The sequence below is a fragment of the Gammaproteobacteria bacterium genome, from assembly GCA_029880545.1.
In the GTDB taxonomy this organism is placed as follows: domain Bacteria; phylum Pseudomonadota; class Gammaproteobacteria; order Acidiferrobacterales; family SZUA-150; genus JAOUOD01.
Genome location: JAOUOD010000003.1, coordinates 57,672 through 115,342 on the forward strand (window position 1 = coordinate 57,672; position 57,671 = coordinate 115,342).

Annotated in this window: 48 protein-coding genes (1 of these 48 only partly in view); 25 read left to right on the forward strand and 23 right to left on the reverse strand. The window is 53.2% G+C overall.

All coding sequences use genetic code 11. The features are described from left to right. Positions 1–524: 524 nt before the first annotated feature. The 3 genes from OEZ10_04305 to OEZ10_04315 form a co-directional block, all read right to left on the reverse strand. Positions 525–1,214 (reverse strand): NrdJb, encoded by a 690-nt coding sequence (locus OEZ10_04305; GenBank protein MDH5632198.1) that lies wholly within the window; start codon positions 1,212–1,214, stop codon positions 525–527. 76 nt (positions 1,215–1,290) lie between these two features. Beyond that, positions 1,291–3,417, reverse strand: coding sequence for an adenosylcobalamin-dependent ribonucleoside-diphosphate reductase (locus OEZ10_04310; GenBank protein ID MDH5632199.1), 2,127 nt, complete (start codon positions 3,415–3,417; stop codon positions 1,291–1,293). A 353-nt stretch (positions 3,418–3,770) separates the two neighbouring features. Continuing rightward, entirely contained in the window at positions 3,771–4,703 is a 933-nt protein-coding gene (locus OEZ10_04315; GenBank protein MDH5632200.1) for a carbohydrate kinase family protein, read from the reverse strand. A gap of 317 nt (positions 4,704–5,020) precedes the next feature. Between OEZ10_04315 and OEZ10_04320 the strand changes: the two genes are divergently transcribed. Genes OEZ10_04320 through OEZ10_04335 form a run of 4 tightly spaced genes read left to right on the forward strand, consistent with a single transcriptional unit; the run spans position 5,021 to position 10,055 of the window. Next, entirely contained in the window at positions 5,021–6,313 is a 1,293-nt protein-coding gene (locus tag OEZ10_04320; GenBank protein ID MDH5632201.1) for an FAD-dependent oxidoreductase, read from the forward strand. A 2-nt stretch (positions 6,314–6,315) separates the two neighbouring features. Then, positions 6,316–8,511, forward strand: coding sequence for a hydrogenase iron-sulfur subunit (locus OEZ10_04325; protein ID MDH5632202.1), 2,196 nt, complete (start codon positions 6,316–6,318; stop codon positions 8,509–8,511). A gap of 9 nt (positions 8,512–8,520) precedes the next feature. After that, complete coding sequence (locus OEZ10_04330; protein ID MDH5632203.1) at positions 8,521–9,138, forward strand: 4Fe-4S dicluster domain-containing protein; 618 nt, start codon at positions 8,521–8,523, stop codon at positions 9,136–9,138. Between the two features lie 11 nt (positions 9,139–9,149). Then, entirely contained in the window at positions 9,150–10,055 is a 906-nt protein-coding gene (locus OEZ10_04335; protein MDH5632204.1) for a CoB--CoM heterodisulfide reductase iron-sulfur subunit B family protein, read from the forward strand. A 78-nt stretch (positions 10,056–10,133) separates the two neighbouring features. Here the strand turns inward: OEZ10_04335 and OEZ10_04340 are convergent, their stop codons facing one another. Next, positions 10,134–10,496, reverse strand: a complete 363-nt coding sequence (locus OEZ10_04340; protein ID MDH5632205.1) for a hypothetical protein — start codon at positions 10,494–10,496, stop codon at positions 10,134–10,136. 394 nt (positions 10,497–10,890) lie between these two features. Then, positions 10,891–11,757: a PDZ domain-containing protein gene (locus OEZ10_04345; GenBank protein MDH5632206.1), complete on the reverse strand. Its 867-nt coding sequence runs from the start codon at positions 11,755–11,757 to the stop codon at positions 10,891–10,893. 81 nt (positions 11,758–11,838) lie between these two features. On the opposite strand from OEZ10_04345, the gene OEZ10_04350 reads away from it, so the two are divergent. From OEZ10_04350 to OEZ10_04360, 3 genes are all read left to right on the forward strand, one after another. Beyond that, positions 11,839–12,495: a HEAT repeat domain-containing protein gene (locus tag OEZ10_04350; GenBank protein ID MDH5632207.1), complete on the forward strand. Its 657-nt coding sequence runs from the start codon at positions 11,839–11,841 to the stop codon at positions 12,493–12,495. Between the two features lie 68 nt (positions 12,496–12,563). Continuing rightward, complete coding sequence (locus tag OEZ10_04355) at positions 12,564–13,079, forward strand: OmpH family outer membrane protein (GenBank protein MDH5632208.1); 516 nt, start codon at positions 12,564–12,566, stop codon at positions 13,077–13,079. Between the two features lie 9 nt (positions 13,080–13,088). Next, on the forward strand, positions 13,089–14,045 hold the full coding sequence (locus OEZ10_04360) for a 2-hydroxyacid dehydrogenase (protein MDH5632209.1): 957 nt from the start codon (positions 13,089–13,091) through the stop codon (positions 14,043–14,045). Positions 14,046–14,087: 42 nt separating this feature from the next. Here the strand turns inward: OEZ10_04360 and OEZ10_04365 are convergent, their stop codons facing one another. Further along, entirely contained in the window at positions 14,088–14,567 is a 480-nt protein-coding gene (locus tag OEZ10_04365) for a TerB family tellurite resistance protein (protein MDH5632210.1), read from the reverse strand. A gap of 124 nt (positions 14,568–14,691) precedes the next feature. On the opposite strand from OEZ10_04365, the gene relA reads away from it, so the two are divergent. From relA to OEZ10_04380, 3 genes are all read left to right on the forward strand, one after another. Beyond that, complete coding sequence (relA, locus tag OEZ10_04370) at positions 14,692–16,923, forward strand: GTP diphosphokinase (protein MDH5632211.1); 2,232 nt, start codon at positions 14,692–14,694, stop codon at positions 16,921–16,923. A 229-nt stretch (positions 16,924–17,152) separates the two neighbouring features. Continuing rightward, complete coding sequence (locus OEZ10_04375) at positions 17,153–18,499, forward strand: outer membrane protein transport protein (GenBank protein ID MDH5632212.1); 1,347 nt, start codon at positions 17,153–17,155, stop codon at positions 18,497–18,499. Between the two features lie 61 nt (positions 18,500–18,560). Further along, positions 18,561–20,705 (forward strand): lipase, encoded by a 2,145-nt coding sequence (locus OEZ10_04380; protein MDH5632213.1) that lies wholly within the window; start codon positions 18,561–18,563, stop codon positions 20,703–20,705. A gap of 55 nt (positions 20,706–20,760) precedes the next feature. Here OEZ10_04380 and motB read toward each other — a convergent pair whose 3' ends face one another. Next, positions 20,761–21,816 carry a flagellar motor protein MotB gene (gene motB / locus OEZ10_04385; protein MDH5632214.1) on the reverse strand — a complete coding sequence of 352 codons (1,056 nt, stop codon included), beginning with the start codon at positions 21,814–21,816 and terminating at the stop codon, positions 20,761–20,763. Between the two features lie 11 nt (positions 21,817–21,827). Then, positions 21,828–22,679, reverse strand: coding sequence for a flagellar motor stator protein MotA (gene motA, locus OEZ10_04390; GenBank protein MDH5632215.1), 852 nt, complete (start codon positions 22,677–22,679; stop codon positions 21,828–21,830). Positions 22,680–22,861: 182 nt separating this feature from the next. Between motA and OEZ10_04395 the strand changes: the two genes are divergently transcribed. Both OEZ10_04395 and OEZ10_04400 read left to right on the forward strand, forming a co-directional pair. Further along, positions 22,862–24,289 (forward strand): HDOD domain-containing protein, encoded by a 1,428-nt coding sequence (locus tag OEZ10_04395; GenBank protein ID MDH5632216.1) that lies wholly within the window; start codon positions 22,862–22,864, stop codon positions 24,287–24,289. Between the two features lie 37 nt (positions 24,290–24,326). Then, positions 24,327–25,481, forward strand: a complete 1,155-nt coding sequence (locus tag OEZ10_04400; protein ID MDH5632217.1) for a hypothetical protein — start codon at positions 24,327–24,329, stop codon at positions 25,479–25,481. Between the two features lie 11 nt (positions 25,482–25,492). Here the strand turns inward: OEZ10_04400 and OEZ10_04405 are convergent, their stop codons facing one another. From OEZ10_04405 to OEZ10_04415, 3 genes are all read right to left on the reverse strand, one after another. Continuing rightward, entirely contained in the window at positions 25,493–27,484 is a 1,992-nt protein-coding gene (locus OEZ10_04405) for an ATP-binding protein (GenBank protein ID MDH5632218.1), read from the reverse strand. 151 nt (positions 27,485–27,635) lie between these two features. Next, positions 27,636–27,809, reverse strand: a complete 174-nt coding sequence (ccoS, locus tag OEZ10_04410; GenBank protein MDH5632219.1) for a cbb3-type cytochrome oxidase assembly protein CcoS — start codon at positions 27,807–27,809, stop codon at positions 27,636–27,638. 23 nt (positions 27,810–27,832) lie between these two features. Next, on the reverse strand, positions 27,833–30,295 hold the full coding sequence (locus OEZ10_04415) for a heavy metal translocating P-type ATPase (GenBank protein MDH5632220.1): 2,463 nt from the start codon (positions 30,293–30,295) through the stop codon (positions 27,833–27,835). A gap of 335 nt (positions 30,296–30,630) precedes the next feature. Between OEZ10_04415 and OEZ10_04420 the strand changes: the two genes are divergently transcribed. The 8 genes from OEZ10_04420 to OEZ10_04455 all read left to right on the forward strand — a co-directional run bounded on the left by OEZ10_04420 (position 30,631) and on the right by OEZ10_04455 (position 36,781). Then, on the forward strand, positions 30,631–31,230 hold the full coding sequence (locus OEZ10_04420) for a YIP1 family protein (GenBank protein ID MDH5632221.1): 600 nt from the start codon (positions 30,631–30,633) through the stop codon (positions 31,228–31,230). A gap of 50 nt (positions 31,231–31,280) precedes the next feature. Further along, positions 31,281–32,696 carry a cytochrome-c oxidase, cbb3-type subunit I gene (gene ccoN, locus OEZ10_04425; protein ID MDH5632222.1) on the forward strand — a complete coding sequence of 472 codons (1,416 nt, stop codon included), beginning with the start codon at positions 31,281–31,283 and terminating at the stop codon, positions 32,694–32,696. A gap of 12 nt (positions 32,697–32,708) precedes the next feature. Further along, entirely contained in the window at positions 32,709–33,323 is a 615-nt protein-coding gene (gene ccoO, locus OEZ10_04430) for a cytochrome-c oxidase, cbb3-type subunit II (protein MDH5632223.1), read from the forward strand. A 2-nt stretch (positions 33,324–33,325) separates the two neighbouring features. Continuing rightward, positions 33,326–33,478, forward strand: coding sequence for a cbb3-type cytochrome c oxidase subunit 3 (locus tag OEZ10_04435; protein ID MDH5632224.1), 153 nt, complete (start codon positions 33,326–33,328; stop codon positions 33,476–33,478). An 18-nt stretch (positions 33,479–33,496) separates the two neighbouring features. Further along, positions 33,497–34,405 (forward strand): cytochrome-c oxidase, cbb3-type subunit III, encoded by a 909-nt coding sequence (gene ccoP, locus OEZ10_04440; GenBank protein MDH5632225.1) that lies wholly within the window; start codon positions 33,497–33,499, stop codon positions 34,403–34,405. A 98-nt stretch (positions 34,406–34,503) separates the two neighbouring features. Further along, positions 34,504–34,773, forward strand: coding sequence for a hypothetical protein (locus OEZ10_04445; GenBank protein ID MDH5632226.1), 270 nt, complete (start codon positions 34,504–34,506; stop codon positions 34,771–34,773). A gap of 88 nt (positions 34,774–34,861) precedes the next feature. Then, positions 34,862–36,265, forward strand: coding sequence for a cytochrome c oxidase accessory protein CcoG (gene ccoG, locus OEZ10_04450; GenBank protein MDH5632227.1), 1,404 nt, complete (start codon positions 34,862–34,864; stop codon positions 36,263–36,265). A gap of 9 nt (positions 36,266–36,274) precedes the next feature. Beyond that, complete coding sequence (locus OEZ10_04455; protein MDH5632228.1) at positions 36,275–36,781, forward strand: FixH family protein; 507 nt, start codon at positions 36,275–36,277, stop codon at positions 36,779–36,781. Between the two features lie 96 nt (positions 36,782–36,877). On the opposite strand, the gene OEZ10_04460 is transcribed toward OEZ10_04455, so the two are convergent. Together OEZ10_04460 and OEZ10_04465 are read right to left on the reverse strand one after the other, a co-directional pair. After that, entirely contained in the window at positions 36,878–37,072 is a 195-nt protein-coding gene (locus OEZ10_04460) for a hypothetical protein (protein ID MDH5632229.1), read from the reverse strand. A 323-nt stretch (positions 37,073–37,395) separates the two neighbouring features. Continuing rightward, entirely contained in the window at positions 37,396–37,554 is a 159-nt protein-coding gene (locus OEZ10_04465; GenBank protein MDH5632230.1) for a hypothetical protein, read from the reverse strand. Positions 37,555–38,049: 495 nt separating this feature from the next. On the opposite strand from OEZ10_04465, the gene nirB reads away from it, so the two are divergent. From nirB to OEZ10_04485, 4 genes are all read left to right on the forward strand, one after another. After that, a complete protein-coding gene (gene nirB, locus OEZ10_04470; GenBank protein MDH5632231.1) occupies positions 38,050–40,488 on the forward strand; it encodes a nitrite reductase large subunit NirB in 2,439 nt (812 codons plus the stop codon). Positions 40,489–40,518: 30 nt separating this feature from the next. Beyond that, positions 40,519–40,848: a nitrite reductase small subunit NirD gene (gene nirD / locus OEZ10_04475; GenBank protein MDH5632232.1), complete on the forward strand. Its 330-nt coding sequence runs from the start codon at positions 40,519–40,521 to the stop codon at positions 40,846–40,848. A 78-nt stretch (positions 40,849–40,926) separates the two neighbouring features. Continuing rightward, positions 40,927–41,748: a formate/nitrite transporter family protein gene (locus tag OEZ10_04480; protein ID MDH5632233.1), complete on the forward strand. Its 822-nt coding sequence runs from the start codon at positions 40,927–40,929 to the stop codon at positions 41,746–41,748. A 49-nt stretch (positions 41,749–41,797) separates the two neighbouring features. Next, positions 41,798–43,519 (forward strand): bifunctional protein-serine/threonine kinase/phosphatase, encoded by a 1,722-nt coding sequence (locus tag OEZ10_04485; GenBank protein ID MDH5632234.1) that lies wholly within the window; start codon positions 41,798–41,800, stop codon positions 43,517–43,519. Positions 43,520–43,562: 43 nt separating this feature from the next. On the opposite strand, the gene OEZ10_04490 is transcribed toward OEZ10_04485, so the two are convergent. The 4 genes from OEZ10_04490 to OEZ10_04505 all read right to left on the reverse strand — a co-directional run bounded on the left by OEZ10_04490 (position 43,563) and on the right by OEZ10_04505 (position 48,402). Continuing rightward, positions 43,563–45,275, reverse strand: coding sequence for a bifunctional metallophosphatase/5'-nucleotidase (locus tag OEZ10_04490; GenBank protein ID MDH5632235.1), 1,713 nt, complete (start codon positions 45,273–45,275; stop codon positions 43,563–43,565). Between the two features lie 155 nt (positions 45,276–45,430). Further along, positions 45,431–45,853 carry a DsrE family protein gene (locus OEZ10_04495; GenBank protein MDH5632236.1) on the reverse strand — a complete coding sequence of 141 codons (423 nt, stop codon included), beginning with the start codon at positions 45,851–45,853 and terminating at the stop codon, positions 45,431–45,433. A gap of 94 nt (positions 45,854–45,947) precedes the next feature. After that, positions 45,948–46,532, reverse strand: a complete 585-nt coding sequence (locus OEZ10_04500; GenBank protein ID MDH5632237.1) for an ankyrin repeat domain-containing protein — start codon at positions 46,530–46,532, stop codon at positions 45,948–45,950. A 199-nt stretch (positions 46,533–46,731) separates the two neighbouring features. Further along, positions 46,732–48,402 (reverse strand): winged helix-turn-helix domain-containing protein, encoded by a 1,671-nt coding sequence (locus OEZ10_04505; GenBank protein ID MDH5632238.1) that lies wholly within the window; start codon positions 48,400–48,402, stop codon positions 46,732–46,734. Between the two features lie 391 nt (positions 48,403–48,793). Here OEZ10_04505 and OEZ10_04510 point away from each other — a divergent pair, with 391 nt between their 5' ends. Then, the gene (locus tag OEZ10_04510) at positions 48,794–49,843 is read left to right on the forward strand and encodes a thioredoxin fold domain-containing protein (protein ID MDH5632239.1); all 1,050 of its coding nucleotides are present in this window, start codon (positions 48,794–48,796) and stop codon (positions 49,841–49,843) included. A gap of 228 nt (positions 49,844–50,071) precedes the next feature. On the opposite strand, the gene OEZ10_04515 is transcribed toward OEZ10_04510, so the two are convergent. The 6 genes from OEZ10_04515 to aprA all read right to left on the reverse strand — a co-directional run. After that, positions 50,072–51,607 (reverse strand): ATP-binding protein, encoded by a 1,536-nt coding sequence (locus OEZ10_04515; GenBank protein MDH5632240.1) that lies wholly within the window; start codon positions 51,605–51,607, stop codon positions 50,072–50,074. Position 51,608: 1 nt separating this feature from the next. Next, on the reverse strand, positions 51,609–52,427 hold the full coding sequence (locus OEZ10_04520; GenBank protein MDH5632241.1) for a phosphate/phosphite/phosphonate ABC transporter substrate-binding protein: 819 nt from the start codon (positions 52,425–52,427) through the stop codon (positions 51,609–51,611). Positions 52,428–53,048: 621 nt separating this feature from the next. Beyond that, on the reverse strand, positions 53,049–53,435 hold the full coding sequence (locus OEZ10_04525; protein ID MDH5632242.1) for a hypothetical protein: 387 nt from the start codon (positions 53,433–53,435) through the stop codon (positions 53,049–53,051). A gap of 505 nt (positions 53,436–53,940) precedes the next feature. After that, entirely contained in the window at positions 53,941–54,477 is a 537-nt protein-coding gene (locus OEZ10_04530; protein ID MDH5632243.1) for a hypothetical protein, read from the reverse strand. A 639-nt stretch (positions 54,478–55,116) separates the two neighbouring features. Then, positions 55,117–56,016 (reverse strand): YkgJ family cysteine cluster protein, encoded by a 900-nt coding sequence (locus tag OEZ10_04535; protein ID MDH5632244.1) that lies wholly within the window; start codon positions 56,014–56,016, stop codon positions 55,117–55,119. A gap of 138 nt (positions 56,017–56,154) precedes the next feature. After that, positions 56,155–57,671, reverse strand: partial view of an adenylyl-sulfate reductase subunit alpha gene (gene aprA / locus OEZ10_04540; GenBank protein ID MDH5632245.1) — the 3' portion only. It continues 466 nt past the right edge of the window; the window shows 1,517 of its 1,983 coding nt (coding positions 467–1,983); its start codon lies off the right edge, out of view; it ends in the stop codon at positions 56,155–56,157.

Sequence of the window (57,671 nt, forward strand, 5' to 3'; positions counted from 1 at the left end):
TCGATCCAAAATGGCCGCCTTGCTCCGTTGCTGAACAACTTTTTGGGTAATACGTTGATCCCGTGCAGCTGGACCCGGTAACTGCAATGAGGCTGTGCGCTTTTTCCGGGTACAGAGTTGCAGAATTGTGCATATCGTATGAGCAAATTCTGCAGCTGACCCGTTACACCAAGCCTTGTTGCCTTCCAGGCTGCGCCCTGATCTGGTCCCGGACATATACCGGGATGAGTTCAGGGCATCCGGCTTGCAATTACTGCTTGCTGATTTGCCGGATACCACTTCGTTGTTTCAGTTGCACCTGGTTGGTCGATGGTTCGTTCCGATCAGGTGTATCAGGTGCCTCTGAATTGATCAACGTTACCTGAGTTCTTTCTGTTTTACACTGTACTTTCATCATCTAGCACAGTGACAAACCGTGTCAAGGCGTAACTCTAATTATTGAAAACAAAAAATGCAAATTTTTTTGTTGCAGATTTTATAAATTTTGTTGTTCCTGGTTTGAAGTTTCATGTTTCAAACCAGGATCAACCGCATTTTGAGTCTCCACAATTCAAACAAGTCATGCAGCCATCCATTTTCATTACTGCCTTGGTCATGCATTTGTTGCAAAGTTGTGCCTCGGGAGGAAAATCATTGCTGCTTTCCTCTGGTTGAGGTTGTTTTTTGGTCTTTGCTTCAATTTCGGCGCGCTTTTGTTCAATGAATTTCTTCTGATGGGCGTCTTCTTCGGTCACGATCAGGCCAATATGCTTCATGTGGCACTCGATGACATCGCCAAGTTCTGCTACCAGGGACGGAATATAGCGCCCTTTTTTGAAATATCCGCCTCGCGGATCGAAAACGCTGCGCAGCTCCTCTACCAGGAACGTAACGTCACCGCCTTTGCGAAAAACAGCTGAAATAATCCGGGTCAGCGCAACAATCCACTGAAAATGCTCCATGCTTTTCGAATTGATGAAGATTTCAAATGGACGCCGTTTCTCGTGCTCGGTGCCTTCGTTGAGGATGATATCGTTGACGGTGACGTACAGCGCATGCTCGGTGAGCGGTGTTTTGATCTTGTAGGTGTTGCCAACCAGTTCGTCCGGGCGCTCGAGCTTTTCGTGCATGTGCACAATATTGGTTTCGGTGACCTCCGCGATCTGCTGGCTCTTGTCGTTCTTGCCTCCGGCGACCTCGTAACCGGTAATCTTGCTTTCAATCTTGATAGCCATCGCTGGCTCCTCCTCGTATTCGGGTTGGCCCGGCACGTGGTCGTACCGGGCCGTGTTGTTTCTGTTGCTGCGGTGCTCAGAATTTACCGTAATAGCCTTCTTTCAGGGCATCGTACAGGTTGGCAGCGGTATGGGTTTCACCGTCGTATTCAACCTCATCGTTGCCTTTTACTTCCAGGGTTTCGCCGTTGCTCAACTGGAAGCGGTAGATGGTGTTTTCCAGATCCTGCTCTTTCACAAGTACGCCCTGGAACGCTTCCGGGTTGAAGCGGAAGGTGGTGCAGCCTTTGAGGCCTTTTTCATAGGCGTACAGGTAAATATCCTTGAAGTCTTCGAACGGGAAATCTGTCGGCACATTGGCGGTCTTGGAAATGGATGAGTCCACCCATTTTTGCGCTGCTGCCTGCACATCAACGTGTTGTTTGGGCGTGACATCGTCTGCCGAGATAAAATAATCCGGCAGCTTGCTGACCTCATCCTGGCTGAACGGCATGGCATCGGTATTAATCAGCTGGCGATAGGCCAGTAGCTCGAATGAATACACTTCCACCTTTTCCTTGGTCTTTCTGCCTTCGCGAATGACATTGCGGCTGTAATGGTGCGCGAAAGACGGTTCGATACCGTTGCTGGCATTGTTGGCCAGGGACAGGGAGATGGTGCCAGTCGGTGCTATTGAGGTGTGATGAGTGAAGCGCACACCTTTTTCCGCGATCGCGTCGGTGAGCTTGCTGTCAAACTGCTGCATGTAGCGACTGTACTTGGCCATCAGCAGCCGACCGGGAATCTGGTCGCCGGCCTTGTAGCCGTCGCTTTTCATTTCCGGGCGCCTGGCCAGCATCTCTTCGGTGACAACAAACAGGTCATTCATGATCGGTGCCGGACCTTTTTCTTCGGCCAGCTCAACACCGGTCTGCCAGCCAACTTCCGCCATGGTGCGGGCGACGTCTTCGGTGAAGCCGAGTGACTGGTCGTTGCCGTACTTCATGCGCAGCATGGTCATGGTTGAGCCAAGACCGAGGAAGCCCATGCCGTGACGACGTTTGTATTCGATTTCATGGCGCTGATTTTCGAGCGGGAGGCCGTTGATTTCGACAACATTGTCGAGCATGCGCGTGAAAATAGCGACGACTTCCCTGAAGCGATCCCAGTCAAACCGGGCCTTGTCAGTAAACGGATTGAGTACAAACTTGGTCAGGTTGATGGAGCCAAGCAGGCATGAACCGTGAGGCGGTAATGGCTGCTCACCACAAGGATTGGTGGCGCGAACGTTTTCGCAATACCAGTTGTTGTTCATCTCGTTGATCTTGTCGATCAGGATGAAGCCCGGTTCGGCGTAGTCGTAGGTCGAAGCCATGATCAGGTTCCACAGCCGTGAAGCGGGGATGACCTTGTAAACCTTACACGCGACTTCACCGATATCATTGGTAGTGTAGCCGCTGGTTTGTGGCCAGTAGCGCCAGACAATTTCGGTGTTTTCATCTTCCAGTTCATGATTGCTGGCCGGAAAAGCCAGTTTCCAGTCCTCGTCATTCTTCACCGCTTCCATGAATTCTTCGGTGATCAGGCAGGAAAGATTGAACTGGCGCAGGCGACCATCTTCTCGCTTGGCGCGAATGAAATCCGGCACATCCGGATGTGAAATATCAAAGGTGCCCATTTGTGCGCCACGACGGCCGCCAGCAGACGAGACCGTGAAACACATGGCATCAAAAATATCCATAAAGGACAGGGGGCCGGAGGTATGTGCTCCGGCCCCGCTGACAAACGCCCCTTTGGGACGGAGGGTAGAGAACTCGTAACCAATACCGCAGCCCGCCTTCAACGTCAGGCCGGCTTCATGAACTGAGCTGAGAATGCCATTCATGGAATCCGGAATGGTGCCGGATACCGTGCAATTGATGGTGCTGGTGGCCGGTTTGTGGGCCTGGGCGCCGGCGTTGGACATGATGCGTCCAGCCGGGATTGCTCCGTTCTGAAGTGCCCAGACAAACTTTTTGTGCCATTCCTTTTGTTTGGCCGGGGTGGATTCCACTTCGGACAGGGCCTGGGCGACACGCTCATAAGTGCCGGCGATGTCCTCGTCCACCGCTTCGCCAGTTTTGGTTTTCAGGCGGTATTTTTTGTCCCAAATGTCTTCCGAAGCGGGTTGTAAATCGATATCAATACGCTCGGTGACGTCCTGAGCGACTTCTGCTGCCTTCATATTATTTTCTGCCTCCTGTGCATTGGCCGCTGTAGGGTTTCGGCCATTCTCGTACACCGCTTTTTTGTTTTGAATTCAGAACTGCTTGATAGAATTTTGTAGTTTTTATTCTTGCCACTAGATGTTGTGGTCCGACGCAAAGTACACCCACTATGTTGTGTTTGTCAAGCAGATCGATGCAGGGATAAAAATCCTTGATAGAAACAAAAAAGCCGCCTGAATCAGGCAGCTCGAAGTGTTTCTTAAAGAAAAGTATTGCTTGTATCGGTCCAGCCGATTCGCGCAATAATTTATAGCGTATATATAATAGGTATAGCCAAAAAAAGGGTCAGGACTTTCCTTATCCCGGCTATTTAAATATCCCGACCAAAGCTCTCCCGGAACCGGGCCTCGAAATCGGTTCGGCTGAAGCGATGATTCTGGGTGCCGTGCTGTTCGATTTTGATGGCACCCATCAGCGCCGCGATACGTCCGGTGGTGTCCCAATCCAGCTTGTTCATCAGGCCGTAAAGCAGGCCGGCACGGTAGGCATCACCACAGCCGGTGGGGTCATTGACCGCGCTGGTCGCTGCCGTCGGAATATCAATGCGTTGATCGCCGGCGTAGATACGGGAGCCTTCACCGCCGAGGGTTACCACCAAGGCTTCTACCTGTTCAGCCAGTTCTTCCAGCGACTTGCCGGTGCGCTCCTGAAGCAATTGAGCCTCGTAATCGTTGACCGTGACCCAGGTGGCCTGGTCGACGAATTCCATCAAATCGTTGCCATCGAACATGGGCATACCTTGGCCCGGATCGAAAATAAAAGGGATATTGGCCTCGGCAAACTGGCGTGCATGGTCAATCATGCCTTGGCGGCCATCGGGTGAAACAATACCAATCGTGATGCCGGCGGCATCGGACACCGTATTTTGGTGGGACTCACCCATGGCGCCTGGGTGAAACGCTGTAATCTGGTTATCATCCATATCGGTGGTAATAAATGCCTGGCCGGTGTAGGTATCCGACAGTTCCCGGATATGAGTGCGAGGAATGCCGCATTCGTTCATCCAGGCCGCGTAGGGAGCAAAATCGTTGCCAACCGTGGCCATGGGCAGGGGATCGCCACCCAGCAGTTTCAAGTTGTAGGCGATGTTGCCAGCACAGCCGCCGAACTCGCGGCGCATGTCAGGTACCAGGAAGGATACGTTCAGGATATGAACTTTTTCGGGGATAATGTGATTTTTGAACTGGTCGTTGAACACCATAATGGTGTCGTAGGCATAAGAGCCGCAAATCAGTGCTGACATGATAATTCCTGTTTGCTTGGGTTGGTTATTGTGTGTTGCGATTGTGGCAGAAAATGGCCTTCGGATGAATGGCTGGGGTCGCCAGCAGGGTTTCCCGGGCGAGAGCCAGGCTTCCCCTGGACTGGAATTCGCGAATTTCCGTAACTTCGCCGGGTAGATATAAACATTCTATTAGCGCATACGAAAAATAAATCTGTTTTTGCATCATCAATAGTGGCCTAAAATCTCGCGGGGCGGTATGGTTGCGGACTCTCTGTATTGAGTAAATACTCGACCGAAAATCCAGATTTTTCACTATCCGTTTTGGAGGGGCATCAATGACGGATGTAGTTGCTACAAATGAGACCATATTAGTGGTCGGGGGTGGTATCAGCGGAATGACCGCGGCCATCGAAGCTGCCGAATGTGGCAAAAAGGTTGTGCTGGTAGAGAAAAAACCGGCACTGGGTGGACGGGTAAGCCAGCTGTACAAATACTTCCCGAAACTGTGTTTCCCGACCTGTGGTCTCGAAATCAACAACCGCCGCACCAAAATGAACAAGAACATCACGGTGTTGACCATGGCGGAAGTCACGGCCATTAGCGGTGGGGCCGGCAATTACACTGCCAGCATCAAAATTTCGCCCCGGTTCGTCAATGAAAACTGCACAGCCTGCGGCGCCTGCGCCGAAGCCGTGGACGCCGAAGTGGATAACGCGTTCAACTATAATATGAACAAGACCAAGGCAGCCTACTTGCCGTTCGCCATGGCCCACCCGCAGCGCTATGTTATCGATCCCAGCATCATTGGTACCGCCGACGCCGACAAGGCCAGGGCCGCGTGCAAGTACGACGCCGTGGACCTGGATATGAAGGAAGAGGCGCTTGACCTGAATGTTGGTGCCGTTATCTGGGCTACCGGCTGGGCACCCTATGATGCCGCCAAGATCCAGCCGTACGGCTACGATCGTTACGCCAATGTCATTACCAGTGTCGAGTTTGAGCGCCTGATGGATCCCAATGGCCCAACCGGTGGCAAGCTGCTGCGTCCGTCTGATGGCAAGGAAGCGAAGAATATCGCCTTTATCCAATGCGCCGGTTCCCGTGACCGCAATCACCTGACCCATTGCTCCCGCATTTGTTGCATGGCTTCACTGAAGCAATCCACTTATATCGGCGAGCAGTACGGTGACGATGAAAATGCCAAGGCTGTTATCTACTATATTGATATTCGAGCCATTGATCGTTTCGAGGACTTCTACAAGATGGTCCGTGAAGACAAGCACGTCAGCTTCGTTAAATCCAAGGTTGCCAACATTATGGAAAACCGTGAAAACGGCAACCCGGTACTGCATGGCGTAGACACCGAGGGCTATCACCGTTATGCCAACGAGCATGACCTGGTGGTGTTGGCCGTCGGTATGACCCCGAACGCCGATATCAAGGCAGTCGCGCCTGATGTGAAGACCGATGTCAGTGGATTCATCCAGGTCGCCGAAGACAATGGTGGAATTTTTGGTGCGGGTTGCGCCAGTAACGCATTGGATGTTAACCGTGCCGTACAAAACGCCACGGCCGCTGCATTGCGTGCCATCCAGGTAGTGAACGGCGTAGCCGGGACGGAGGCATAATCATGGCTGATATGAAAATAGGTGCATATATTTGTAAGGGCTGTGGCATCGGCGATCGCCTTGATTGCGGTCAGCTGGGCAATATTGCCCAGCGCGAAGGCAAGGCCCAGGTAGTGAAGGAGCATGACTTCCTGTGTAATGCTGATGGTGTGGCCACAATCCAGGCAGACATCGATAACGAAGGCGTAAACCACGTTGTGATCGCTGCCTGCTCACGCCGTGCCAAGGTCGAAGCATTCAGTTTCGAAAACGTCGCTATCGCCCGTACCAACCTGCGCGAAGGTGTCATCTGGTCACACCCGGATAACGGTGACAACCAGGAACTGGTGCAGGATATGGCCGATGACTATGTGCGCATGGGTTGCGCCGAAGTCGCCAAGATGAATATCCCGGAGCCTAATGAAAATCGCGGTTCCAACAAGCGTATTCTTGTTGTTGGTGGTGGTATCTCGGGTATGACTGCAGCGCTGGAATCTTCCAAGGCCGGCTACGAAGTATTGCTGGTGGAAAAGACCGGCGAACTGGGTGGCATGGCCGCCAGGCTGCACAAGAAAGTTCCGAATGTTGAACCGTATGCTGATCCGCAGGATACCGGTGTGGCCGCGATGGTCGAAGCCGTTAACGCCAGCAGCAGGATTACGGTGCACCTGAATTCAACTATCAGCCGTACCTCCGGTGCGCCGGGTCAGTTCAGTGTTGATATTTCCACCGAGTCCGGCAGCACGGCAACCGAGAACGTTGGCGCCATTATCCAGGCTTCCGGTTTCACGCCGTATGACCCCGCCAGCCTCGACAAGTACGGTTACGGCAAGTCGGCGGATGTGGTTGACGCTGTCGGCCTGGAAGAGCTGGCCAGGGCTGCCAATGGCGGAGCCATCAAGCGTCCTTCAGATGGCAAGGAAGTAAAATCGGTCGTTTTCATCCAGTGTGCCGGTCAGCGCAGCCCGAAAGACGGTCAGCTGCCTTATTGTTCTGGCCACTGCTGCAACACGTCTATCAAGCAGGCCATGTACTTCAAGGATGCCAACCCGGATGTGGATACGGTGGTCATGTACACCGATTTGCGCACACCGGGTAACGGCGAAGACTTTTATCGCAGCGCCCAACGCAAGGGCGTGGTTTTCACCAAGGGCTGGCCGATGGAAGTCGGTTCTGACCTGAACGTGAAATTCAAGGATGTCATCCTGAATGAGGAAGTCGCTGTCAAGGCTGACCTCGTGGTCCTGGCAACAGGCCAGGTGCCGAATTCCGGTGTTGATATCGAAGCCGAAGGCGAAGCGGCTGCAAACAGCCAGGAAGTATCTATCCTGAACCTGGATTATCGCCAGGGCAAAGACCTGCCGCACCTGCGCCATGGTTTCCAGGACTCACACTTCATCTGTTTCCCGTATGAATCCCGTCGTACCGGCATTTATCCGTGTGGCCCGGTTCGCCGTCCCATGGATATTGCCCAGGCCGTGGAAGATGCTACCGGCGCTGCCATGAAAGCGATCCAGGCAGTTGAAAACGCGTCCCAGGGGCGCGCCGCACATCCTCGTTCCGGTGACTTGACTTACCCGTTGTTCCGCAAGGAAGGTTGCACCCAGTGCAAGCGTTGCACGGTAGAGTGCCCGTTTGGCGCCATCGACGAAGATGAGCAACGCTACCCGCAGTTCAACGAAGGTCGTTGTCGTCGTTGTGGCACCTGTATGGGCGCCTGCCCGGTACGCGTTATTTCTTTCGCCAATTACTCGATCGACACCGTCGGTTCCCAGCTGAAAGCGGTTGATATGCCTGACGAGTTTGAAGAGAAGCCGCGTGTCCTGGTACTGGCTTGTGAAAACGACGCCTACCCGGCGCTGGATATGGCGGGCATGAAGCGTACCGAGTACACGCCATTTGTTCGTGTTATCCCGGTTCGCTGCCTCGGTTCCGTGAACACCATCTGGGTATCGGATGCCATGAACAGCGGTTACGACGCTGTATTGTTGATGGGCTGCAAGCGTGGTGACGAGTACCAGTGTCACTTCGTGAAGGGTTCTGAACTGGCCAGTACCCGTATGAGCAAGATCGGCGATACATTGCAATCGCTCAACCTGGAGCCAGAACGTGTTCAGACGTTTGAAATTGCCATTACCGATGTCGATCGTGTACCCCAGATTTTTGACGAGACCATGAAGACGATCGAACAAATCGGCATGAGCCCGTTCAAGTTCTAGGAGAGGTCAATGAGTACAAATACCGCCATGGTTGAGAAATACCATAATGACTTCCTCAAGGAAGTTGAAGCCAACGTAGAAGAAGGCAACTGGGTAAAGATGTGCATGCAATGCGGTGTTTGCGCCGGTTCATGCCCGCTGGGTAATGCCTGGGAACATCCGCCGCAGGAAATCTTCATGATGATCCGCGCCGGCAAGCGTGAAGAAGTGCTGACGTCCGAATCCATGTGGATGTGTACCTCGTGCTACAACTGTATTGTACGTTGCCCGCGCGAACTGCCCATTACTCACATCATGCATGGCCTGGCCAACTACGCGAATCGCCTGGGTATTGCCCACAAGCAGAACCCGACCCGTAGATTCGCCACGATCTTCTGGAACAACATTGCTTCCAGTGGCCGCGTAAACGAACTGGCACTGTCAGTGAAACTGTATTTCATGGACGGCATTGTATCCGGTATCAAGAAGGGCCTGGAAATGATGGGCGTCGGTCTTGGTCTTATGAAAACCGGTCGTCTCAATGCGTTTGGCCTGTTCTCCCATGCAGGCGTAAAAGACAGCAAGGGCTACAAGGCCATGCTGAAGAAAGCCCGTGAAATCGAAGACAAGCGCAAAGGCGTGGCGTAAGGAGCTTATCAATGGCTAAGAAACAATATTCTTTTTATCCTGGCTGTTCCTCCGAGCGTAAGGCTTCAGCTGCGAACTACATGACTTCGGTCGAATCCATGTGCAAGACACTGGATATCGAGCTGAATGAGATCCCGGACTGGAACTGCTGCGGTGCCTCCATCGGTTATGCCGAAGGTGGCGAGCTGCCACGTCACGCGCTGAACGCCCGTAACGTGGCACTGTCAGAAAAGAACAACCCGGGACAGGACATTGTTGCCACCTGCGCCGCATGCTGGCTGGGTACCAAGGAAACTTCCGAGCGCGTGGCCCATTCCGGTGAGTTGCTGGCTGACATCAAGGAAGTCCTGAAAGAAGCCGGCCTCGAAGGTGATTACAAGAACCAGACGCCGATTCGACATATGGTTGAGGTGCTTATCGAAGACTTCGGTTATGACGAATTGGCCAAGCCGGTCAAGAAGCCGCTCGAAGGTATCAAGATTGCCGGTTACGTGGGTTGCCAGACCAACCGCCCGTTCGGCGTTGACAATGAATCCTTCGAAAACCCGAGATACCTGGACAAGCTGGTCGGCACCCTCGGTGGTGAACCCATTGAAAACTATGACCAGAAAGTCACCTGTTGCGGCGGTGCGCTGGCGTTCTCCGAGCCGGACAAGGCCTATAACCAGATCAACAAGATCCTGGAATCCGCCTATGATTTCGGTGCCGAAATGATTGTCACGCCATGCCCCGTATGCCAGATGAACGTCGAGGTATACCAGGAGCAGATCAACAAGAAGTTTGGCAAGAAGTACAAGATCCCGGTGACCTACTACAGCCAGTTAATGGCAGTGGCCTATGGTCATGATGCCAAGGCTTCAGGTCTGGACGGCAATATCGTTCGTGCCACCAAGCTGGAAGAGATCGCCTCCAAGTAATTTCTTTTGAAGCAGCACAACAAAGCCCCGGTAGTCATATCGGGGCTTTTTGTTTTTCAATCCGATGAATTGATCCGTTTACAGGCAGTTGGCCGGGGCCTTGATGATAGTACCGCTGTCAACAATGGTCACCTCGGTCACGCCGACGTCGTAGACTTCCACGTCCAGGGCCTGGCCGCAGGTGCCAGTGTCAAAGCAGGCCAGTACGTCGTAGACGTGGGTTTCCAGGTCATAGACTTCCGACGATGCGCCAGGCGCAATACTGAGGCTGGTGTAGTCGACGTTGCCCCAGCGATCCGAGCAGTCAAAAGTGATATAAATATCGGTAATTATAGCGGTCGCGTCTCCATTTTTTACCGCCAGCTGCCCGGTTGGCCATTCGCCATTCATGCATCCCGAAAGTGCGAAACCGGTGAGAAAGATAATAATCAGTTGTTTCAAGTTCGGCACCAGATTGAATAACAAGATTACGTATACCGCACCGACGTGTCAGTGGCAACAGAAAGGCATCTTGCCACATGGCGCCAGGGATTGTCGTGCCGCGCATTTTGCGGTCATTAAGTCCGAACGCTTCGTAACGTCTTCCGTTGCGTGGCCCGGATTGGCCGGGAAACGTCCGGGTTCGGCACCCGGGTTTTGGTTACGACCGATTTGGCTAATTTCGAACACAGTTCCGATTTGCCTTTTGGGCCAGGCCTGAACGTCGATCATTTGAAACGAACGGTGAGTTGACTGGTGGCGCCAGTGGCGGGCTCCATGAGCAGTGGCGCGAATATTTGATGTTGTTGCCGTTCGGGACCGAAGCGATAAGTCATTTGCCTGCGCCTGGAATGCATTACTGCAGGTGAAAGTTAAGTGTTTGCCTGTTGCCGCCACGTTTGACTTCCAGTTCGACCTGCCCGAGTGTGCCCAGTTGCTGGTACTGACGCATGGCGTCCTGGATATTGTTGATAGGCTGACCGTTGGCGCCAATAATGACATCACCTTTTTGCAAGCCCAGTTTTTCATAAAGGCTGCCGGGCTTGATATTTTTTACCAGGAAGCCGCCGTCCTTATTGGAAACAATGCGGGCATTGCGCAAGAACTCGGGATTGGCAAGCTGGGAGTCGATAAGATTGCGCGGAATCGCATAATTGTTCTGGCCGAGTTCCGTGACTGAATCCCCGGGGGAGCTCGGCGGTGGGCTGTTGACGACGGCACCTTCCGGCAGGGGCGACCCCTGGTCTTCGAGAAGAATGCTTTCCAGAACCCCGTTCCGGGCCAGGAATATCCTGTCGGCATGCACTGAATCCAGGGTCACGCCAGGGCTGACCTCCTCGCCGATGAAAAACGGCGCTTCCGGCTGGCCGGTAACGCTGATAAGCGCGACGCTGTCAGGGCCGGCCGCGACAACGCCATTGAGCTTCAGGTTCAGGCTGCTAAGCGGAATTTCCGCAAGCGTCGTTGTACCCGGGGTCTGGGCTTTGCCGAAAAGATTGGCGTTCTTGATGGCGCCGAGGTTGATAGTCGGGGAACTCGGGCCGCTACTGGTCCCGGCAGGCACCAGTGTCCGGAATGAAGGTGCCGGGTCTATGATCTTCCAGGTGAGCTGGGCCAAGGCAAGACAAAGCAATGCCAGCGCGGCCAGGTTGACCAGTCCAAAGAGTCGATCGGTACGTTGTTCCGATTCGGCTGGGAAAATGCGGGCAAAAGTCAGGGTCATGGCTTTCATTTCGTGAGTATAGCGCTACGTTGTTTTCAACGCAGCCATAGTCTGAAGGGAGTTTGGGTTATACTGGGTCTCATGACTTCCCGAGCCAAGACTATATTATTGACGACTCCAGGCTGCCCGCACTGTGCCAGCGTACACCGTATACTGACTGATCTTGTCAGTGAGGGGAAATTACCCGGATTCAGCGAAATTGATATTTCCCGGGAGCCGGAAATTGCCAATCGCTACGGTGTGCGTTCAGTTCCCTGGTTCCGGATTGGTGAATTCGAGTTCAGTGGCAGTCATACCGGGCGGGAACTGGAGCGCTGGTTACCGGGGCACACTCCCGCGTTGACCCTGGCTGATTTTTTCGCCGAGGAACTCCGGCAAGGCGGCCTTGCCCGGGTAACCGACCGTGTCAAGCGGGAACCGCAAGCACTGGAAGCGGTTGTCGCGCTGATGGCAGAGCCCGAGCTGGATATTTCCGTGCAGCTTGGGGTCGCGGCAGTCATGGAGCAACTAGAGGGAACTGATACATTGGTCCGGATCATTCCGAAGTTGATCGCATTGCTGGGGCGCCCGGAGGTACGGATTCGCGCCGATGTGTGTCATTATCTGGGCCTGTCGGGCGACGCTGACGCAATTCCTGAGTTGACGAAATGTCTTGAGGATGAGCATGCCGATGTGCGCGAAATCGCCCGCGACTCTATTGACGCAATTGAATCGGCTCAATTGGCGCAAAAATCCTGAGCACCAGCAACACCGGGATCCCGGTAATTCGTTGGATGCCTGAACAGAAAATGGTTGAGGAGACATCAATGAGATTGTTTGCAGTACTTGTATCACTGGCCGTCATGGTTGCCGTTGCACAACCGGCTGCCGCTGACCTGAAAATTGCCTACCTGGACGGGCAGGCTGTGCTGAACAACAGCCAGGCAGGAAAGAAAGAGCGCGAAAAGATTGAAAAGTTTTTCAAGCAGAAAAAAACCGAACTTGAAAAGACAGAAAAGCAGTTGGACGCACAGCGCAAGCAGTTTGACAAAGACAAGCTCACCATGAGCAAGGCGCAAAGTGACAAATGGAAACAGGAATTTACCGCCAAGGTCCAGGCTTACCAGCAGGAAACCGCCAAGGCTCAGCGAGAAGTCCAGGACAAGGAGCGGGAATTTACACGACGGGCAGGGATGGAGATTCAGAAAATCGTTGTCGCATTGGCTGCCGAGAAAAAGATCAGCATGGTGCTGGAAAAATCCGCCTCCGGACTGTTATTTGCCGAAGATTCCATGGATATTACAGCTGATGTCATCAAGCAATTTGACGCCAAGTTTAAATAGGAAGTCGCCATGCGCGGTGTGATCCTGGATCGTGCTTCACTTGACAACGGTGATCTCGATTTCACCAGCCTGGAGACCAGTCTTGATGACTGGTCTTTTTTTGACCTGACGAATTCGGACGAGGTCATTGACCATCTGCGAGGCGCCACCGTGGCCGTGGTGAACAAGGCGGTTATCAATGATCGGATCATGTCCGAGGTGCCGGAGCTGGATCTGATCTGCGTGGCAGCTACCGGCACAAACAACATCGACCTTGATGCGGCACGTCGTCGGGGTATTGCGGTCACCAATGTGACCGGCTATGCCACGCCATCAGTTGTCCAACATGTTTTTGCCCTGATCCTGGCATTGCGCACGCGATTGCCGGAATACCAGCGCGCCGTGAAGGCTGGTCGCTGGCAGCAATCACCATTTTTCTGTTTGCTGGACTATTCCATCACCGAGCTGGACGGACAGTGCATGGGCATTGTCGGATATGGTGAGCTGGGCCAGGGCGTAGCGCGGGTCGCAGCAGCGTTTGGGATGGAAGTGATAATTGCCGCACGTCCGGGAGATCCCGATCCGCCGCCGGGGCGACTGCCTTTGATGGATTTATTGAGCAGGGCTGATGTTGTCAGCCTGCATTGTCCGTTGGCAGACAATACCCGAAACCTGGTCGGGCCGGAGCAACTGGCTACGATGAAGAAGAGTGCATTGTTGATCAACACGGCTCGTGGCGGAATCGTTGATGAAACCGCTTTGTTGCGGGCGCTGGAAGATGAGCAAATTGGCGGTGCCGGTATTGATGTGCTGGCCGTGGAGCCACCGGTTGATGTTAGTTGCCTGCTCAAGGCTGATCGGCCCAACCTGGTTGTAACGCCACATATTGCCTGGGCTAGCGTTCAGTCGCGGCAGCGGTTGATAAATGAGGTGGCCCGGAACATTGCTGCCTACCAGGCTGGCGAGTTGCGAAACCGGGTAGTGTGACCGGCTGGACCAGATGGCTTTTGTAGGGCGTGGCGTACAGGCCTAGGTTTTATCGCCAATATGGTGTTCATGGTGCTGAATCGCCAGGGACTTGGCAGCAACGATGTCTTCGCGCCTGACATACAAAAGTCCCGCGATTTTCCTGACAAGGTGTTCCTCGTGATGGTCGATACGGCCATCGGCAAATGCCACTTCCCAGAGCATCGCGATCACGCGCACACGATCCTCGTAGCTGAAACCGTTTTTGATTAATGACGAGAATTCATGGTACGAAGTCATATCCGCGGCTTCCGCTTCGGCAAGATCCAGTAACGTAGCCAGTTGCTCGTCGTCGTAGCTGTAGCTTCGTTTTAGCGCCCGGAGAACTGCCTGCATTTCCACGTCGTCACGCTGATGGTCAGCCCGCGTCATTTCAATCAGCAGTGCTGCTGCCGCGAGATGCAATTGATTCTCATCGTGAGAGGTCTTGGAGCGAGCCTCTTCGAGCTGTGCGTGGAAAAATTCCTGAATAGTTTTGAGCATGGCACCGGGCATGATGTGAAAGCTGAAAAAACTGCGAATATCAGCGTATTTTACAGTTATTTGCTTTGTTTTTTGTTGTGGATAAACCCATAATGTATCTATATTAACGGAATGGAAATGCCCCGTGAAAGCGGAAATATCCGAAGTCGGGACGTCAACGCCACCCGAGGATACCGCGCCAGACGAGCTGGCCGTGTGGCTGAATACGGCCAGGGATAAATGGCCGGAGCCCGAGTTTCAGCAGATCAAGGCGGCCACCTTATGTGCGCTGGAAGCGCATCGGGGCCAGGCCCGGGCTTCAGGTGAACCCTATATCAATCATGCACTTGCCGTAGCCTCCATTCTGACCCGCCTGAATCTTGATCATGAGACGATTATTGCAGCATTGTTGCATGACGTGGTCGAAGACAGCGACGTAATACTCGCCGATATCCAGTCGCAATTTGGCGCAACTGTTGCCGCCCTGGTCGACGGTGTAACCAAGCTGAGCCATATCCACAGTTTTCGTGACCCCTCGGATATCCTGGCGAAAGAGGGTGTGCGCGCCGAAAGTTTGCGCAAGATGTTGCTGGCAATGGCCGAAGATGTGCGCGTGGTACTGATCAAGCTGGCAGACCGTCTGCATAATATGCGCACACTGGCTTCGCTGCCCGGGGCAAAACAACGCCGAATTGCCCGGGAAACCATGGACATTTTTGCCCCCTTGGCCAATCGTCTGGGTATTTGGCAAATCAAGTGGGAACTGGAAGACTTGGCTTTCCGCTACCTTCAGCCCGAGTCCTATCACCAAATAGCCAAAATGCTGGCCGAACGGCGCGTAGATCGCGAGCTGTATATCAACCGGTTTGTATCCAGGCTGGACAAGGAACTGGTTGAAACCGGTCTTCATGCGTCGGTCAAGGGCAGGCCGAAGCATATCTACGGTATCTGGAAAAAAATGCAGCGCAAGCACAAGGATTTTGACCAGATCTATGATGTGCGCGCCGTGCGCATCCTGGTTGACTCGTTGCGTGACTGTTACGCGGCACTGGGTGTGGTGCACTCCCTGTGGCAGTACATACCTGGTGAATTCGATGACTATATTGCCACGCCCAAGGAGAACAATTATCGCTCCATCCACACGGCAGTGATTGGTCCTGAAGGCAAGACAGTCGAAGTGCAAATTCGCACCAGGGATATGCACAAGCTGTCCGAGTACGGCGTGGCGGCTCATTGGCGATACAAGGAGGGTCGCCAGGCAGATCAGGGTTATGATGAAAAAATTGCCTGGTTGCGACAACTGCTGGAATGGAAGGACGAGCTGGCCGGCGCCGGAGAATTTGTCGATCAATTTAAATCCGAAGTATTCAGCGACCGTGTCTACGTATTTACCCCGACGGGCAATATTATTGATTTGCCACAGGGCGCTACGCCACTCGATTTTGCCTATCGCATCCATACCGAGGTTGGAAACCGCTGCCGTGGCGCGCGGGTGAACGGCCATATTGTGCCCCTGACCTATACACTGAAAACCGGTGAGCAAGTGGAGGTATTAACCGTAAAGAAGGGCAGCCCAAGCCGGGACTGGCTCAATGCTCACCTGGGTTACCTGCAAACCAATCGTGCCCGTTCCAAGGTGCAGGCCTGGTTCCGGCATCAGGATTTTGAAAAGAACGCGGAATCCGGCCGCGACAGTATGGAGCGTGAACTGAAACGCATGGGTATTACCGGCCTTGCCCATGACAAGCTGGCGACCAAGCTCAGTTTTGACAAGGTTGAGGATCTGTATGCCGCGATTGGTCGCGGCGAGGTCAAATCCAGTCGCCTGGTATCCGTTGCCAACAGGCTAACCGCAAAACCGGTTGCCGTTGAAATCACTCCTGAACCGGTTGCACCGGCTGAATCGTCGCCGGTTACCGAGAGCACCAATGCCATCTGTATTCACGGGGTCGGCAACCTGATGACGCACCTGGCACGCTGTTGTCGCCCGGTACCGGGTGAGCCCATCATGGGCTACATCACCCGTGGTCGTGGTGTCAGCATTCATCGGCGAGATTGTCCCAATATCTTGCGTTCAACTACCGATGCCAACGACAGGCTGATTGAAGTTAGCTGGGGACAGCAGTTACGAAAAACCTACCCGGTCGATATCCAGCTGGATGCCTACGATCGACCCGGCCTGTTGCGCGATATTTCCAACCTGTTGAGCAACGAGGATATAAATGTTATCGCGGTAAACACGCACACTGACAAAAACCGCAATGTTGCAGTCATGGTGTTGACGGTAGAAATTCCTGATATTGATGTACTCAGCCGTGTATTACTGAAGATTGAGCGCCTGCCCAATGTAATGCAGGCATTTCGCCGACTAAGTTGAAGTATATATAGAAAGTTTCTCCGGCATCAGTTACGGGCACGTTGAATTGTCGCGCCCGCGTTACCTGTTTTCGCCAGCATTTACACTAGACCGCCATCAGCCTACAATTAAATTTTTCCTGTCTTTATGCCTTTGATAGTTAATAAAATTAGGAAAAGGTAATATAGCTTCATCCATCGAACATTAACAAGAAAAGGGGAAGGCCATGGGTTTCCATCGCAGGTTGGCTATGTCTGTATCGTTAGCGATCATGTCCGCAGCCGCTTCGGGAATGGCGAGTGCAGCGGGCTTTGCGCTGATAGAAAATTCTGCATCCGGAATGGGTAATGCCTATGCTGGCGGCGCCGCCGGTACCAAGGATGCATCCACTGTATATTTTAATCCTGCCGGCATGAGTTACCTGGAAGGTGACCAGGTTGTAATGGTTGGGCACTACATCGTGCCAACAGCGGATTTTACCAATGAAGGATCGACTGCCATGCAGGGCACACCGTCACCGTCACCGTTGACCGGCGATGATGACGGATCCAATCACAAGGCATTTGTTCCCAATGCCTATATCGTCAAGTCGCTTGGGAATGGCGGCAAGTTTGGCTTCGGGCTTAACGCGCCATTCGGATTGACGACCGAATATAATGACGACTGGGTTGGGCGCTATCACGGCGTTCGATCTGCCATGAAAACCATCAATATCAACCCGGCCTATTCGTTCAGGATGTCTGATGATGTTGCTCTCGGCCTTGGCGTGAACGCACAGTATGTCAATGTTGAATTAAGCAGCGCCGTGGACTTCGGCAGTATCTGCGCGTTGCAGGAGTTGGGTGGTGTGCTGCCGGCAGGCACGTGCACGTCGGCCGGGCTGGCGCCGCAGCAATCAGACGGTTTTGCCGTCATTAGTGGAGAAGGCTGGTCCTATGGGGCAAACCTGGGCCTGATCTGGGATATCAATCCCAAGGCACGGTTTGGTTTTGCCTATCGTTCAGCGGTGAAGCATGACGTGGACGGCGACGCCGAATTTTCGGTACCGGTCAATGCAAGCTTCATGACGGCGTCCGGCTATTTCACTGATACCGGTGCCGAGGCCAGTGTGACCTTGCCCGCCAGTACATCGCTTAGTCTGCATTATGCGTTCGATGACAAAACCAACATTATGGCCGATGCCACGCTGACCCAGTGGTCGAGTTTTGATGAATTGCGGGTGGTTTATGACTCGACGCAGCCGGATTCCGTAACTACTGAAGACTGGCAGGACAGCTGGCGTATCGCTGTTGGCGGCGACTATCGTTACAGTGGCGATATTCTGTTTCGAGCCGGCGTTGCCTACGATCAGACACCGGTAGCCGATGCCGAGCACCGTACTGTAAGAGTGCCGGACAGTGATCGTACTTGGATCAGTGTGGGCCTGGGCTATCGTTACAGCAAGAATATCAATATTGATGCAGGTTACGCCCACCTTATTATCAATGATGCCAAGATTGACAATACGACCGAGGGAGCGCTGGCCCATACAATCACCGGCAGCTATGAAGCCAGTGTTGATATCGTCAGTGTGCAGTTGACCTATGAATTCCAGTAACCCAGCCATGACAGGATTAGAGGAATTGTTCTCGGTCTCCAAAGTCAATATCGGGAGAATAATGATGATACGAAAAAATTTGTTTCCGCTGCTGGTTATGCTTGTTGCCACGCAGCTTGGTGCCTGCAACAGCGAAGAAAAAACCACTACCGTTCAGGATCTTGTTGGTTCTATCGGCCACTATGCCAGGTTTGCTCCATCCGACGGCGTGATTCCGTTTCCCAGTGACCTGATGTTCAGTGGCACCGTTGATGGCACGCTGAATGTCCCGGTTGCAGATCCCAATGATTACTCTGATCCAAAAGTCGCGTTGAACGCGCTGGACGGGTTTTCGCCGGTTGGCACCATGACCACAACATTCTCCACGGCCGTGGATGATGCCAGCCTGCTGGGTGGTGATACGGTGCGGGTATTTTCCGTTTCTCTTACCGGGCCGGCCGTAACCGGTATCAATAGCGAGCTGGTTTCAGGCGTGGACTACCTGGCATTTCGGGCGCCTGGTGATGGTACGACTGTTGGCATTGTTCCGCTGAGGGCGCTGGCGCAGAACGCCACCTACCTTGTTACCCTGTCCAATGGCATTATGACTGCTGGTGGCAAGGCTTTTGTTTCTGACTTTATCTACGCGCTGGCCAAAACCACTTCGCCCCTGCATACCGGCGGCGTCAGCAATTTCGGCGGGCTGTCCGATACACAGGCACAGGCGCTGGAACCGTTGCGCCAGCTGACCAATGCCGCCGAGGCAACAGTGCAGGCTTACACGATTACCAACGACGTGGCTGATACTGTAGCGGACCTTCCTTCAGCCAATATTATCCTGAGCTGGAGTTTCACCACCCAGTCAGTGTCCGATACTTTGGCTGCCGTCGCGGGCGGGGCTGCAGCGCAGACACTGATGGCAGTTAACAGCGGCATGACCCTGACTGCATTGGGACTGAATGCGGCAGGCGCGGATGCCGATATTTATGTTGGCACACTTGACCTGCCGTATTACCTGACAGCACCGGGTGTGCCTGACAATCAGGAAATATTATCCAAGTTCTGGCTGGCAGCAGGCGGTGGTTTCACTACGCGTTATAACCCGATGCCGGTGGCGACCAGCACGCAAACTGTACCGGTATTGATGACTGTGCCCAATGGCATGGCCATGCCTGCCGGTGGTTGGCCGGTAGTGATTTTCCAGCATGGCATTACCCAGGATCGCACCAACGCCCTGGCCGTGGCCAGCAGCCTGGCTGCAGCAGGCCGTGCTGTAATCGCTATAGATTTACCGCTGCACGGAATTACCGATGCAACGAGTCCGCTCTATGCCGGTGCTGGTGCCGAGCGTACCTTTGACGTGGACTATATTGATAACGGTACCGGGGTACCCGGGCCAGATGGTGTTATTGATGATTCCGGTTCGCACTTCATCAATCTTGCCAGCCTGCTGACATCGCGTGACAACTTGCGCCAGGGCATTGCTGACCTGCTGACACTGCGAGCCAGTCTTGGTGGCGCGGTATTGCTGGATGGCACCATGACGCCGACTGGCGAAAGCCTGAATGGTGCCGCAGTCAACTTTGTCGGCCATTCACTGGGCGCCATTGTTGGCGGGCCGTTCCTGGCACTGGATGGCAATGTTGGTACATCAGTGCTGGGTATGCCTGGTGGCCATGTATTGAAAGTGCTGGATGGGTCGCCGACATTTGGCCCGATCCTGGAAGCAGGCCTGGCTTCCGCCGGGGTCATGAAAGGTACGGCAGACTACGAGGCGTTCATGAATGTTGCCCAGACTGTTGTGGATTCCGGTGATCCAATCAATTATGCAGCCGGATCAGTGGCCGGTCGTGGCCTGTTGTTGTTCGAGGTTGTTGGCGGTAATGCCAACGAGTTGCCGGACCAGGTGGTACCCAACTACGTGGCCTATCCATCCATGTCGACAACCACGACTTCGCCCACGGCGGGAACCGATCCCTTGGCCAAGGCCATGGGTCTGACCGGCTATACAGCGTCAGCAACCGGTGCCAACCTTGCTGCCTGGGTGCGCTTTAATTCCGGTCATCATGGTTCTCTGTTAAGTCCGAACAATGCTGCCGGTGACCCGGATCTATTGTCAGCTTCCGTGGCCGAGGAAATGCAGTCAGAGATGGCGAATTTTATCGGTTCTGGTGGCGCTGCACTGGTCATAAGCAATACCAATATTATCGCGCCAGTGTTGCCCTGATTTAGCAACAGGCTTTGCAGAAAGCAAAAGCCCCTTTCATCTGAAAGGGGCATTTTTATTTTTCGAGAAAACCGTCCAGTTCTTTCCAGACATCCTTGGTTTTGCCTGCTGGCTTTTCCTGGCGGACGGGAGACGGAATGGTTCCGGAGTTGCTGTTATCACCAGCCGGTTTTACAGCCGACTGTTCAATTTTTTGTTCCGGTAACGAGTCAATCAGTGTTCGGGCATCGGCGGTGTTCTGCTGGTTAATGGCATCCTCGGTTTTCTTGTTCATGACGATGATGCTGATGCGCCGGTTAATCGGATTCTCCGGGTTGGTTTTGTCAAAGGGCACGGTGTCAGACAGGCCGACTACGCGACCGGACTTGGTCGGATCCATGCCGCCGGCGAGCAGGCTGCGGCGCGCGGCATTGGCACGATCGGCACTGAGTTCCCAGTTGGTGTAATCACGACGCGAACCAAACAATGTTGAGTCCGTATGACCGGTAATACTGATCTTGTTGGGGACCGTGTTGATAAAGCCGGCCAACTCACGGAGGATTTCATCGGTATAATTCTTAAGATTGGCGGACCCGGAATCAAACATGGGCCGGTTTTCCTTGTCGACAATCTGGATGCGAAGCCCTTCGGGACTAATGTCGAGAAACAGCTGATCCTTGTACGGTTTCAGCGCCTGGCTTTGCTCTATCGCGTGTTTCAGACTTTCCATCAATGACTCGAGCCGTTTTTCCTCCAGTGCTTCGGCAATCTGTTCGGCAGTCTGCGCGTCAATGTTTTCCTTGTTGAATTCCTTTTCCGGATCATCGCCGGAACCATCGGTGATATCCATGGCGCCGCCCAGTTCGATCAAGCTGGTACTGGAGCCACCCGGACCCTGTATCGGTGACGTATTGGGACTCTGGCTGGCGCCCGGTGTCTGGCTGGGGTTGTTAAAGTATTCCGAGATAGCGCCTTTTTGTTCTTTGGTAGTGGAGCCCATGAGCCAAAGCAGTAAAAAGAATGCCATCATTGCCGTAGCAAAATCGGCGAAGGCCACCTTCCAGGCACCGCCATGGTGGCCATGACCGCCGACGATCTTCTTTATGATTATCGGTTGAGTTTTATCCTGCATGTCCCTGTGACCTATTTGTTCTTGATGTGCTCTTCCAGCTCCTTGAAGCCCGGACGATCACTGGCATACATGGCCTTGCGACCAAACTCGATGGCGACTTGTGGTGTATAGCCGTTAAGCGACGCCATAATGACTGTCTTGATCACTTCAAAGAATTTGCCTTCGGCGGCCGCCATGTTTTTTATCGATGTCGCCATCGGGCCGACGAAGCCATAGGCAATCAGGATGCCCAGGAACGTGCCCACCAGGGCCGCCGCCACGTGATGACCGATGACTTCCGGTGGCCCGCCCAGTGAGCCCATGGTGATAACAATACCCAGTACCGCGGCCACAATACCAAAACCAGGCAGGGCATCGGCCACACTTTGCAAGGCATCGCCCGGCGCCTCAGCTTCATGGTGATGGGTTTGCAGCTCCAGGTCCATCAGTGCTTCCATTTCAAACGGGTTCATGCTGCCGCTTACCACCAGGCGAAAATAATCGGCAATAAACTCAACAGCGTGATGATTTTTCTGGATCTTGGGATACTTGTTGAATAGTTCACTGCTGTCCGGTTCTTCAATATCGTTTTCAATCGCCATCATGCCTTCCTTGCGCGCCTTGTTGAGAATGTCAAAAAGCAATGACAGCAGGTCGAGATATATAGACTTGTTATAAGGCGAACCTTTCAGCAGCGCCGGGATGGATTTGAATACTGCTTTAAGGGTTTTACTTGGGTTGGATACGACGAAGGCACCAAAGGCGGCACCACCGATAATAATAAGTTCGTAGGGTTGCCACAGTGCCATTAATTCGCCGTGGGAAAGCACGTACCCGCCCGCCACCGAGCCAAGAACGATCAAGAAACCGACTATCAGGAGCATATCTGGTCTTCCATGAGTGTTGCGATTGAACTGTAGTACTGTCTCCAGCTATCGGCCCGCTGGTTCAATGTCTTTACCGTAGTGTTTTAGCGGTATTTTCACCTACAAAAGCTGCTCGATTTAAAGTTTTTTGCTTTCGGCACCGAATTAGAGGCATTGAAAAACAATCTCTGAGAGGAAGCATGAGCGCCCAGCTTGTGGTGTCACTGGAAGACGTGATCAGCAAACCGCTGCCCATCCTGGCCTGCAGTGTCGACGATTTGGCTGCGTTGAAGACTGAAGGGGATGATGTTTCCTGGGCGCGACTCAGTCATATCCTGTTGCGCGATCCTGGTCTGGTTGCGCATGCGCTCAAGCTGGCAAACCAGAGCAATAACAGCCTGCGTGCCGAGGTCACCACGGCAGAGCGGGCGGCAATGATGATGGGAATGGATAACCTGTTTCGCTTGCCGACGCGAATCGCCACGGCCGAGAAGGAGTTGCATGGCGAAGCCTTGAACGGGTATCGCCGGGCAGTAAGCCGGGCCTATCACGCCGCCAGCCAGGCTTGGGACTGGGGACACTTGCGAATGGACCTGCATCCCGAAGAGCTGTTTATTGCCGGCTTGTTACATGAGTTGGGCGAGATGGCGTTGTGGGTGCAGGCGCCGGACAAAATGAAACAACTTGCCGATTTGCGCACGCATAACCAGATGCCCGTCGATGAAGCGGAATACCTGGTGCTTGGTAACAGTATCGAGCATTACTCGCGTGCCATGATGGAGAAATGGCACATGCCGACCCTGGCAGCACAGAGCCTGCGCCCGGAAAATGCCCGGGATCAGCGCGCCCTGGGTATTATGCTGGCGGCGAAACTGGCGCGCGCCACCGAAAGAGGATGGTTTAACAGGGAGGTCGATGAAACCATTGATCATGTGGCTGACTACCTGGGGCTGCCTTTTGATGACATGGCAGCGCGAGTGCAGAAAACCGCCGTGGCAGTGGCCCGTGAAGCCGGTGTTTACGGTGTTCCGCCAGCGGCTGCATTGCTGCCACTCATACCTGAGCCGGACCAGCGCGAATCTCTGGAAAGCGGATCATCCGGCGCTTATTGCCTGACTCCCCAGGCCGAATCTTTCCAGGCGATCGTGCGGGAGCTGGAAAACGGCATGTCATCCATGAGCCTGAGCGATATTATGCGCAAAGTGATGCATGGATTGCATGAAGGCGTAGGTTTTAACCGCGCCGTGTTTGCCATGTTGTCTCATGATCGCCGTGAACTGAAAGCGCGATTCATGATCGGGTCTGACAGTGACCCCATATTCAACCGGTTTCATATTTTCCTGGGTACACCGCACCTGTTTACCCAGATTATGAAAAAGCCCCAGGGCCTGCGGTACGGGTCACATAACCAGGAAAAGTTCGGCGGCCTGATTCCGAGGCCCATCCGGGACCTGATAGGCGTAAACTCGTTTTGCGCCATGTCGCTGTTTGTCAGCGGCAAACCGGTAGGCATGCTGTACGCAGACCGTCGAAGCACTGATGCTGACATTGATGAAATGAGTTACAAGCGTTTTCGTTACCTGTGCCAGCTCGCCAGCAAGGCGCTGACCGTCGCCAGCAGCAGGTAGCTGGCAACTTAAATCATGACCGGCTATAGTTCCGGCCATGAATAAATCCGACCAGAATTTTCTTTTCTCGCTGCTATCCCAGCCGACGGCCCCGTTCAGGGAGCAGTTTGTCAGTGCCGTGGCACGTGATTTCCTGGACCGTTACCACTTGCCATACTTTCTTGATCCGGCAGGTAATATTGTCATCGGCGTCAACTCGGTTGCCGGGTACAAAAAGCTGCTGAAAGACGCAACGGACGAACCGGTGCGGATGTTTATGGCGCACATGGATCACCCGGGTTATCACGGGGTAAAGTGGATCGATGACCGCAGGCTGAAGGTGAAATGGCATGGCGGTACACCAACCCGCCATGTAGCCGGTGCGGAAGTGTATTGTGCCGGTAACGACGGCCGTATCGGTAGCGGGCGCCTGGCCGGGGTCACCCTGGTCAAGGGTGGATGGGCCATGGACAGTGCCGAGATAGTATTCAAACAACCGCTTTCCCCGAGACCGCCAGCAACAGAATTGTTCGGTTCATTCCGGTTTCGCAAACCGGTGTGGCTGCAGGGGAAGCGTATTTATACGAATGCAGCCGATGATCTTGCCGGAGTATTTACCGTGCTGCGCCTGGCGCGCAAGTTGTCACGCCTTAAAGGCAGCGCGCCATTCATTGGATTATTGACACGGGGCGAGGAAGTCGGATTTGTTGGTGCCATCAATCATTTCGAGCTGGGCTGGTTTGAGCGCTACCGGAACAAGTTATTGTGCGTCAGTCTCGAGGCATCGCGAACCTTGCCCGGAGCAGTGGTAGGCAAGGGACCTATTGTTCGTCTTGGTGATCGCCGGACCGTGTTCAACGCCGATGCGTTGAAGGTGGCGACAGACGTGGCTGAAAAACTGCTGCCGAATCGGTACCAGAAGCGGATTATGGACGGCGGCGCCTGCGAAGCTACGGCGGCAACCATTTATGGCCTGACTACAATCGGTATTACCGTGCCGCTTGGCAATTATCATAACCAGGGGTTTGAGGGCGGGCCGGATTGTCGTGGCAAGGCCGGCCCCGCGCCCGAGTTTATTCATATTGATGATCTTGAATCCGAACTGCTGCTTTGTGCCGGCTTGATGCGCCGCGGCCTGCCCTGGCTGCAACCGTGGCAGAAGCAGAAGAAATCGCTGTTACGTAATGCCGCAAGATACAGGCGACTGGCCTGAATCCCGTGGTCTCATGACTGCACGGGCATTGTGATTTTCGGCCACGTGAAATGGAAGCACGTGCCTTTGCCGGGTTCCGAGTTCAGCCATATCTTTCCTTTTTGATCAGCAATGATCTTTTTGACAACGGCCAGGCCGATTCCAGTACTTTCAATTTCATCTCTTGAATGCAGTGTCTGGAAGATACCGAATATCACTTCGTGATATTGCGGATCTATGCCCGGGCCGTCATCGCAGACAACAAACTCGTACTCCGAATCCCGGTCATGCACATTTATTTCAATGGTGCCGTTATCCTTGTCGTGATACTTGATGGCGTTACTGATCAGGTTGGAGAATACCTGGGCGAGAGGTGTACGGGCACAGTCAAAACTGGGCATGTGCGGGCTGATTTTGATTGTAAAGCGGTCATCGACGCCAAGCATATCCATGATGCCATGGATCATGTCAGAAGTATCTGTTGGTGACAGCTCCGCGCTGATGCGCCCGGCACGCGAGTATTGCAGAATGCCGTTAATCAAATCCTCCATGCGTATCACCCGGCTACGCAACAGTTTCAGGTGCTCCTTGATTTCCGGGTTCTCAATTTCGCCCAGGTCTTCTTCAATCCACGTTGACAGATTTGAGATGGCGCGCAATGGTGCCTTGAGATCATGCGAGGCAACATAGGCAAAATTATCCAGCTCGGTGTTCTTGTTCTTCAGGGCGTCAGCATAATTAGCCAGTTCTGCAGCGGTGCGGGCGAGTTGTGATTCATATTGCTGCTGCTGTGTAATGTCGCGCAGGGTGTAGACATAGACCGTATGATGTTCGGAAGCCAGTTTTTGCGCGTGAATGCTGAGCTGAACCTTGCTGCCGTCAGCATGGTGGCCCAGGACTTCGGCAAGACCTGCCTGCGTAAATCGCTCGATAGCCCCTTGTTCACGCAAATCGGGAATCAGCGCAGATATGGATTTGTTGACAACAGATTCCGGTGAATATCCCAGGATCATTTCTATTGACCGGTTGCTCTGTATGATGATGCCATAGTTGTCGGTGATGATAATCATGTCGAAGACCGAGTTGACTACGCCGTCGAGAAAGTTCCGGTTCTCTTTCAGCTTCGATTCGATACGAGCTTGGTCCTCCAGTTTTTGTATCAGCAAGGATTTTTGTGACATCAGCACGTCTTCGCGGGCAACCAGCACATCCATCAGGCGATTGAAGGCCAGCGCAATGGTTTTTGCCTCGCGTGGCCCTGAAATCGGCGCGCGCAGGTGATTCCATTTCAGTTTCTGGGCTTCTTCCATAATATCCGATATGTCGCTAACCGGTTTTACAAGTGTACCAAGAAGCATGTTAATAGTTATCAGCATCGCGATCCCGAGTATGCTGATGATCAGTACTGTCCCGGCGATGATTGTGTGCCTTGCGTTGTTGACGGTCGAATTGTCAATGACTATGTAGGCATAGCCGACAATTTCCCGACCGGTATTCCTGGAGACGGAGTGCAGGTCATTGACCTCGGTCTTCAGAATAGGCGCTATAAAATGCCAGCCTGATACGGTTTCATGAATCAGGCTGGAGCGTACCGAGTCGATTCTTTTTGCCTGCCTGAACCAGGCGTTGCGATCCAGTACTTCCTTTCGTTCACCGAGGCTGAATATTTCGGTGCCCCGGGCGTCATAAATGGCAGTTTCGTTGACTCCCGGAAAACCCAGCACGGTTTGCATGCTGACGCGAGCCTGTTCGGTATCATTGTAAAGTACCGAAAACAGGCTTTGTTCGGCCAGCCCGGCGACAATGCTGAGACCGGTTTCGATATATTGCTCCTTCATGGAGCTGGCGGCCATGGTGCCAATCAGTACGGAACTGACAAGGGATATCAGTAATATGCAAGCACCGATTGCCAGCGTCATGCGCTGGCGGATGGTGTAGGAGCGTTCCCGGTTTTTTGTCTTTGTGCGACCGGGGTCGGCGACCGGGTGAATTGACTCCGTAAAGGGTTGTGCTCGTTGTGCCAATGCTTGCCCTTGAAGAAGGTTATTCAGGAAAGTGTAGTCAAGTTCAGGCAGGAAACTAAAGTATTTTTAGTAGGCTAATAGGCCCGATCAAACAATGTTTACAATGTTGTTACCCGGATCGCGGCGGCTCACAGGTTCCGGCACGAGCAGATCAGTTGGACCGATCCTTCGCTGCATTCTCGGGGGAGTCATCATCCATCAGTATGCGGTGGGCCGGCCCTTCGAGGTCATCAAACTGGCCACTCCGGGCCGCCCAGACAAAAATTCCGATAATCACGGCGACCAGGATCACGGCGACAGGGATAAGCAGGTAGATTATTTCCACAACAGGGTCTCAATAGTAGGAATTCAGTTTGCCCGGGATGTCCGCCTGCTGAGGCGCATGGCGTTTGCCGTGACAATCAGCGAGCTTAAGGACATGCCGATGGCAGCCATCCACGGCGCCAGCAGGCCCGCAGCTGCCAGGGGCAGCGCCAGCAGATTGTAGCCGATTGCCCAGGCAAAGTTCTGTCTGATTATGCCCAGGGTTTTCGTGGCAAGCTCATGGGCATCGACCAGGTGGGACAGCTGTTGCGACAACAGCACCATATCGGCGCTGGCCTGGGCCAGCTGGGTGCCACCTCCCATGGCGATGGAAACGTCGGCCGCCGCGAGCACCGGCGCATCGTTGATACCGTCACCAATCATGGCGACGATGGCGCCGCCGTCCTGTAATTGCTTTACCGCGGCCAGCTTGTCCTCAGGTCGCATGGTGGCCCGAACGTCGTCAATGCCGACTTCCCGGGCCATGTAGCTGGCGGCAGCAAATTGATCACCAGTCATCAGAACCGGTGTCTTACCGAGCTGTCGAAGCCTGCTAATTGTCTGGCGCGCATCGGGTCGCAACCTGTCGCCAAGATCAAAGGCGGCCATCAGCTCGAATTGGCTGGCCAGAAAGACGGTTGTGCAAGGCTCGTCTGGGCCCGGCACGTCGACCGCGAGCCCCGTTTTCGCGGCGATAAACCCTGGTGTGCCAAGGTAGTATCGATTCCGGTCGATCAGGCCGGTTACGCCAGCGCCGGGTTCGTTGGCGATGTCGTCAGCAATGACGCCGTGGTGAGAATTATGACTGGACGCGGCGTGACGCAAGGCCACGGCGATAGGGTGTTCCGATGCCGATTCCAGTGCAGCTGCCAGGGCAAGGCATTGATCGGCTTCGTATCCACCGGTGGTACGAGTGCGCAACCAGTGCATTTGACCGACAGTGAGAGTACCGGTCTTGTCGAATACAAAATGGGTTGCCTTGCTCAGGATCTCCAGGCTGTGGCCGCGAGTGGTAAGCAGCCCGAGCCGGGTCAGGTGCCCGGTTGCCGCGGTAATGGCGGTGGGTGTTGCCAGTGACAAGGCGCAGGGACAGGTTACCACCAGCACCGCGATGGTGATGGCGAGCCAATCGCCTGAGCCTTGTTGCCACCACCAGGCAGCCACGGCGGCGCTGATCAGCAGGATGACGCCAACAAAGTGACTGGCCACGCGATCAGCGAGACGGGCAAGGCGGGGCTTTTCGGTTTGTGCGCGATCGAGCAGCCTGAGCATGTTGGACAGCACGGTGTCATCACCCACCCGGTTGACCCGGATACGCAGCGGGCTGTCACGATTAATGGTGCCGCCGATAACATCGTCGCCCGGCTGCTTGATGACGGGCAGGCTCTCGCCTGTCAGCAGTGACTCATCGACCGATGACTGCCCTGACACAATGCAGCCATCAGCGGCGATGGTTTCGCCTGGAATCACCAGGATGATATCGTTCTTGACCAGTTCGATAGCGGCTACTTCTTCCGGGCTGTCGTTTTCGCCAAGGCGCATGGCCATGGCTGGTGTCAGTTGTACCAATGCATCCGTGGCTTCGGCTGCCTGCTTGCGCGATGCCAGCTCGAAATAGCGCGCCGCCAGCAGCAGGAATACGAACATCACTACCGAGTCAAAGTAGACGTGTCCGACTTGTTGCCAGGTGTTCCATGCGGACGCGAGAAACGCAATGCTGATGCCCAGGGTGACTGGCACGTCCATGCCCATTTGGCCAAGGCGCAGATCGCGCCAGGCACCCTGGTAGAAGGGTCTGGCTGAATAGATCAGGACCGGCGTGGTCAGCAGCAGGCTGATCCATTGCATAAAGCTGCGGAACATTGGCTCAATGCCGAACCAGTCTCCACCGTAAAGGGAAATAGCGAGCGCCATGACCTGCATGCCCAGAACCCCGGCCGTGCCGAGCCTGATAAGGTATGAGCGCCGCTCTTTTTCCAGCAAGGCCTGTTGGCGATTGGGGTCATAGGGGTGGGCGCGGTAACCAATATGGCTGATAGCGGACAGAATCTCGCTCAGCTTGATGCGCTCATTGTCCCAGCGGACCCGGGCGCGACGCGTGGCGTAATTGATATGCATTGACAGGACGCCGGGCAGCTTGGCGACGTGGTGTTCGCTTAGCCATACACAAGCGGCGCAGGTCATTCCTTCCAGGATCAGGGAAGCTTCCCGAACCGGGCCGTCAGCGGCCTGAATAAAGGTTTTCTGGATATTTTCGTTGTCGTAGACCCGGGTCTGGCGCAGAAAATCCGGAACCGGCTCGGCAGCGGTGACCGCAGAATCGGTTCGAAAACGGTAGTAGTCCTGTAGACCGCTGTCGACAATGGTGCGGGCAACGGCCTGGCAGCCGGGGCAGCACATGTTTCGGTCAATATTGTCGATTGTGACGGGAAATCTCAGCCCTGGCGCAATGGGTTCACTACAGTGAAAACAGACCGGGTTATCGGGATTGGAGTGGTGATGGTTCATGGCGCTGAAGTCAAACAGGAATCATTCGATAGTACCAGAGTCGTGTTCATCAAAAGTGAATTCGGTGTTGGCGTACCTGGAATTGGAAAAGTTCTTGATTCAGGTCAAAAAACGACGAGTTTGATTGGTTAGAATCTGTGTTCCTTTTGCGAATTACGATATACTTAAGAAATTAATAATATACTAATTTGCTCAGGATAAGCCAGGAATACCAAAGATGGAGGGAGTGTGGGTTGTTTGTAATACCTCTCCCGACCATAATCCAAGTGTAGTCGCGTAGAGATTCCATTATTTAACACAAACACTTAGCTGCCTAGAAACGGGGAGATTTATTTATGCTGCAACATGTTTGGGGATTATTTGCACATCCGGAAGAAGAGTGGAAAGACATCCGGAAAGAGGACTGTTCAATCGGGCGTTGCTATTGTTCTCATGTTTTGACGCTGGCGGCCATTCCGCCAATCGCCGGTTTTATTGGTACTACGCAAATCGGTTGGCGCATCGGTGGTGGTGAAATTACTACGCTCAGCACAAACAGCGCCTTGAGCATCTCCATTCTGTACTTTATTACCATCCTTGTCGGAATTTTTTCCATCGGCAAGGCCATCCACTGGATGGGCAAAACCTACGGCGCCAACGCCGAGTTACCCCGCGCTATTGGCCTGGCCGCCTACACGGCGACCCCGTTATTCATGGTCGGCCTGATGGGGCTCTATCCTATCCTTTGGTTAAACCTGATTATTGGTCTGCCGGCCCTGGCCTACACTGTTTATCTTCTCTATCTTGGTGTGCCCATCATGATGGATATCTCCCAGGAGCGCGGTTTCCTGTTTTCCAGCGCCGTGTTGGCAGTCGGCCTGATTGGCCTGGTAGCAATGATGGCGGCCACCGTCATTCTCTGGGATGTCGGCGCCGGACCACGGTTCCTGGGCTAGCACAGTTTTACCTATTTCGTTTTAACACTTAACCAATAATCGGGGGGCATATGGCCACTCAAGATACCTACAACTATAGCGTCGTAAGACAGTTTGCAATAATGACTGTTATATGGGGCATCGTTGGCATGGCCGTGGGCGTGTTTATCGCTGCGCAGATGGCATGGCCGTTTTTAAACTTTGATATTCCATGGCTGACTTTCAGCCGCCTGCGTCCGCTGCATACCAATGCAGTAATTTTTGCTTTTGGCGGATCAGCCCTGTTTGCGACATCTTATTATGTAGTGCAGCGTACCTGTCATGCCCGTTTGTTTGGCGGCAACCTGGCAGCATTCACGTTCTGGGGCTGGCAGCTGATTATCGTGCTGGCAGCGGTTACCCTGCCCCTGGGTTACACCACATCCAAGGAATACGCTGAGCTGGAATGGCCAATTGATATCCTGATTGCCGTGGTCTGGGTGTGTTATGCCATTGTATTCTTTGGCACGGTAGCCAGGCGCAAGACCCCGCATATCTATGTCGCCAACTGGTTCTTCGGCGCATTCATTATTACTGTTGCCATACTGCACATATTCAACAGTGCTGCGCTGCCCGTGAACATGATGAAGTCCTACTCTGCCTACGCGGGTGTACAGGATGCGATGATTCAGTGGTGGTACGGTCACAATGCCGTAGGCTTCTTCCTGACCGCCGGCTTCCTGGGCATGATGTATTACTTTATTCCCAAGCAGGCGGAGCGCCCGGTGTATTCTTACCGTCTTTCGGTGGTGCACTTCTGGGCCCTGATCTTTACCTATATCTGGGCCGGTCCGCATCACCTGCATTACACCGCGTTGCCGGACTGGACCCAGTCCCTGGGTATGGTGTTGTCGCTGATCCTGTTGGCTCCCAGCTGGGGTGGCATGATCAACGGTATCATGACCTTGTCCGGTGCCTGGGAAAAACTGCGTACGGACCCGATCTTGCGATTCCTGATTGTGTCCGTGTCCTTCTACGGCATGTCGACCTTTGAAGGTCCGATGATGTCCATCAAGACCGTTAATGCGCTGTCCCACTTTACTGACTGGACTATCGGTCACGTACATTCCGGTGCTCTCGGCTGGGTAGCAATGATCTCCATGGGTTCAATGTACTACCTGATCCCGCGCCTGTTCGGTGTAAAGATCTACAGCCTGAAGCTGGTCGAAGTTCATTTCTGGCTGGCTACTATCGGTATCGTGCTGTACATCACTTCCATGTGGGTATCCGGCGTGATGCAGGGCCTGATGTGGCGCGCAGTAAATGCAGACGGCACGCTGACCTACAGCTTTGTTGAAAGCGTGCAGGCCATGCATCCGTACTACATCATCCGTTTCCTCGGTGGCGCGTTGTTCCTGCTGGGCGCAGTTGTCATGGCATACAACGTCTGGCGTACCATTGAAAAAGGCAAGCCGGTCGAAGCACCGATTCCGGCTCCGGCACACTAAGGAGATCGAGTCATGGCACAAGGTCACGAGAAAATTGAAAAAAACCTGGGTCTGATGATCATCCTGGTTATCCTGGTAATCAGTGTTGGCGGCCTGGTCCAGATTGTTCCGCTGTTTTTCCAGCACTCAACTACAACCCCGGTCAAGGGTCTGAAGCCTTACGAGGCGTTAAGTCTTGCCGGTCGCGATATCTATGTTCGTGAAGGTTGTTACGTATGTCACTCACAAATGATCCGCCCGTTCCGTGCAGAAACCGAACGTTATGGTCATTACTCTGTCGCCGGCGAGTTTGTTTACGATCGCCCGTTCCAGTGGGGTTCCAAGCGTACCGGTCCTGATCTGCATCGCGTCGGTGGTCGCTACTCCGATGACTGGCACCGCATTCACCTGATCAACCCGCGTGAAGTGGTCCCTGAATCGATTATGCCGGGTTACCCGTGGCTGGATACCACGCCGGTTGATGCCAGCGATATCAGCAAGAAGATGGAAGTATTGCGTACGCTGGGTCACCCGTATTCCGATGAAGAGATTGCCGCAGCTCCCAAGGCCCTGGAAGGCAAGACCGAACTGGATGCGCTAATTGCATACCTGCAGGGCCTCGGTACGGCTATCAAGGCAAGGAGATAATTATGGATATGAACCTGATCCATTCTATCTGGACTGTCGCCGTGCTGGTGATCTTTGTCGGCATTGTTATCTGGGCCTGGAGCGGATTTAACAAGCAGTCATTTGACGAGGCTGCCAATATCCCGTTCGACGATGATGACAATATCAATAGCTAAGAATCGGGGAGAATAACGATGGCTGATTTTGTAAGCGAATTCTGGAGCTGGTTTATCATTGTCCCCACTGTTGGCGGCATTGTTGCCATGTTCTGGATCAACATGTGGCTCAACGCCAAGCCGGGTGAACTGGATGGCAAGCCCATGTCCCACAAGTGGGATGAAGACCTGGTGGAACTGAACAACCCGCTGCCCAAGTGGTGGCAGAACCTGTTCTATGCCACCCTGGTATTCAGTTGTATTTACCTGGTGCTGTACCCGGGACTGGGCAGTTTTGAGGGCATCCTGAAAACCACCAATGTAAAACGTTACAACCAGGAAATGGCTGACGCCGAAAAGACCTATGGCCCGCTCTATGAAGGCTACCTGGCGCAGGATATTCGTGCGCTGGCAGCCAATGGCGAAGCGATGAAAACTGCGCGTCGCCTGTTTATGAACTATTGCACGGTTTGCCATGGCTCTGATGCCGGTGGCGCACCGGGTTTCCCGAACCTCCGTGATACGGACTGGCTGTATGGTGGCGAGCCCGACATGATCAAGGCTTCCATTATGCATGGCCGCCAAGGCAGCATGCCGGCATGGGAAGCCGCACTGGGTCGCGAAGGCGTTCTGCAGGTGTCTGAATATGTATTGAGCCTCAGCGGTCGCCGCGTAAATGCCAATGCCGCTGAGTTGGGTAAAGTAAAGTACCAGCAGATGTGCGTGGCTTGTCACGGCGGCGATGGCAAGGGTAACCCGGCCATGGGAGCACCCGACCTGACTGACAATATCTGGTTGTATGGCGGATCACAGAAGACCGTTATGCAAAGTATTGCCGCGGGTCGATCAGGCAAGATGCCGGCACACAAGGAGTTCCTTGGCGAAGCCAAGTCTCACTTGCTGGCAGCTTATGTCTACAGCCTGTCTGCGGCCAATATTGATCGATAGTCTGGCCTGATCACGGCCCGGTTTTTCGTGCCGGGCCGTGGTGCGCCACGGCAGCTTGTGGCAAACTGGTCGGGATCAAAATACGGAGCCTGACATTCATGACCGATAGCCAGCAGGAAACCCCCCGGATTCAGCGTATTATCGCCATTTTATGGCCTTCTTTCCTGACGGCGGGGCTGGCAACAGGCCTGTTTTTCACCGCATTTGATCCCAATGTACTATTGATGGATACACCGTTTGCCGAGCTGAGCCGGTTGGGAGCCTATACTATTGGTTTCTTTCTGTTCTGGGCGCTGACGATGACCTCATGCCTGCTGACCTGTTACTTCCAGCGACCGTGTGTATTCGGGGACCAGCTCGACTCCTGATTTATTGCGATTTGCCCGTTAGTAGTTTAGCCGTGCCGGCAACATGCCCGGCATCGATAGTGAATTGGTGTTCAAGGATTACCCGCGTATGAGTGGCAATCAAAGCCAGCCGGCCGACATTTCCGAGTCGCTTTACCAGAAGCAGAAAAAAATCTATCCGCGCCAGGTAAGTGGCCTGTTTGCCATGTGGCGAACTATAGCCGCGGTAACGCTGCTGGGTATTTATTATGGTGTACCATGGCTGCAATGGGGCGATCGCCAGGCCGTTTTGCTCGATCTGCCGGAACGTAAATTCTATATATTCGGCATGACATTCTGGCCCCAGGATTTCTTCTGGTTCGCCATGATCCTGGCAATCGCCGCGTTCACGCTGTTTTTTTTCACCACCCTGGCCGGCCGCCTGTGGTGCGGTTATGCCTGTCCCCAGACGGTTTGGACCGAGGCATTTTTGTGGATTGAGCGCAAGATCGAAGGTGACCGTTCAAAGCAGATGAAGCTGGACAAGAGTCCGTGGAACCTGCAAAAGATCCGGATCAAGGCTGCCAAGCACTTTGTCTGGATCGTGTTCGCCGCCTATACCGGCGTCACCTTTGTCGGTTATTTCACCCCCATAACCGGCATGTGGGGCAAGATCACCGCTTTTGAACTGGGACCGTGGGAAACCTTCTGGGTGTTTTTTTACAGTTTCGCCACCTGGGGCAATGCCGGTTTCATGCGTGAGCAGGTATGCATGTTTATGTGTCCGTACGCGCGCTTTCAGAGCGCCATGTTCGACAAGGACACGCTGGTGATTTCCTATGACAAGGCCCGTGGCGAACCGCGTGGATCGCGCAAACGCGGCAGTGATTACAAGGAAAAAGGCCTGGGAGACTGTATCGACTGCACCATGTGCGTCCAGGTTTGCCCGACCGGAATTGATATTCGCCGCGGTCTCCAGGCCAATTGTATCGCCTGTGCTGCCTGCATCGATGTATGTGACGATGTTATGGACAAGGTCGGTTACAGCAAGGGACTGATTCGTTACACCACCGAAAATGCGTTGGAAGGCAAGCCGGTACACATCCTGCGACCGCGCGTGTTTGTCTACGCCAGCCTGTTGATTGCCATCATGTCCGGTGTGGTTTGGGGTATCAGCACGCGCATTCCGCTGGAGCTGGACGTCATTCGTGACCGCAACACCCTGTATCGCGAAACCATGGAAGGATTGATTGAAAATGTCTATACGCTGAAGATTCTCAATATGGATGAAGTCGAGCACGAGTATGATCTTGCCGTGTCCGGCATCGAGGGCATGAAAATGACGCTGACCCGCGACCGGATTCTGATCCCGGCAGGCGAGGTGGCAGAATTGCCGTTGTGGCTTCGTGTTGACCCGTATGACCTGAAAAAACGCAGCACCATGATCAAGTTCCACCTGACCGCCAGGGATAATCCCAGGCTGACCGCGGTTGAGGAAGGTCGCTTCCTTGGCCCGACGAATTCCGGAAGATAGGTTCAAATTATGATAAAGAACGACTCTGCACCCTGGCATCGCAATCCGTATGTCTGGATGATTATCGCCATCCCCATGTCAGCCGTGGTGTTTGGTATCTATATGATTACCGTGGCTATCAAGACGAATGACGGCCTGGTGGTAGATGACTATTACAAGAAGGGCAAGGAAATCAACCTGGTGCTGGATCGCGACGTTCGCGCGACCGAACTGGGTCTCAGTGCAGAAATCGTCCTGGACATGGAAAAGCAGCTGGTTCGGGTGAGGTTGGGCGGTCGGCAATTGCCCGGTGCCAATGAAACCGTGTCGCTCAACTTCCTCAATGCCACCCGTGCAGGAATGGACCGGAAAATGCTGCTGTCGCCGGCGCCTGGAGGTGAGCTGGTTGGGCAATTGTTGCCGCTTGAGGAAGGCGTCTGGAATATTGAGCTGGGTAGCAGGAGTTGGCGCCTGACCGGTCGATACAAGACGCCCGGTGACTCACAAATCCAGCTGCTGGCGGAGCGACAACAGTAACCGGTTTTGCGCCAGTCCGCCGGCCATGAAACAGAAAGCCCCGTAAACGGGGCTTTTTTGTGTTCAATTCCCGCTTGGGACGATACCGCGTCAGAATCATGAAGTGGCGCAGCTCATATCCTGGCCGCAGCACATGGGCGATTTGATTTTACCGTGACCATTCGGGCACTTTGAAATCTGCACCTTTGCCCCGTCTTCAAGGGTAAGCGAGTCATTCTCCAGGGGCGCGTCGCATTTTGCGCAGCTGGCGTTGACGGACATGCCGCAAACTTTGCATTCATAGGTTGCCATAGTGTCTCCTTGGTGATGATGGTTGTGCCTGACTGCTTTATCAGGAACGTCTTGCCCGAACTTCGCGCCGGCCTTTCAATGTAACGCATGTCCGGACCAGGATAAACATTAACCTGTCATGGGAAATGGCCGGATTAGGAAAGACGGCGCTCAGATCGCCGTCGGCGCCTGCAGGTTTTCCCGGGATGGCTTGAATCCGCGCTTGATTGCCTTGCTGTGTATCGCCGGTATCTCCAGGAGTTTTGACAGGATCCGGTACTTCAGGCTGTTGGGCCAAGTGTGCCATCTCTGGCCGACAAGGGTGTGCCCGTTTTCAGCTGCTGTCAACGCCAGGCCGTCACATCAATAAAGTCGCCCTCAAAAAACTCGATATCCGGTTGCCGGTTTTCCTGGATCGAAACCGTGCAGCCGGTGAACCGGGCATCGATATAACCATAAACAGCAATATTGATGCGGCCCCGGCGCTGTAATCGGCCGACCATTGCTCGTCCGGGGTTCCCGGCGTTGTCGCCACCAGCGTTCGTTGCCGCTTAATTCGTGAAGCATTTCGCGATAACCCGAGTCGAGATCAGTGCCTACGACCGCTTCATACAGCGAGCTGAAAAGATAGGTGTGATCCATCACAACGTTTCCCGATTGGTGCATTGAGCATTCTGGAAGTGTTCGCGCACATCTGTCGCGCAGGCAATTTGATGTTGTAGTGCTTCGATATGGTGCGTGAAGCCCTGCAGTGCACTGCCGCTGTGCGTGACCGTGCGGGAGGTGTGTTGGCGGGTTACTGTAACTGATTGATATGCATCATTTTCTGATACTGGCACGGTGATTGCAATTTTGAAAAATAAATAAAACCGGGAACGCCGTATCAAAACGAGCTTGCCGGGCCGGGGAACTGTTTCCGGGCATTGAAGGCAGTTTTTAATTGAAAAATAAGTGATGCCGGTTTTCCCGACGGCAAGGGAAGTTAAGGAAGTCAGAGTATGAAGAAAGAAAAACTGGTGTTAATCGGTAACGGCATGGCCGGCGTGCGAACGCTGGAAGAACTGGTAAAACTTGCGCCGGATCAATACGACATAACGGTAATCGGTGATGAGCCGCATACCAACTACAACCGAATCATGCTTTCCCCGGTACTCGCTGGCGACAAAGCCTTTGACGATATCATCTTGAATGACGCCAACTGGTACAGCGAAAACAATATCAGCCTGGTATCCGGTGATGCTGCGACCACTGTTAACCGCGTTACCCGAACCGTTATTACCCGCAGCGGTCTTGAAGCGCCTTACGATAGATTGTTAATCGCAACCGGCGCAAGGCCGTTCATTATCCCGGTGCCCGGACATGACAAGAAGGGGGTGATAGGTTTTCGTAACATCGCTGATGTTGAATACATGTTGTTATCTGCCAGATCATCGGGACATGCCATAGTCATCGGTGGCGGGCTTTTGGGTCTCGAAGCGGCAAACGGGCTTCTGAAATGTGGCATGCGGGTAACGGTGGTTCACCTTATGGGCAGCCTGATGGAACGCCAGCTTGATGAGCCGGCCGCAAGCCTGCTGAAGACGTCGCTGGAAGGTCGCGGCCTCGAATTCAAAATGGAGGCGCAAACCGCAGAGATCATCGGCAGCGATCATGTAGAAGGCATACGATTTTCTGACGGCTGCGAAGTCAAGGCTGATCTAGTGGTAATGGCTGCGGGTATTCGACCCAACTTTGAGATTGCCGAAGCCGCGGGAATTCACTGCGAGAAAGGCATTGTTGTGAACGATACCATGCAGACCTTTGACCCGCGTATTTATGCGGTGGGTGAATGCGTGCAGCATCGAGGAACGTGTTACGGCCTGGTTGCGCCGCTTTTTGAACAGGCTAGGGTAGCCGCCAATCACCTGGCCAATATCGGTATCTCGCGTTATGAAGGCTCCATTACCTCGACGAAGCTCAAGGTGACAGGAATCGAATTGTTCTCGGCTGGTCAATTCAACGAGGCTGATGGCGATGAAACCCTTGTGTTTAAGGATGAGGCATCAGGCATATACAAAAAGCTGGTATTGCGTGACAACCGCATAAAAGGAACCGTCATGTACGGCGATACCCTGGACGCCAGCTGGTATTTCCAGATGATGCGAGAGATGACGGATGTCGCCGCTTTCCGCCGAACTATCCTGTTCGGCCAGCATGATCTGGGTGATGCCGGCCACGGTGATGCCGCACGCATCGCACTGCTTGGTCCTGAGGCAGAGATCTGTGGATGCAATGGTGTCTGCAAGGGAGATATTGTTGATGCCATTGTCAAAAAAGGATTGTTCACGCTTGAAGAAGTGCGTGCCCATACCAAGGCATCAAGTTCGTGTGGATCGTGCACTGGCCTGGTGGAGTCAATCCTGGCCAGTACTGTTGGCGAGGGCTACAGCGCGACGCCAGGCAAAAAACCCATGTGCGCGTGCACGGAGCATAGTCACGACGAGGTTATTGCCTCGATCAGGAATTACAACCTGAAGAGCATGAACGCAGTTCGACATTTCTTTGAGTGGAAAACTCCTGATGGCTGCGCCAGTTGCCGGCCGGCCCTGAATTATTACCTGTTGGCCGCCTGGCCTGGTGAATATGCAGATGATGCGCAGTCACGTTTCATTAACGAGCGTGCACACGGCAATATCCAGAAAGACGGAACCTATTCTGTTGTGCCAAGAATGTTTGGTGGATTGTGCACGCCGTCGGACTTGCGTGCCATTGCTGATGCCTGTGACAAGTACATGGTACCGGAAATGAAAGTCACCGGTGGCCAGCGTATCGACTTGTTCGGCGTAAGGAAAGAAGACCTGCCGGCAATGTGGAAGGACCTGTCCGATGCCGGCCTGGTTTCGGGTCACGCCTATGGCAAGGCAATGCGAACGGTCAAAACCTGCGCTGGCAGCAACTGGTGTCGATTTGGTACCCAGAATTCGACTGGTCTCGGTGTAAAGCTCGAGAAGCTGACTTGGGGCTCGTGGATGCCGCACAAGTTCAAGCTGGCGGTATCCGGGTGTCCGCGCAACTGTGCCGAGGCTACGATCAAGGACTTTGGTGTGGTCTGTGTTGATTCCGGGTACGAGCTTCACGTCGGCGGCAACGGCGGCATCAAGGTGCGCGTCACTGACCTGTTGTGCAAGGTTGAGAACGAGGATCAGGTGCTCGAATACTGTGCTGCCTTTGTTCAGAAATACCGCGAGGAGGCCCGCTACCTGGAGCGTACCGCGCCCTGGATCGAGCGTGTCGGACTGGAGCATATCAAGGACGCATTGTTTGACGAGGATCAGCGCCGGGAGCTGGCTGCGCGGTTTGTGGAGTCACAGAAATATTCCCAGGTTGATCCATGGAAACAGCGCGCAGATGGAGCTGCGGCGCATGAATTTAACAAGATCGAAATCAGTGCAGCCTGATCGATATGCGAAGAAAACGAGGTGTTGAAGATGAAGAACTGGATAGATATTGCCGCGCTGGACGATATTCCAAAGCTGGGCGCACGCGTGGTGAAAACGGATACCGTTGATATCGCTGTATTCCGTACTGCCGCGGACGTCGTGTTTGCGCTCAAGGATGAATGTCCTCACCGAAAGGGTCCGTTGTCACAGGGTATCGTTCATGGCAATACAGTGACCTGTCCGTTGCATAACTGGAAGATAGACCTGGGTAGTGGTGAGGCAAAGGGGCCAGATGAGGGCTGTACCCACACCTACCCGGTACGCGTAGAGAATGGAAGGATCTTCCTTGGAGCGGAATTGCATGGGGAGGCGGTTTGACCAAAACATGTTTGTCGTTGTCTGTATTTTTGTCATGTTTATCGGAAATCATTTAACTGGATTGAAAAGGGATTAGTTATGTCTTATCTGGAACCTAGCGAATTTGTAAGCAAGATGGTGGATCAGGGTGAATCAAAAGTATACATGTCAACAAGGGATACTCTGATTCGCGCGTTTATGGCGGGAGCCATACTTGGCCTTGCCGCCGTGTTCGCCATTACCGTCGCGACAAAAACAGGGTCTCCCCTGGTTGGCGCGATACTTTTCCCGGTCGGGTTTATCATGCTGTACCTTATGAAGTTTGACCTGCTTACCGGCGTATTCACACTTGTGCCGTTAGCGTTAATAGACAAGCGCCCCGGGGTTACCTTCGGCCAGGTGATGCGAAACTGGGGACTTGTTTTTGTCGGCAACTTTGCCGGCGCGTTGGCAACGGCTTTCATGATGTCTTTCATCCTGACATACGGATACAGTACCGATGGCGGGGCGCTTGCCGAAAAAGTGGCAAAGATTGGCGAATCGCGAACCCTGGGTTATATGACTCACGGCGTCGATGGCTGGCTGACCATTTTTATTAGAGGCATGTTATGTAACTGGATGGTCTCCATGGGGGTTGTCGGCGCGATGATTTCCACTTCTGCCAGCGGCAAGATGATGGCCATGTGGATGCCGGTAATGCTGTTCTTCTTTATGGGTTTTGAGCATTCAATCGTGAACATGTTCCTGTTCCCGTTCTCCATGATCATGGGTGGGAATTTCACATTCACTGAATACATTCTGTGGAACGAGTTGCCGACCGCGCTGGGCAACCTGGTTGGTGGTTTCCTGCTCGTGGGATTGCCGTTGTACTACACCCATGTTCGTACCAGCCCTGATCGTGTGCTGAAACGGGCGGCCTGATCAATACAGGAAGATGCCAACCCCGGGTTGCGGGGTTGGCAACCAAACCATGTCCGCATCACTGAAAATTGCTGTTGGCCAGTATTCTGACAAGGGCCGAAAGCCGGTAAACCAGGATTTCCATGGTGTTACCATACCGGCGGAACCGTTGCTGGCGGCGAAGGGTATTGGTATTGCCATAGCCGATGGTATCAGCAGCAGTGAAGTCAGCCAGGAGGCAAGCCAGACCGCGGTGAAGGGATTTTTTGCGGATTATTACAGTACGCCGGAGTCCTGGTCCGTGAAATCGTCGGCACAGCGGGTGTTGTTTGCAACGAACTCCTGGCTTTATTCGCAGACGCGGAACGGACCGTATCGGTACGATATCAACCGTGGATATGTCTGCACATTCAGCGCATTGGTATTCAAGTCCAGGGCGGTGCATGTCTTTCATATCGGCGATGCGCGGATCTACCGGGTTAGTAACAATCGCCTCGAACCACTGACAGATGACCACCGCCTGCAGGTATCCCCGGAGCAAAGTTATTTGTCCAGGGCGCTGGGTATGCGCGATCGTGTTGATATAGACTATTCGTCACTGGATGTTGAGACCGGGGATACATTTATCCTGGCGACGGACGGGGTGTATGAATATGTTTCCGAATCGTTTGTTATTGAACAATTGCGGTGTCGGCCGGACAACCTCGACCTGGCTGCGCGACAGATAGCAGAAGAGGCGCTGCGAAAAGGCAGCAAGGATAACCTGACCATACAGGTTGCGCGCGTTGATCAATTGCCTGACCCGGGAATTAATGAACTTCACAAGCAGGTGTCAGCGCAACCGTTTGCCCCGGAACTTCGACCGAGGATGCAGTTTGATGGCTACGAAATTGCGCGCGAGCTGCACAGCAATCACCGCAGCCATGTATACCTGGCGACGGACACGGAAACCGGGGAGCGGGTCGCGCTCAAAGTGCCTTCCGTGAGCCTGAGAGCCGATCCATTCTTTCTCGAGAGTTTCCTGATGGAAGAGTGGGTTGCCCGGCGTGTTGAAAATGCCCATGTGCTGAAGCCGTGCAAGCTTACGAGAAAACGAAACTACTTGTACAGTGTAACCGAGTATATAGAAGGCTGTACGCTGGCACAGTGGATGAGGGACAATCCACAACCTGATGTGGAGCTGGTCAGGGGTATTGTCGAACAGATTGTACGTGGACTACAGGCGCTGCACAGGCAGGAAATGCTGCACCAGGATCTGCGCCCGGACAATATTATGATCGACCGCTCCGGTACCGTAAAATTAATTGATTTCGGATCAGTGCGGGTTGCCGGCGTTGCGGAAATCGCCATGACAACGGAGCGGCAACATATACTTGGTACTGCCCAGTACACGGCGCCGGAATATTTCCTGGGAGAGCCGGGTACGTTCCGGTCGGACCTGTTCTCCCTTGGCGTAATTGCCTACCAGATGCTGTCAGGCCGGTTACCCTATGGTGCGGCGGTGGCCAGGGCTGCCAGCCGTACGGCGCAACGCAAGCTGGCGTATCAGCCCATAGCAGGCGCAGACCACGGCATACCCGCCTGGATAGACGGCGCACTACGCAAGGCGGTCAGTATCGATCCCCTGACCCGGCATGATGTGCTGTCGGAGTTTGTACATGATTTGCGTCACCCCAATCCCCGATACCTGAGACAGGAACGCGCGCCGTTACTGGAACGAAACCCGGTGTTGTTCTGGCAGGGTGTGTCTTTGTGCCTTGCCTTGATGGTTATCTACCAGGTTGTTTCATGATGGCTTGCGTTTAATGCAACCGAAAGTTGTGGCGTTCCCGTTCTTACCTGGTCAATTGCAACCTGTTATTGCGATCCAGTCTTCCATGGTACCGGTAGTTGACGGGGTTCGATAACTCAACCTCGTTTCGACCGGTCTGCTGATTAATATTGTGAAGGTCCGTATGATCACCAAGAATTGTGCCATGATGATCGGTGATACGATGATCAAGTACGGGAGATACCGTTTTTTGCTTCTCAACGTAAGCGATAATTTCCTGGGGGCCTATCTTTCCGGTTTTTCTAACATCAATGGCGTCGGGGCTGTTTCTGAAAAACATATTGAATTCCGCCAATGAATATTGCCTGGCGTCATGGATGATTTCTGTCCCGACTTTCATGGAAACAATGCGTTCCGGGTGCGGCCTGCCAAAATCAACGGCGATTTCGATACCCGAGAAGCGCCACATGTAACCACCGATTTGTTGCAGGGGATCTGCGGATATGACGTTATCTATGGCGTCCTCAAACATTCGCCTCAGATCAGCACCGGTAAAACTCATGAGATATACTGGTGATTCTGTCGGTACAAGGTTATAGATATCCTCCACGGTAATGTTTCCCGGAAGTACGGATGCGCCGTATCGACCGGGTTGGGCGATACTGACATCCTGCATTGTGCGGGCGCGCAAGGCATCGGTGATCAGGTTGTCCGCCGTACTTTGCCAGGTGCCGCTTCGATAGAGCAGCGTCGTGGTTTCGGCGATCACGCGCTGGAGTTCCTTCTCGTAGGGTTCGCGTATCGCATGAATCATTCCTGCTATTTCCGGGTCTTCCCGTACAGAGTCGGCCAGGACAGGGAACAGGGTCTGGTGGAACGCCGTTACGCGTTTGTCGCGCACTTCCAGGTCAAGTTGTCCCAGGTATTTTCCGTGGGAGCCGCTTTGCACAATGATAACACTTCGATTTGACCTGCTGTTGAATACCAGGGTCGGCTTGTATAGCGTGTCGTGTGTGTGAGCACCGACAATGACATCAATGCCAGCCACCAGTTCAGCGTACCTGGTATCGGCCTTCCAGCCCATATGGGACAGCATAATCACGATGTCAACATCTTCGTCGTTGCGCAACCTGTCTATGTCATCCTGGATCTCGCTGACACGCAGCCCGAAACTCCACTGGGGGTGGTCGGTAACCCTGGCCATCCAGTGATAGGTCATGCCGATGATCCCGACTTTCAGGCCGTTGACAGTGCGAACGACGTAGGGCGATGTATTGGGGATAGCCGCTCGCTCACCCCAGTGCTGGTCGTAGATGTTGGCTATCAAAATCGGGAAGTTGGCAGCCGAATGCAGGCGGTGGATGGTTTCTTCATTGTAAAAGAAATCCACGTTGCCAGGAACCATGGCGTCGTAGCCCATGGCGTTCATCACCTCCACGACCGGGGTACCGGCAAGTCGAACTGGTATAACCGTGCCATGCCAGGTATCACCGCTGTCTACAAGCAGCGTCCTGTCCGGAAACTGTTTTCGCTGGCGTTTTACCAGCGTCGCGATGTGGGCAAATCCGCCGGCGCGTCCCTGGGTCCTGGCGCGATCGACAAACAGGTTATCACCTTCTTCCCGGTGGTACAGGGGGCTCAGGTAGCCATGGGTATCGTTTGTCCAGAGAATGCGTAGATGGGGTTCCGGTATCATGTGTGTGCAGGCAACTTGACCAAGAGTGGTCAGCCCAAGTATGAGAATACGCAGCGATTTATCATCCAAGGAAAATTTCATGAATATTGGCACCATATTTCACGCCACAATAATTCCAGTGCGCGGCGGAAAACTGTCGATAACTCGTGTTGTTATACAGTAAAAAAATTACACAGGAGCGGCAGATTGGCGTGGTGCTGCTCCTGTGCGAAGAACATGAAGCAAGCCAATAACACTCAGGGATGAACCAGCATGTAACCCTGGCTTGATAGTTCAAGCATACGGATTACGCCGCCTTCAACAACCTGAACGTTGTCATTAAGTACGGGCTTCTTTCCCGTTTTCTTTGCCATCTTCCTGATGGTCTTGTCGCATGCACTTATTGTGACCCCGCTTGTTTTCAGGCTTTGCACCCGTTCGGCGTTGGCGTTGTCCTTGAGTGCGAGCTTCAGACCGGGACCGAAGGCAACGATTTCTACATCAATTTTGTCCATGCCATAGTGTTTTTTAAGGTTGCTGGCAATGTTGAGCACCATAGCCTGTTTCTCGGGGCTGCCATCGCTTATCTGTAGCATGACCTTGTTTGTTGCCGAGAACGCCGGTGAGCCGAACATAGCCATTACTGAGAACAGCATGATAGCTTTCGTGATTGTTTTCATGGTCATCTCCATACTCCTTGTTGATTTGTCGTAAAAAACACGGTGAACGTCGCACTAAATATCTCCAAAATTCCTGTCGGGCACATTACCGGAATCACGGTTTTTGCCGGTTCTGCTTGCCGGGGATGATGACGCAGCGCTGTGCGGCATGTTTTGTATGTACCTGTTTATCTGGATGGGCACCGGCAGGTGTAACGGCAGCCCGAAGCAGGTTAATGAGATCAGGTCGTTCTTCGGCCGTAGCGCGCATTAACGCGGAGCAGCCGCTGTAATCAAGGCTGTAAATATTGGCGCCGGCGGACAGTAGTGCCTGGAGAATATCCCTGGGTGCCGTCAACGCCAGGTGCAGCGGCGTCGTGCCCGCGTTGTCGGCAATATTTGGCGACGCCCCGGCTGCGAGTAATGCCTGGATTGCGTTGGCATTCTGGTTGCGCACAGCATAAAGCAGCGCGGTACGGCCATGGATATCCCGTTGATTGATAAATTCCAGGCGCACCTGGCTGGCAGGCGCGTCCCGGGAAAGCAATGTCCTGAGCCGCTCGGTATCATTGCTTTGTGCCGCGGCATGCAAGGGGTAGGTATCGATCCTTTTTGCCGGGGCGGACGGAGATGCGGAGAAAATCAACACGGACAGCGCCAGCGTAACGATTAACTCCGGGTTTCGGTTGCGCGGTGTCATGGTGTGGCTCCCTGTGCCGATCCTTGCAATGGCCAAAGTCTGGCAACACGACGTCGGAATATCCCCGCGAAAGGCCGACGGGAACACAACGAAAAACAAACGGGAAAATTAATACTTAAAAACAGGAGCTTGTGTCAGCGCAATTCATACGCTGAACCGGAAGCAGTCTCCATGGGCGCGCCCAGGATGGTGAAGCAGGTCAGTCGGGAACCCCGGCCTCGCGCAGGTCCGACAGCAGCCGCTGGACGATATCGGGGCGCGAAAAAGGCAGGTTGTCGGAGATCGCGCGCAGGTTGATACCCGGGGTCAGCAGAACCAGTTCGGAGACAATCCAGCGGGAATCATCGAGCCTGTGCTGGTGCAAGTAGGACGACGCCAGCAGGATCTTGATCATGTAATGGTTGGGATTCCTGGAGTGCGCGGTTTCCAGTACCTCTACTGCCTTGTCATATTTTTTCTGCGTGTAATAGGCGATGGCATAGGCAACCAGGTATTCAAAAGAATAGTGGGGATTGAGGCTGATCGCCTTGTCGTTCAACCTGATCGCTTCCGCTGCCTGGCCGCGATGGCTCTTGATTAATGCCAGCAAACCGTAGCCATCGGCGTAGTTCGGAGCAATTTCTATGGATGTTGTCGCCGCCAGTTCGGCTTCATGAAATTCCCGTCGCGCAAGGTGCGCAAAGCCCAGGGCCCAGTGCGTCTGTGGTGTTGAATCATCCAGCTCAACGGCTTTCCTTGCCAGGATTAACGCGCGGTCGAGTGTTTCCATCGGTGTATCTGTCCAGCCATGGCGGTACCGGGCAACCAGGGCCACGGAAAGTGCTCCGTGGGCCCGGCCATAACCCGGATCCAGCTCAAGCGCCTTATAGTAGGCATCAATGGCCTGTTCAGTTGATTCGGCAGTCAGGATCTTGTACTGGCGCTGCCCCTCCATAAAATGGTCGTAAGCCGCCAGGTTGGCGGTGGATTTCCGGGCGAGGCGCTGTTTTTCCTTGCGCGTGAGTTTTACTGCCAGTGCGCTGACAATATTTCTTGTTACGTTATCCTGAACCGAAAAATACTCGTCTATCTTGCGGTCGTATCGCTCGGCCCACATGTTGAAACCGGTAGAAGTATCGATAAGCTGGGCGTTGATCCGCAAATTTCCGCCTTGCTTTTGTATACTGCCCTTTAGAACAAAGCGTACGTTCAGATCCGCGCCCACGCTTTTTGGCAGTACCATCTCATCCTTGTAGCGGAACGCGGTGTTGTTACCCAGTACCCTCAGGTTGGCCATGCGTGACAGGTCAGTGATTATGTCCTCGGTAATGCCGTCGGCAAGCGCCTCACCTTTCGGGTCATTGTTCAGGCTGACAAACGGAAGAACAATAATAGAGGGCACGTTTGACTCGGAATGGGTACCCGTTGTTCCGAACCAGGACAAGGTCAACGCCAGTCCTGCCGCCAGGGCGATGCCGAGAAGGGCAGGTGTCATTGATACCCGGATTTTGTACCAGGCCGTGGGTTCGCGTATGGATGGACCCGATCGGCTTTCGCGCTGAAGATCCATTTGCACGGGGGCGATGAGCTGGTAGCCTTTCTTGGGAACGGTGACAATATATTGAGGCTGTCTGGCATTATCCTGGAGCGCTTTCCTCAGCTTGATAACAGTGTTGGTGACAGCATCGTATCCTATCAGGGCGCCATGCCAGACATCGTGCTCAAGGGTTTCGCGTGATATCACTGATCCGGGATTGCCGGCGAGATACACCAGTACTTCCATGGCCTTGGGTTCCAGTCGTTCCGTGATCCCGTTCCGTGTTACCAGGCCTTCGGCAGGCGAAACGTCCCAGTCCCCGATCCGGAATACGTTGTTTATACTGTTATTCATGACTGTCCACCATCCCGACTGACTCTGTAGTCAGTAATCGCTTGATATATTCTGTCCTGATGAAGCAGGTACGATTTTCACGGTATGAGTAGGTTAATGAACTAACCCTTATTAGTTGGTACCATTATTTGATAATTATAGTACCATACTTTTCACAGCATGTTTTATTCCGGAAACGTCATGTTTCATGGCGTTTTTTCATTTATCGTACTGCCAGGTTGCTCTGGTGCAGAAGGAATCGACAGGACACCGGTTCGTTAGACAGCAGCGCTGAATGGTGTGCGCAGAATGCCGAGCAGGATATCAGTGTGCGCTTGACGGAGCCCGGTTGCCTGGCATGTCCGCATAATTATGGCACAATGACAGTGCGGCCAACATTGGAGGATAGGCCATGAAATCAGTTATCAAAGCCATATCGGCTGTAATCGTTGTAAGTGTATTCGCTATATCCGGATCATTGTCGGCGGCTGGTTTCAAAGACGGCGAAATAAAGCGGATTCATTACCCGCAGTGGTTTGTCAATGACCCGTTCTATGATCTGCAGGGTGCCACAGCGCAGGCGCAGGCATCCGGAAAACACGGAATCATGGTGCTGTTTACCACGCAGGGGTGTTCATATTGCAGTGTATTTATCAAGGTAAGCCTGGGGAACCCGGAAATCGCCGCCGAGGTTAAAAAGCACTTTGTGCCCGTGGGCATGGAAATTTTTGATGACGTCGATATGATCAGCCCGGCAGGAAATTCCTTGCCTATCAAAACCTGGGCCGGGGAGCAAGGCGTAGAGTTTTCGCCGACACTGCTGTTTTTTGATGATCAAGGGGAGCGTGCATTGCGGGTAATCGGTTACCAGTCTCCCGAGCGGTTCAGGGCGATCATGAAATACGTCACGCAGAAGCGGTATGCGAAAGAAACACTGGCGCAATATTTTGCAGCCCAGGCAAAACCAAAGCCGGCTGCTGCTGGTGCAGAGCTGAAACATGACCCGATGTTCATCAGCCCGCCCTACAACCTGGACGACCGGAAGAAAATTGAACTGCCCCTTATGATCCTGCTTGAGGAGCCCGGCTGCGATCAATGTGACAACTTCCACGATACCGTGCTGGCTGACGAGGAGGTTCGTGGCAGGCTTTCGCGGTTCGAAGTTGCCAGGCTGAATGTAACTGATGACCACTCTGTCGTGGTGACGCCGGAAGGCAGGAAAACCACCGCTGCAAAGTGGTACAAACAAACCGGTTTCAGCCGGGTACCGGCACTGCTGTTTTATAACGAGATCAACCGGGAGGTTTTGAGCACGGACGCCCTGGTCCAGAAAAACCGAATGCTTAACGCCGTGGATTTTGTTCTTCAGCGTGCCTATGAAAAGAACTGGACATACCAGATGTTCGCCAGGTCGCAATCACTGGAGCGGGCAAGGAAGCGTGCCGAGGGGCAGAACAAATGATCGATTAATGCAAGGGAACCGGCCGCGCAAAAAGGAATTTACTTTGAATCCCGACGCCGGAACCGGGAACCAGGAAACGACGGCACAAGTTCTGTCAAACAGGAATGATGTGGCTGAACCTGTTCGATTTCCTGTTGGATGTGTTAAATATTTAAAGTTGGTATCAGGGCCTGTCCCTGGCCAATACTCCAGGTCAAGGAAAAGCGGTGGCTCCTGGCCTGAAGACAATCAGCCAATCTTGCTCTGGTTCCCGATTCTGTTGGTGCCAGGCAACTCTATCCAGAAGGTGCTGCCTTGGCCCGGCATGCTGATAACGCCGATTTTTCCGTCCATCAATTCCACCAGGCTTTTGGAGATTACCAGGCCAATGCCTGCGCCTTCTACATTCACCGTGGGATTTAACCGGTGAAACGGTGAAAACAGGCTTTCAACCTGTGTATCGGTCATGCCTTCACCGTCGTCGGTAACGGATATTCTCAGGGTGTCGGGGGCAGTGAATTCTTGGGTAATGCGGACTTCTCCACCATCCCTGTTGTACTTGACAGCGTTGGACAACAGGTTGATCAGTACCTGTTTCAACCGGGAGAAGTCAGCCAGGACCTGGCATTGATGGCCGTTGGTGTTATCGACCACTGTGATGTGTCGGTGGTTCGCAAGTTGCCGTATTAACGGGAGACAGTCATCGATTATTTCGCCGACCGAAACCGGCTCCAGGAATACCTCCATTTTTCCGGATTCGATCTTGCCCAGATCCAGAATTTCATTAATTAGAAAAAGCAGATGATGTCCGGCCTTTAAAATCTCGTCGAGATTTTCCTGTTGCCCTTCATCGAGTCGGCCTTCTTCCAGGCCCAGGACCTGGGCAAAACCCAGTATTGCGTTCAGCGGTGTGCGTAATTCGTGGCTCATTCGGGACAGGAATTCGGATTTTACCTGGCTTGCCCTAACAGCCTCGTTTTTAGCAGCTTCCAGTTCCCGGGTCCTCTCGGCGACCCGATGTTCAAGCATCAGGTTGTGTGTCTCCAATAACTCCTGTTGTTGCTTTATTTGGCCGGAAGCCCAGTTGAGGGAGTTCATCAGTGCGCTAAGTTCCGAGGTTGTGCTGTGCAGGGTAATCGTGTTGCCCCGCCCTTGTGGCAGGTTTGCCGAGAAATCAGTCAAGACCGCTAGAGAGGCCAGCCGTAACCTGAGAAAAAAAATCGTGGTCAAGGATGTGACTAATAGTATTGATACTCCAATTGCGAGAATTTCCAGAATTATCTGGTATTTGAATGATTGTATATTGTCGTCGCCGGAGGTGATAGACATCCAGGCCACTATTTGCCCGGAAAAGGAGACCGGCACGCGGACTAACAGGCTGCCGTCCGACGTGTAATTTGCATGCTCGGTGTCAAAATCCGGGTCGGCGATTCCGTAGCGATACGTGGGAATCATGTTCCCGTCTTTTGATGCCTCCAGCTCGATTAGAACCAGGCCGCGGGGACTGAAAATTGTTATGAGATCGATTTCGTCAAGACCGCCAAGCGCAGACAATTGCTGTTCGACAACAACGTAATTGTTCTCGTAGACATCAAGATTGATAATCGTGGCGATACTCCTTGCCAATCCGGTTATTCGGACTGTTTTGGACGCCTCCGTATTTCGTACTTGCCGGTTATAGTCAATAAAGCCAATAACAACTATAGCGATCGTATAGGTCGCTATAAATATTAGTGTCAATTGTGTGCCAAGAGTGTACTTGCTCAGCTGATGATTCAAGGACATATCAATCAATGAGATCCTTGTACATATTTCGCACCAATGGCTCGATTTTCCTGTAATCCCGATTGTAGTCGGCGACAACCGGCTTCTGCAGCTTGATAGTTTTGAGAAGCTGTTTCCCGTTGTCACTTTTTTCCATGTTCAGGATGGCATTCTGAATTGTACGACGTATTTTTTCAGGTACCCCGGGATGTACCATAATGGGATGTGACTTCATGCCAGGTGTGACATATATGGTTTTCAGTTGATCCCTGAGCCTGACCTGTTCGCTCTCCAGTGTCCTTTTAATCCCGCCACCAGCGGATGCAGTTCCGATTAATACAGCGCGATAGGTATTGTCATGAGAGGCTGTATATACAGGGTTATAGGAAATCCCGAAGTCGGACTTGATTATAGATTGTATATACAGGGATGCCGCGAACGCATTTTTGTCAGGAAACGCGATGGTTTTTCCGGCGAGTTGCCTGATATCGGTAATACCGCTGTCTTTTTTAACGACGACTATTCCCTCGAGGAGCTTTCGCCCGCTTCGAATTATCGGTATATAGCCGTGCCTGATGTGTCCGACGACCCCGTACCCGGGATTGCCATAATAAAAATCGACGGCACCATGCCGAATATCTCTTTCAAAGTCATTTCGTTCCGTGTACACACGAAGTGAAATCGCAACACCGGTGCTTTCGGAAAGTTTTTGGACAAACGGCGTCCACTGTTGCGACGTAATCCGCGCGGCCAACTGGGGTGCCCGCGCAAATACCAGCTCTTCCTTGGCGGAAACTGTAAAAGCGGATATTAATAGACTGAGAATAACCAGAATTTTCATTTTTGATTTCCTGCGCCATCAGGCAGAACCGGGTAAAGAAACGGACTTTTATCAAATATTAATCATATATAGTGTATTTTTGCACAAAGATAAAAACCCGGCACTTAAGAAATGCGTTAACTATTGTGAATATATAGGTTTTAAAAAATGTGGAGATAGCCACCACCGTGAACCGAAGGACCGCCGCCATGTTGTATGGAATACGACAATTCACATTATAGATGGCAGATTGAATATATGGATCTACTGATAAAAAGCTGGTATGCACAAGCGCAACCAAAATACCGGCATTTTAGTCATTCAATAACAATCGGGTGACGGAGACGCCGGAAGCGAAGAACCAGGAAGGGAGTTCGTGGTAATACAGTTTTGTGTTTGACCGGTCTGGGTGGTTCTTTCGGGCTGCAAGAAGCACCTGTTGTCCGGAGCCAGTGATAATGAAACCGGGCGGAAGGCGCTTGTAGCCAGAACCTCGAGCAATAGCCTCAAGCGTGTCGCCGGATTTGTCCATGTGTCCAATGGAGAATCTCGCACAGAGACAAAAATGACACCGGCTCATAAGCCGGATCGGGAATTGTCATGTCTCGATTTTCATTACGGGCGGGGACAGTCATTATATTGCTACAACTTGTCTGGTTTGGCGGAAAATCCCTTGTTGTCCTTGCCTATAAGGTTGCACAAAATATTGCCAGGTTGGCGAACATTAGCGGTGTTTCTGTTACCGACCACGTTGCAGGCAGTAATTGAAACACCCGTGCCAAGGTTCAGCGTGTTGTCAGAACCAGTCACATTAAACGCGCTGATACTGGCGTCAATGTTTATGGTATTGCGGGAGCCGACAATATTCACAGCATCAATGTTGCTGTCGGCAAGGGTTATTGTCTGGCCTGACACGATCAGGTTTCGGGTATTGTCAGCAACTGAAGATGATGATGTGGTGGAGGTAAAGTGGTAGATCACCGCAGAAAGTGCAATCGCGACGGCCGCGATAGACAGTATTTTGATCATATGTAATTCTCCGAAAACCGTGATCGATTCAGCCTCGACAAGCCGTGGTGACGACTGCTGATTATGACACTTACTTTGAGTGTACGGGTTTAAAGGATCGCAATATAGGCTGTCAAACCAGAAGCAACCCCAGGGTCGGACTCCATTATCTGCTTTGGGTTGCCTCCTTGTGAACGGCATTAAGAATAGTGGAATTAGATAATTATAACAGCAATGTTAGCATGGTTTGAATATTGGCATTAATTGCTCTCTGATCTTCCTCACCATTTCGGACACGGTTATTTACAAAACCTGCAATTAGCTGCCACCCGATCAAAACGACACAAACGTGTGGTAATACAACGAGAGCAGCTACAGCCCGAAGCCAATCATCTGAACCGGGCCTTCAAGGCCCAACAGCCCAACCAGAAATGGGTCAGCGACATAACCTTCATTTTAATCTATGACAACTGCCTACAATTTAATTCCTAAGTGCCAAGTTATTTAGCAAAAAAATAAACCCAGGTCAGTCGGTTTCTCTCCAGGCCTTTACTACAAACTTATATCTACCGCTTACTTGTACAGACTCCATATAGTCGGTGGGCGCAGGCGGTATGGGCCCGATATAATCATGCTTTGTGACCTGGATCGATTTTCCTGAGGTTGTAGCATTTCTCTGTACTACTAAAGAGATTTCATCAGTCTCTGATACATCCCAGAATGAAGGCCCAATGGAGAACAGCCACAATTCAAAATGGGAGTCCTCGCCATCCGGTCCGGGTACAAGAGGAAACAATCCAATTATTCCTTCTTCGATTGTTATGGTGTACGTTCCAGACCATACGCTATTGTCCCATGCCGTATAAGTGAAACCGTACGTGCCTGGTTCAACAGAATATTGCTCCTGCAGTATAATGGTAGGCGGAATAGATGGATTGTTATCACTATAGCTTACCGGCGGTGCGACCCAGAAGAATGCGAGAAAGGCATCACCATCCTTTCCATCCTGGCAACCTGCCAACATTATGCCAATCAACGCGACGACAACTAGCGATTTCTTCATACGATGTCTCCGTAAAAGAGTCAGACTTTGGTGACTATATAAAATCATACTATAATAATGTTCATTCCTTTGCGATCAAAAATCCTATCTCGAAAAACCTTCCCGTTTGTCCTCGCCCGACCCAAGACCCGGATCAGCCAGAAAGCGGGGCAGCTTGTTCGAGCCCGAGTCGCGTATTTTGCGACCGGCGAGTTCCCCTAGAACCTCCTTCGGCGTTTCATTAGGGGCTTCCTGAACCAGCCCTGCTGGTTCTGGTGCTGACCGCGCTTTATCTGGCTGATGGGGCGAAGGGGAGGGTGTTTTGGACAGCCGGGTGTCCTTTCTTTTCGCCCCTTTTCTTTGGACAAGCAAAGAAAAGGGGCCTGCCGTTTGGGCGCGGAAGCCCATTATTAGCAGTTAAAAGACCGCCGGAGGCGGGCCAAATAATAATTTCCTGGATTCCCCTTTCCAGGGGAATGACGGGGAGTGAGACGGATTAATCAGGGGTCAGAGCTGCCATCTGCTCTGCAGCTGTCAGGTCTTACCCCGATTAATCGTAGAAAAAAGACAAAAAAATCCCCGGCAGGGCCGGGGTGTTTCAAATTCTCTAACCACAACGGGTATTTAGTTATTAGTATCCTTGCTAACGCGGCAGTAGCCTCAGCGGTTTTCGCGTTCGGCCTTGGCGCGCTGGGCCGCGGCCTCCGCTTCCAGGCGTGCCAATTCGCGGGTTTCTTCGGCGCGTTTTTTCAGGTGCGCTTCGCGGGCTTCGTGGGCGTTTTCTTTCTCATTGATGGTTTTTTCGCCGTAAAGCACTTGTCTCAGGAAGCGGACGCCGAAATCCAGCACAGCGACCTTGTCGGTCTTGAGTTGTTCGATCAGCTCCGGCTCCAGCTCGAATGAGCCCAGGAACTGGTCGCTGAGCACGAATTCCTGAAACTGGTCCACATTATAGCTGGCCATGAAGAATAGCTGCAGGCTTTGTTTGGACGGGGTGCCAATCGATGGTCCGGCTGATTTTTTCTTTAAAATCAACTGTCTCCAGCCACGTGTGTGCTCGTCGTAGACGTCAACCCCCTGTTCTGCGCGGTATTCGCCGACGCTCAGGGGGCGGTCTTCCTGGTGGCCCAGGCAGTGCTCCTCAGACACCAGGGCGTAGCTCTGCTCGTCGGTGGCAGCGTCCTTGTGCTTGATGGACAAGAGGCCCAGCGGGTAGTAGCGGCAGGCTGTAGGGCGATTCTCGTAGACGGAGCAGCCTTCTTCGGTCATGAACTGGCAGGCGGTACCGCCGTCGACGGGCCGGAATTTGACCCCGGGCATGCCCTGGGCGTCCATTTCGAAGGGAATGGTGTACTTGGGCAGGAATTCTGCCGAGCTCATTCCCAGGTGTTGCTGCAGCCGCAGGATGTCGTAGGGCGCCAGCGTGATATCGATGTTTTTGCAGCAGGCATTGAAGCAGGCAATGTCCTTGTGACAGCGAAAGCTCAGGCGGCTGTCGTCGGTCAGCATATTGGGCACGACCGGGCTCTGGTTGGGAGGATTCAGGTTATTGTCGCTCATAGTGAGTTCCTACTGCTGATAATTGGTACTGGGAAATCAATAACTTACAGGACTTCCGGTAGAGGAAAAAAAAGTCCGGGTACCGAAGTACCCGGACTCTTTCGTCTATATGGGGTTAAAACTTCACCCCACAAGCCCTTACTTGAACAGCTTGGACTTGTCGACCAGATCCACGTGAGCACGCTTGAAGCATGTCCACTTGTGGGTGTTGCGGTCGTAAATAGAGTTCACAAAGCACTTCCAGTTTTCTTCGTCCACGAAGTTCTTGTCGGTACGGTAGTAGAAACCGGGGTACCGAGACTCTTCACGGAACTGGATGTGTTTCATGTGAGCTTCCGCGGTCAGGATGCGGTGATAGTTTTCCCAGGCACGCAGCAGTTCATGCAGGTCCTTGGCACGCATCTTGGCGGCGTCTTCCTTCAGCATTTCCAGCTTTTCTTCAGCCACTGCGAGCATATGCTCGTTAGTGTTGTAGTAAGTGGCAACGCCGGCTACATATTCGTCCATGATCTTCTGCAGACGGAACTGCAGCATCTTTGGAGTGATGTAGTGGGGGTTAACGTCGATCGCGGTGGTGTAGTCCTTGAACTCCAGGAAGGTCTTGACCGGCTGGTAAACTTCTTCAACCAACTGCTCGGTAGAACGTTCCAGCTCAGGCTTCCAGTCCTTGTTGTCCATGCAGAACTTGACCATGGCCTTGGCAGCCAGGCGGCCTTCAGCGTGAGAACCTGAAGAGAACTTGTGACCAGAGGCGCCAACGCCGTCACCAGCGGTGAACAGACCCTTAATGGTGGTCATGGAGCGGTAGCCCCAGTTCCAGCCCTTCGGCAGGTGATCAGGAACACCGGCTTCAGACTCGTCGGTAGGAGCACCGACGTCAGTTGGGCCAGATACCCAGATACCGCAGCAACCGGAGTGAGAGCCCAGCAGGTAAGGTTCGGTAGGCATCAATTCTGAGTTCTTCTTCTCAGGTTCAATGTTTTCACCAACCCAGATACCACACTGACCAACGCACATGTCCAGGAAGTCTTCCCAGGCTTCAGCTTCAAGGTGCTTAACTTCGCGAGGAGAAAGGGTTTCTTTCAGGTTCGCAAGGGCGGTAACGGTGTCCATGTAGATAGGACCACGACCTTCCTTCATTTCCTTGAGCATCAGGTGGTTACGCAGACAAGAAGCAGGAACAGCAGCCTGACCATACGGAGGATAGTCGTTCAGCATTTCCTTGTTGCGATCCATGTACACTTCGCCGAAAGCGTTAGTGGCCTTGGCCTTGAACAGCAGGAACCATGCACCAACCGGACCGTAACCGTCCTTGAAACGGGCAGGTACGAAGCGGTTTTCCATCATGGTCAGTTCTGCTCCGGCCTGTGCGGCCATGGCATAGGTAGAACCTGCGTTCCATACCGGGTACCACGCACGACCCTGGCCTTCACCCACTGAACGCGGACGGAACAGGTTTACGCAACCACCGGCTGCCAGCAGGCAAGCCTTGAACTTGTAGACAAATACCTTGTGCTCACGAACTGAGAAACCGACGGCACCGGCGATGCGGCTCGGGTCGTTCTTGTCGTTGATCAGTTCTACGATGAAAACACGTTCCTGGATGTTGTCCACGCCCAGTGCCTTCTTCGCAGCTTCGGCTACGATCCACTTGT

What these genes read in the sequence shown, in the direction of transcription:
- OEZ10_04445 (MDH5632226.1), top strand. Translation starts at nt 34,504, where the DNA reads ATGACCGATAGCCAGCAGGAAACCCCCCGGATTCAGCGTATTATCGCC.
- OEZ10_04350 (MDH5632207.1), top strand. Translation starts at nt 11,839, where the DNA reads ATGACTTCCCGAGCCAAGACTATATTATTGACGACTCCAGGCTGCCCG.
- OEZ10_04330 (MDH5632203.1), top strand. Translation starts at nt 8,521, where the DNA reads ATGAGTACAAATACCGCCATGGTTGAGAAATACCATAATGACTTCCTC.
- OEZ10_04480 (MDH5632233.1), top strand. Translation starts at nt 40,927, where the DNA reads ATGTCTTATCTGGAACCTAGCGAATTTGTAAGCAAGATGGTGGATCAG.
- OEZ10_04420 (MDH5632221.1), top strand. Translation starts at nt 30,631, where the DNA reads ATGCTGCAACATGTTTGGGGATTATTTGCACATCCGGAAGAAGAGTGG.
- OEZ10_04375 (MDH5632212.1), top strand. Translation starts at nt 17,153, where the DNA reads ATGTCTGTATCGTTAGCGATCATGTCCGCAGCCGCTTCGGGAATGGCG.
- OEZ10_04325 (MDH5632202.1), top strand. Translation starts at nt 6,316, where the DNA reads ATGGCTGATATGAAAATAGGTGCATATATTTGTAAGGGCTGTGGCATC.
- ccoO (MDH5632223.1), top strand. Translation starts at nt 32,709, where the DNA reads ATGGCACAAGGTCACGAGAAAATTGAAAAAAACCTGGGTCTGATGATC.
- ccoN (MDH5632222.1), top strand. Translation starts at nt 31,281, where the DNA reads ATGGCCACTCAAGATACCTACAACTATAGCGTCGTAAGACAGTTTGCA.
- motB (MDH5632214.1), bottom strand. Translation starts at nt 21,816, where the DNA reads ATGCAGGATAAAACTCAACCGATAATCATAAAGAAGATCGTCGGCGGT.
- OEZ10_04465 (MDH5632230.1), bottom strand. Translation starts at nt 37,554, where the DNA reads ATGGTCGGCCGATTACAGCGCCGGGGCCGCATCAATATTGCTGTTTAT.
- OEZ10_04365 (MDH5632210.1), bottom strand. Translation starts at nt 14,567, where the DNA reads ATGCTCAAAACTATTCAGGAATTTTTCCACGCACAGCTCGAAGAGGCT.
- OEZ10_04530 (MDH5632243.1), bottom strand. Translation starts at nt 54,477, where the DNA reads ATGAAGAAATCGCTAGTTGTCGTCGCGTTGATTGGCATAATGTTGGCA.
- OEZ10_04395 (MDH5632216.1), top strand. Translation starts at nt 22,862, where the DNA reads ATGAGCGCCCAGCTTGTGGTGTCACTGGAAGACGTGATCAGCAAACCG.
- OEZ10_04535 (MDH5632244.1), bottom strand. Translation starts at nt 56,016, where the DNA reads ATGAGCGACAATAACCTGAATCCTCCCAACCAGAGCCCGGTCGTGCCC.
- nirB (MDH5632231.1), top strand. Translation starts at nt 38,050, where the DNA reads ATGAAGAAAGAAAAACTGGTGTTAATCGGTAACGGCATGGCCGGCGTG.
- OEZ10_04500 (MDH5632237.1), bottom strand. Translation starts at nt 46,532, where the DNA reads ATGACACCGCGCAACCGAAACCCGGAGTTAATCGTTACGCTGGCGCTG.
- OEZ10_04515 (MDH5632240.1), bottom strand. Translation starts at nt 51,607, where the DNA reads ATGTCCTTGAATCATCAGCTGAGCAAGTACACTCTTGGCACACAATTG.
- OEZ10_04435 (MDH5632224.1), top strand. Translation starts at nt 33,326, where the DNA reads ATGGATATGAACCTGATCCATTCTATCTGGACTGTCGCCGTGCTGGTG.
- ccoP (MDH5632225.1), top strand. Translation starts at nt 33,497, where the DNA reads ATGGCTGATTTTGTAAGCGAATTCTGGAGCTGGTTTATCATTGTCCCC.
- OEZ10_04415 (MDH5632220.1), bottom strand. Translation starts at nt 30,295, where the DNA reads ATGAACCATCACCACTCCAATCCCGATAACCCGGTCTGTTTTCACTGT.
- OEZ10_04345 (MDH5632206.1), bottom strand. Translation starts at nt 11,757, where the DNA reads ATGACCCTGACTTTTGCCCGCATTTTCCCAGCCGAATCGGAACAACGT.
- OEZ10_04400 (MDH5632217.1), top strand. Translation starts at nt 24,327, where the DNA reads ATGAATAAATCCGACCAGAATTTTCTTTTCTCGCTGCTATCCCAGCCG.
- OEZ10_04315 (MDH5632200.1), bottom strand. Translation starts at nt 4,703, where the DNA reads ATGTCAGCACTGATTTGCGGCTCTTATGCCTACGACACCATTATGGTG.
- OEZ10_04510 (MDH5632239.1), top strand. Translation starts at nt 48,794, where the DNA reads ATGAAATCAGTTATCAAAGCCATATCGGCTGTAATCGTTGTAAGTGTA.
- OEZ10_04460 (MDH5632229.1), bottom strand. Translation starts at nt 37,072, where the DNA reads ATGGCAACCTATGAATGCAAAGTTTGCGGCATGTCCGTCAACGCCAGC.
- OEZ10_04505 (MDH5632238.1), bottom strand. Translation starts at nt 48,402, where the DNA reads ATGAATAACAGTATAAACAACGTATTCCGGATCGGGGACTGGGACGTT.
- OEZ10_04495 (MDH5632236.1), bottom strand. Translation starts at nt 45,853, where the DNA reads ATGAAAACAATCACGAAAGCTATCATGCTGTTCTCAGTAATGGCTATG.
- OEZ10_04320 (MDH5632201.1), top strand. Translation starts at nt 5,021, where the DNA reads ATGACGGATGTAGTTGCTACAAATGAGACCATATTAGTGGTCGGGGGT.
- OEZ10_04485 (MDH5632234.1), top strand. Translation starts at nt 41,798, where the DNA reads ATGTCCGCATCACTGAAAATTGCTGTTGGCCAGTATTCTGACAAGGGC.
- OEZ10_04490 (MDH5632235.1), bottom strand. Translation starts at nt 45,275, where the DNA reads ATGAAATTTTCCTTGGATGATAAATCGCTGCGTATTCTCATACTTGGG.
- motA (MDH5632215.1), bottom strand. Translation starts at nt 22,679, where the DNA reads ATGCTCCTGATAGTCGGTTTCTTGATCGTTCTTGGCTCGGTGGCGGGC.
- OEZ10_04335 (MDH5632204.1), top strand. Translation starts at nt 9,150, where the DNA reads ATGGCTAAGAAACAATATTCTTTTTATCCTGGCTGTTCCTCCGAGCGT.
- nirD (MDH5632232.1), top strand. Translation starts at nt 40,519, where the DNA reads ATGAAGAACTGGATAGATATTGCCGCGCTGGACGATATTCCAAAGCTG.
- OEZ10_04525 (MDH5632242.1), bottom strand. Translation starts at nt 53,435, where the DNA reads ATGATCAAAATACTGTCTATCGCGGCCGTCGCGATTGCACTTTCTGCG.
- OEZ10_04310 (MDH5632199.1), bottom strand. Translation starts at nt 3,417, where the DNA reads ATGAAGGCAGCAGAAGTCGCTCAGGACGTCACCGAGCGTATTGATATC.
- OEZ10_04355 (MDH5632208.1), top strand. Translation starts at nt 12,564, where the DNA reads ATGAGATTGTTTGCAGTACTTGTATCACTGGCCGTCATGGTTGCCGTT.
- OEZ10_04305 (MDH5632198.1), bottom strand. Translation starts at nt 1,214, where the DNA reads ATGGCTATCAAGATTGAAAGCAAGATTACCGGTTACGAGGTCGCCGGA.
- OEZ10_04520 (MDH5632241.1), bottom strand. Translation starts at nt 52,427, where the DNA reads ATGAAAATTCTGGTTATTCTCAGTCTATTAATATCCGCTTTTACAGTT.
- OEZ10_04455 (MDH5632228.1), top strand. Translation starts at nt 36,275, where the DNA reads ATGATAAAGAACGACTCTGCACCCTGGCATCGCAATCCGTATGTCTGG.
- ccoG (MDH5632227.1), top strand. Translation starts at nt 34,862, where the DNA reads ATGAGTGGCAATCAAAGCCAGCCGGCCGACATTTCCGAGTCGCTTTAC.
- OEZ10_04380 (MDH5632213.1), top strand. Translation starts at nt 18,561, where the DNA reads ATGATGATACGAAAAAATTTGTTTCCGCTGCTGGTTATGCTTGTTGCC.
- OEZ10_04360 (MDH5632209.1), top strand. Translation starts at nt 13,089, where the DNA reads ATGCGCGGTGTGATCCTGGATCGTGCTTCACTTGACAACGGTGATCTC.